Raw genomic sequence first — 57,671 nt, 5'->3', positions numbered from 1 at the left:
CTTCTACTACTCTGGGAGTTAGCGATACTACCCAATTTAAAGAAAATTTCAGATTTGCCGTTAATGCTGACCAAACTGCATTGGAATTTGTTACCAAAACTGAACTAAAAAAGATTGAGATCTATTCTGCCGGAGGGCAAAAAGTAGCTGAAGGAAAACTGAAAGGACAAAAATTTGATATCAGCGCACTTCAGACCGGAGTTTACTATATGTTGATAGAAACTGCAGAGGGTTCTGTAGTGAAATCCAAATTCATCAAGAAATAAGGTTTTATTATTATTAGACTAGTATTATGCCTTAAGGCCGGCCGGAAATTCTTTCCGGCCGGCTCTTTTTTGTAACGTACCCATTGTTTTTTGCTGAATAATAGTAGCAAAACAAGATAAAAATCATATTTTTATTTAGAATCATTAAAAATAATTATCTACTTTTGTAGAATAATTCTAAATAATAATTTAAAAAATAAATTATGAAAACAAAACTATTATTGGCATCGTTATTGGCGCTGTCTGTTCAGCAGACTATATTGGCACAAACTGATGCATTGGGGTATACGCAGGTAAATATGACGATGGGACCTTCTTACCAGAACCGTGTTTTTTTCAATCTTGCCAATGGTAATATGGTTTCGCAACCGGCCAATACGTGGGATGTTGCCTTCTACAGAAACTCCAATTTTGCATTCGGAACAAGAATTAATGATGCTTTGAATATTGAAGTGTATGCAGCTTCCACCAATCTCGCAGACTGGGATAATATCAACATCAATAATATCGCAAGCTGGAGCGAACCACTTTACAATCCGGACCAGACCACTGACATCAGCCAGGGAGCTTTTGAGCAGGGGCCAATTACCTCATCCAATCCCAATATTCCGTCAACAGGCTGGGGTACCTATAATTCCCTGACGCATCACATTGAAGGAAAAGCAATTTTTGTCCTTAAGTATACAGGCTCTAATTCCTACATTAAATTTGCTATTGAAGATGCATTCGGAGGGTATACGTTTAAATATTCCAAATGGAACGGAAGCACATGGGGGCTACAGAAACCAGAACTTTAGCCAATGGATCGGATGATGCCTATTTCAACTATTTCTCTTTCACCACGGGAGCCAAAGTACCCAATATGGAACCTTCCAGAAGCGCATGGGACTTTATGTTTACCAAATATTATACTTTCTATAATAATATGATGATGTATCCACTTACCGGAGCCATCCAGGGACCAAGTGTAAAAGTAGCAAAAGTACAGCCTGAAAGCCAGGAAACAGCTGCTTTCACTACACCTGCAGACAGTAATTTTTCTTCCAACATAACCACTGTAGGACATTCATGGAAAGGGATCGGAACGGTTAATACTAATGTAGTGTATTATGTCAAAAAAGGGAGCGATTACTACAGAATGTATTTCACAACCAATGGCGGAGCTTCTACAGGAGATATGTATTTCAAATACAAAAAAATTACTGCTACTTTAGGAATTACTGAGGTAAGCAAAAAAGCTTCATTCGGGATCTATCCCAACCCTACAACAGCAGATAAAAAAGTAACTGTACTTTTTGATGTGAAGGAAAAAACAAATAATAAAGGAAACATCGAAGTTTATGATCTTACCGGGAAAAAAGTATACACTGCTGAACTCACAAACCAGGCCGGATTCTATAAGCAGGACCTGAACTTGGCTCACCTTACTGCCGGAAATTATCTGGTAAAAATCAGCTTCGGAGGCAGTACCGAAACGAAAAAACTTATCGTAAAGTAACTTGAATTTTAATACTTTCTATTTTTTCTAATCAAAAGGCAGTTTCAGATTATTGAAACTGCCTTTTACTTTTTTATTTAATAGGATTAAAAAATTAAAAGATTAGATATTAAATAATCAGAGAGTGAACATTTTAATAAAAATCAGTTATTTACTATTACTTTAATCTTTTAATCTTTTAATCTTTTAATCTTTTAATCTTTTAATCTTTTAATCTTTTAATTAATCAATAAATTTTAAACCCTTTATATACTTCCGCAGAGCTTTCCATGATCTTAGAGGCATCTTTTCTGAAGTCAAGAAGATGATCCTGCCCGTTGTGCCTGTTGTGGTGGTCAACGGTTTCCCAAAGTTCAATCAGGAAAAAAGTTCCTTTGTTATCCTTATCTTCAATAAGGTCGTACTGAAGGCAGCCTTCTTCTTTTCTGGTCTCTTTTACAAGTTTCTGAAATAGTTCTACAGCGTCCATTAAATAGTTTTCATTAAACTTAAAAAGCGCTACGATATGCAAATTCATGTTCTATTATTTAGTGGTGTAAAAGTAGAATATTTTCAAAGCCAAAAATGTTTTTCGGGCATTTATTTTTCTCCTGAATGCATAAATTTTACTTGAAAACTGATTTATAAATAGTTATACAGCTCATTACAATAACAAGAGTTCCAATAACAAAAAACATCTTTTTAACAGGAAGTTTAGCGGTAAGCATGGCAGAAAACGGGGCGGTAATAATTCCTCCGATCAAAAGTCCGAGAATAATATTCCAGTGCTGGATCCCGAGAGTAAGGAAAAATGTAATGGCAGCTGTAATCGTTAATATAAATTTAGCAACGGTAGAGCTCCCCACTGCAAACCTGGGAGTAAAGGCATTTTTAATAAGAGTTCCGGTTACCAACGGTCCCCAGCCTCCTCCTGCAAAGGAATCTATAAAACCTCCTATTACCCCAAGCCTTGTCAGATTGGTTTTTCTTTTCATTGCCTTATTCTGCTTGTCTTTAAAAGCATTGGACAGGATCTGGAATCCCAGATAGAGGGTATAGAAAGCGATAAGCGTTTTCGTAATCTTGGCATAGTATTCACCCAGATAGGTCAGGCTCACAGCACCTATAATAGCACCTATAACCGCCGGAATTGCAAGCTTTTTCACCAGATTTCCGCTTACATTTTTAAGTTTGATATGGCTTAAACTTCCTGCTGCTGTGGTAAAACTTTCTGCAGAATGTATACTGGCACTTACAATATGGGGCGGGATATTCAGGAACATAAGGGTTGTCGTACAAATCACGCCATAGCCCATCCCCATGGATCCGGCTACAATCTCGGCAAATACGCCTACCAGAAGCATCCAGTAAAAAATATAGTTATCTTTTGCTAAAACAGCCAGAAGTTCATCTGTATATCCCATTTCATACATGGACAAAACAGTGATCAGCAGTACTGCAGCTGTAATCAGGAATACATTGAGTCTTATCTGTATTTTTCTTGAAATTATCATAAACAATATCATTACAGCTCCCGGTCTGAGGTTTTCAATTGATTTAAAACCCAAAAAGGCTGTTTTAAGTAAGGTTAAAACATTTGAGCTACTGCAAATATCAATTAAAAATGTTATCCTACCAAATAAGTAGACTAATTATTCAAAAAAAAGGATCGGGTTAGTCCACCAGATCCATTAAAGTTTTACTCTCCAGAATATTCAGGGAAGCATCCCGGACTTCTATGAGTACATCGTGCAGTCCGCAATGGTCTTCATTACAGTCTTCACATTTTTCATAGAAATTTAAGCTTACACAGGGAAGCATGGCAATAGGACCATTCACCAGGCGGATGATTTTTGCCAGTTTCACAGTTTCAGGACTTCCTTTTAAAAAGTATCCTCCCCCTTTTCCTTTCTTGCTGTCGAGGATGTCCGCTTTTTTCAATTCCAGCAGAATATTTTCTAAAAACTTCAAAGGGATCTTTTTATGTTCCGCAATTTCGGAAATAAGAACCGGGCCATCATTCCTTTTCTCTACCAGGTATGAAAGCGCTTTAAAAGCATATTGGGATTTTTTTGAAAGCATTACAGCAAAAATAAGAAAATAGTTTGAATTATATAAATGGATATGTTTGAGTGAAATGGCGAAAAGGTAAAAAGGCTAAATGGCAAATTTGTTAATTGTTTTTTATACATTTTTCATTTTCCGTTACTCATTCTTCACTTTCATTGTTCCCCTTCACCTTTGTCTTTTCGCTATTTAGCCTTTTTGCCTCTCGCCATTTTGCCTTTTCGTTATTAAATCCTTATGTTTGTATATGTTCAGTAAACAAGAAGCACAGCAGCTAAAAAAAGAATTTTGGACGGCTTTTGGGAAGTCTTTTCCCAGAAAATGGCTCCTTTATGATACAAAGATCAAGGATATGTCATTCAAATTTAATGCTGATAATAAAAAGGCGGAAGTCTCCTTAGATATCGAAATGAAAGATGAAATCTTCCGGAACGCTTATTATGAGAAGATCTGGTCTCTGGAAGATATTTTGAAAGACTTTATCGGAGACTTTCAGAAAGAGGAATATTTTACCCTGGACAACGGCAAAGTGATCAGTAAAATCTGGGTTGAAAAACACGGAGTCTCCATATTCAACAAAAATACATGGCAGGAAATTTTCGAATTTTTCCGGGATAAAATGGACGGCTTTGAAAGGTTCTACTATGAATACGAGGATTTCATCAAGGATGTTTAATTCTTTAAACTCCTTTACAATTGCTGAAAATAACGACATTTTTCAACTGCTTTTCAATTGATACTTTACTGATGTTTCATTAACGATGGCAGAATTATTATTTACATTTCTGAAGTGAAACAATATTTTGAGGCTTCTTAGCAAAAAATCATTATTATAAAAATGCGGATATAATTCCTTAATTCTTTGATTTTAAATATATTTGGGGTCAGAAAACTAAACCATGAAAATTGAATACAGGGATGAGGATTTTAAATTCATAAGTGACCCGGGAAGCCATAAGAAAAAATCCAGATGGTACAAGCATTTTTTAGCTCACGGAAAACTAAAAATAAGAGAACAATATCATTCTGATACTCTCTTTGCCTTACATTATTACTTAGAGCCCGAAGACAACGAAACGGAACTTCTGGAAAAATACAGAGATATACCAGCCTTGGAAATACTGAGCTTCAGAACAAGGAATGCGTATGGTGATCTTTGGGTAGAAACAGTGAAATATTATGATTTCGACAGCAATACTTTCTCAAATCTTATCATCCGTGAAATATATGATGACCGGCATTTTCCTATCGCCTGGGAATGTACTGACCCTGGCCTTCCTGAAACCGATACATTCCATTACCAGCTGTCAAAAAGTTATTACAATACCGACAGTTACCTGAATGGAGAATATTTTGCCTCTCGTTTTCATTCAGGAAGATTTACAGATATTGAACATTTTCCCCAAGGCATGGATACCGATTCCCAGGATCTGGAAAGAGGAATTATTGGCATACAGGCAGAACAGCTTATGCAGCAGATGAAAATTCTGCCAAAAATGCGGGCATGGTATGTAAATAATGAATTTTTGCCAGAATTATAAGCAAGATCGTATAATATAAAAATATGGTCCTAAATATGCTGTATACATAAAACTAACGGCCGGATACCCTAACAACAAACATATTAAACTACTAAACATGAAAAAAGTATATAAAAACATTTTTGGAGAAGTGATTTCAAAGGCAAAAGCTGAGAAACTGGATGACTATCATTTATATTACTATGAAAAAGATTCTGAAGTGCTGAAAGAGATAGAATTTCTCACCGAAGATGAAATATACAGCATCAATTATTTTATGAGCCATGATGAAGATGAGGAGCAGGTCGTCAATTATCTGAAAGAAAAATCTGATCTTTTCGATATTGAAAAAAGGGAAACTGCAGGAGATTTTATCATTGCTACCAACAAAATGTATTCCCTGGCCGTGGATGACAAACCTCTGATCTCAAAAACTGTCTTTCATCATGATGATCCCGATAATTTCATCTGTTCCCAGGTCCTGGACAACGAAACCCTGAAACCTATTCTGGAAAGAACCACAAAATGCTGGTATACCCTGGATGAAAAAGGTGAAAAATATGCTGCCATAGAATTCAGCTATCAGGAAGACGGAAAACTGGAACTCGCTATAGACAAGACACCTGACCCTGAAAACGAACTGGAGTGGCAGTATTATGAATACTCAACCTTTAAAGATCTTCAAAGCAGGATGACAGACGATATAAGCTATTACAAAACAGCAGTTCTTCTTCCTGAGACCGTAAGTCAGGAATGCTAAATCATTGAAATTTTATTGAAAAATTCAAACACTTGTTTATATTTTTCATATTTTTAATCAAAATAAAAAATCCCGGGTTTCAGATGTTGCAGAACATTTTGAAACCTGATACTATTATAATGATCAAATTTTAAAGTCCAGTCACAATGGAAGAAAATTCGTTTATATTTACTGACGGGAAAGATCCCAAAATGATCGCAGCATATGAAAAAGCAAGGGAAACCTTTAAATATTTCTGGAGGGAGCAGTCCTGGGAAAACAGAAGGATTATCCCGGCTCTCGATCTTGCCTGTGTAAAAGCCGTATTCCGGGAGGAAGATCCGGAAACAGGAGAAGATACAGTGGAACATATGTGGATCAATGAAATTGAATTCGATGGAGACACAGTAAGCGGTTTTCTGATTAACGAGCCTAATAACCTTACCAATATCCAGGCAGGAGATTATTTTGAAATTCCTCTGAATGAAATCAGCGATTGGCTTTTTGCCATTACACCGGCTACAAAAACCCCTACAGATCTTGCTAAACTTCTCATTACGGAGGAGGAAAATTTACCTAAAACTTATGGCGGGTTTACCATTCACAAAATGAGAGCTGATATGTCTGATGATGAAAGGAAGGAGCATGATGAAGCCTGGCAGCTTGATTTCGGGAATTTTAATGAAATACTTGTGGTGAACGAACAGAAAGAAAAACCTGAGAATCTTATAGAGCATCCTATGAGCAAAAATATGGAAGAAGAACTGATAAAATTTCTTCAGGAATATCCAGATGAGATCAGTTACACTGATGAAAATGGCCTTACACTCCTTCACAAAGAAACAATAGCAGGAAACCTCACCTCTGTAAAAGTTATTTTAAAAGCCGGAGCAGACAAAAATATAAAATCAAATAACGGAAAAACAGCCTTGGATTATGCCGAACAGCTGAACTGGGAACATATTATTCCGGTATTAAAAGATTAAAATTACTTAAATATAAGACTAGAGAAGCTTTCGGGCTTCTTTTTTTGTGGTGATTCACGATCTGATTACATGATTCGTTGATTGGGCTACGTTTCCTTTTTCTGCTTCTATGATCTTTGTACCATCATTTAAACAGAATAAAAATGGAAACAAAAAAAGTATGGTTCGTTACAGGAGCCTCAAAAGGTCTGGGACTGGCCTTAGTGAAAAAATTACTGGCAAAAAACTACCGTGTAGCCGCAGCTACAAGAAACACACAGTCTTTAATCTCAGAAATCGGAGAAAAATCCGAAGCATTTCTGCCTCTCGAACTGAATTTAACGGATAACGACGATGTGCAGACAGCAGTTTTAAAAACAGTTGAGCATTTCGGGCAGATTGATGTGGTAGTGAACAATGCCGGATACGGACAGATCGGTACTCTGGAGGAACTGACAGATGAAGAAGCGAGAGCCAATTTTGACGTCAATGTATTTGGTACCCTGAATGTGATCAGGAATACGGTTCCTTATCTCCGGGAGCAAAAATCAGGACATATATTTAATATTTCTTCTATTGGAGGGTATTCCGGGAATTTTCCGGGCTGGGGAATTTATTGTTCAACAAAGTTTGCAGTGGCAGGACTTACCGAATCTCTGGCTGAAGAAATTAAAGAATTCGGGGTTCATGCAACGGTGGTGTATCCAGGTTATTTCCGGACGGATTTCTTAAGTAAAGGTTCTGTAAAAACACCGGCAAATCCAATTCAGGCTTATGAAACGGCCAGAAACTCCGAACAGGCCCATCTTAACGAGATCAACGGAAATCAGCCTAATGATCCTGAAAAAGGTGCAGAGGCCCTGATTGCTCTAAGTGAAGTAAAGAACCCACCGGTTCATTTTCTTTTGGGAAGCGGTACTTCTGAATTTCTGAATGCAAAGATCAAGATCATTACCGATGATGCCCAACAATGGGAAGCCCTGACAGTATCTACAGTGATATAAATGCTTATTTGCCCTGAGAATCACAATTCTTCGACTGCGTTCCGGACATAGATATTATAACGATGTCATGCTGAGCGTAGTCGAAGCATTTTACATAAAAGCTTAGATTAAGATTATTACCACCTCCTTCGACTACGCTCAGGATGACATACATCAATCACATTAATAATTTGACATTATACAATTTACTAAATTAGCATTATGAAACCTCCATTCCGCTTTAACACAATTTCTGAATTTCATGCCTTCTGTAACCTTCCCGGTCCTGAACATCCCATGATCAGTCTGATCGATTACAGCCAGGTGAACTATCCTACGGATGACAGTGAGCTGAAATGGATTCAGAATTTTTACTCCATCGGTCTGAAGCGTAATGTGAATGCTAAGTTTAACTACGGTCAGCAGGAATATGACTTTGATTCCGGAGTTTTATGTTTTGTTTCTCCCCTTCAGTTTCTGAAACTGGAAATGAAACCTGATGTGGTGGTAGAGCCCACTGGCTGGTTGCTGGTCATTCACCCGGATTTCCTCTGGAATACCCCGCTCGCAAAGAAGATAAAATCTTACGACTTTTTTAAGTATAATGTTAATGAAGCCCTTTTCCTTTCACACAGGGAAGAAAAAGTAGTTGTAGACATTCTGAAAAATATAGAACGGGAATATCAGTCCAATATTGATAAATTTTCCCAGGAAGTGATTGCTGCCCAGATTGAACTCCTGCTTATTTATTCGGAACGTTTTTATGAACGGCAGTTTTTCACCCGGAAAAAATCCAGCCACGAGCTTCTGGAGAGATTTGAGGAGGTGCTTTCCCGGTATATTGACGGCGGAAATCTTATAGAACACGGAATTCCCTCTGTAAAGACCATAGCCGCAGAAATGAATATTTCACCCAATTATCTGGGATCTTTACTGCGGATTCACACCCAGCAAAATACCCAGCAGCATATCCAGAATAAACTCATCGACCTGGCTAAAGAACGCCTCAGCACCACTCACCTGTCGGTAAGTGAAATTGCTTATGAATTGGGGTTTGAGCATCCGCAGTCTTTCAGTAAGCTGTTTAAGCAAAAGACTAATCTGTCTCCGCTGGAATTCAGGAGGTTATTTAATTAAAAAAAATACTAAATCAATTTTATTTCCAGATTCTTTTTGTCAAATGGCAAACGCAGCAAAAATAACTTTAACTACCTTGCATTCATGAAAGAACTGTTCGATTTTATTTTAAGATTCGGAAATCTGAACCAACAGCAGATTGACTTTATAACCAGTAAGGCAAAAGAAACAGACCTTCCGAAAGACGAATATTTTTCAGAAGCCGGAAAAATTGCCCGCCAGGTGGGATTTGTCGTGAGCGGAATTCTGAGAGTCTGCTATTACGATAACAAGGGAGAGGAAATTACCAAATATTTTATTGAAGAAAACAATCTCGTTGTAGACCTGGAAAGTTTTGATAATGAGATCTGTTCCAGCACTTATGTTCAGGCTGTTACCGATTGTAAACTTATTATTTTTCAAAGAAAAGACTGGCTGGAGCTTTTGCAGACTATCGTAGGATGGGAAGCCATTGTTCATAAAATTATTTCAAGGGCACTGATGCAGAAAGTAGAAAGAAGAAGCCCGCTGGTTACCGAAGATGCAACCACCCGCTATCTGAAATTTCTGGAGATCTATCCTACTGTGGCTAATAAGATTCCACTTTCATATATTGCTTCCTATCTTGGGATTACCCAATCTTCACTCAGCAGAATCAGGAAAAATATTGCTAAACATTAGATGTCGAGCTTCTGACTTCTTAAAGTTTTAAATTGATTTTTTTACTTTTTGTCATTTGGCAAACAGGATTAAATTTAATTGATGGAATTTTACATCATCAATTAAAACAAAGAAAAAATGAAATCAGTATTAATAACAGGAGCCAACAGAAGTATTGGCCTGGAAACCGCGAAACAGCTTTCGGAAAAAGGATTATTGGTCTATTTAGGAAGCCGTGATCTTCAAAAAGGAGAAGCCATTGTAAAAGAGCTGAATGAAAAAGGTTTTCAAAATATAAAAGCCATTGAGATCGATGTAACCCAACCAGATTCAATCTCAGCCGCTAAAGACCTGATCGGGAAAGAACAGGGAAAACTGGATATCCTGATCAATAATGCAGGAATTCTGGGAGTAAATCCTCAGACTGCGACTGAAACATCTATCTCAGAAATTCAGACTGTATTTGACACCAACTTTTTTGGAGTGATCCGTGTAACCCAGGCATTTTTAGAACTGCTTAAAAAATCGGAAAGCCCGAGAATCAGTAATATTACTTCAGGACTCGGATCATTGACTTTACATAACGATCCAAGCTGGAAGTATTACCATGTAAAAGGAGCGGCATATGGCCCGTCCAAATCAGCCTTAAATGCTTATACTACTGTTTTAGCCTATGAACTGAAAGACTCTCCTTTTAAGGTCAATGTTATTGATCCGGGATATACTGCCACAGATTTTAATGGTCACAGCGGTCCGGGCTCTGTAGAAAGTGCAGCTTCTTTTATCATAAAACATACCCTGACTGATGAAAATGCACCCACAGGACAGTTCTACAGCAATGATATTGAGGATGAAACCGGGATCAGTCCGTGGTAAATTGTATTTTAGAATGTAAAAATACACTGTATTTATAAAGAGAGGCTTTTGGGTCTCTCTTTTTTTAATTTTAAAAAAACTTTTTTATACCAAAAAAATAAGCCACTGCTATACACTGCAGTGGCTTTATGATTATTTATCCAAACTTTTTCTTTCTCATCCAGAAGAACAATCCTCCCAGCAGGCCGATAACTACCAAAGGCAATAATAAATTCAGCCACTGCCAGTTTGTTTTTTCTTCCGTGATGCGGTTCCTGTCCAGAAGTCTTTCTTCAATATTCCTGTTTCTGAGAGCCATCAGGTTGCTGTCGTCCAGAAGATAGTCAAGTGCATTTCTTAGGAATTGCTCGTTACCGAACTCCTGGTTCGTCAGGCGGTCAATTCCCATCGGAAGCGGCTCACCTTTGTGCATTTTGTTTCTTCCTACATCTCCGTCTGCAATCACGATCATTTTATTTTCAGGGCTCTGGCTTTTGAAGCCGGGATAACCTTTTCTTTCAATTCTTGAAGCATAGGCAGAATTGAATTTTCCTTCCAAAGCAACGGCGAAGATCTTCGGTGTGCTTGGTTTTTCCATTTGTCCAAGACTGTCAACACTTGCAATTTCCTTCAGGTCTACATAATTAGGAACCTGCTTCAGAAGCGTTCTTTCACTGGATTCGAAAAGAACTTTTGTCTTAATGTTTTTTCTTCCGCCTAAAGTATCGATGGAAGTCGGGAACTCAAATTTTACCGGGTTGATATTTTTCGTGATCGGATTATCATTTTCAGCAATTCCAAGTGGAAAATAAGGCCATGGAAGGCTTGTGTACTGAGGATTCCCTCCTACTTCACCGGTAACCAGTTTCAGCAGTGCAAATTTCTTAACATCTTTTACCAAAGCAGGATTGATCCTGATTCCGTAATTGAAAAAGAAATCTGTCATATTGATATCCACCGGAAAAGGCATTACCTTTTGGGATCTTGTCAGCGTATCCATTTCAGCATTAACGGCATCAATCATCCAAAGTGTTTTTCCGCCGTTCATAATGAACTGGTCAAGGATCACTTTTTCATTATCGGTGAATGCTTTTCTCGGTTTTGCAATGACCAAAGCACTCATCTGTTTCAGTAGAGGAAGATCTTCAAGAGTAAGTTCTGTCTGGTTTTTTGGGACTATAGGACCTGCATCATAATTTTCAAGGGCCAATTGCATAAAACTGTGAAACTCTTCCGGCCCAAGCTCATCCTGATTGACCAGGATCCCAACCTTTTTTCTCTTATTAGCTGCAATATTCTTGATATTGGAAACAAGGCTGTATTCCAGTCCTTCTATAGATCTTGTCAGCTGCTGATCCGCATCTATCCCGGCCTGTTGTACTACCAGCGGAATGGATACTCCCCTTTTGTCATATTTTATAACAGCATAAGGAAAAAGGGTAATCTGAGAAATTTTCCCGTCTTTAACATCCGGCAGAACAGAAGGCTGCATTCCCATTGCCATCAGGGTATCCTGAGACATTTTTGTTTTGATGGGATCGATAAATTTAAAATCAATTTTAGGATTGATCTTCCTGAACTCTTCCAGCATAAATTTCGTCTCACTCTGAAGCTGTTTAAAGCTTGCCGGAAAGTCTCCTTCAAGGTAAACATCTACCGTAAGCGGCTTTTTTACCGATTCAAGTACTCTTACCGTATTATCCGAAAGGGTATATCTTTTTTCTTTGGTTAAATCTAATCTGATTCCGGAATACGCAAGCAGGATAACCAAAGGGACTACTGCAATTAAGAAAATTCCCAGAGGAGATTTAATATTGAACTTCTTCATAATGCTACTTCTTTTTAGAGATAAAATGGTTGGACAATAATAAGGTAGCACCGATGATCAGGATAAAATAGGCAACATCTTTAAGATCGATAAGACCTCTGGTAAACCCTAAAAAGTGCTGATAAAACCCTACATTCTGAAGAATAAAATCTGCTCCGCCCAACAGTTTGTAGCTGGCAAGCTGCTCTATCCCGAAATACATAATAAAACACATAAAAACGCCTAAAAGGTACGCCATGATCTGGTTCTGGGAAAGGGATGAAGCCAATATGCCAACTCCTGCAAAAGCAGCGATTAAAATAATCAGCCCGATGTAACTGCCAAAGGTCATTCCAAGGTCAATATTTCCTTCAGGAACCCCAAGAACATAAACCGTATAAAGATAAATCAATGACGGAATAAGGCAGAGAATCCCCACGATCCATACTGAAAGAAACTTCCCTGTTACCAGATCCGAAACTTTCAAAGGCTGGGAAAACAGCCAGTTCAGTGTTCCTGTCTGCTGTTCTTCTGCAAAGGTTTTCATGGAAAGTGCAGGGATAATAAACATCAGAAGCCATGGTACGAGTACGAAATAGCTTTGTAAAGACGCCATCCCGATATCGAAAATATTGGAATCATTCTCGAAAAAAACAGGAAAAGAGCTGTTATGAGACTGAATGCAGCAATGATTACCCATGCGCTCCAGTTCCCAAAGTAACTCCAGAGTTCCTTTTTTAAAATTGCAATCATAGTTTTTTGTACAATGTAAAAGAAAATGTATTGATGTATTCGTGTATTAACGTATTCATGTATACATTCGGCTTAAACAATTATTTGTTTTTTTATTCTTATTAACGAGTTTAACGGTCATCATGATCAGAAATACAAGAACGAAAAATCCGGCGATTAATTGCCACCAGTATTCAATCACTGCAGATTTCAGGATCACTGTAAAAACTACCAGGAAGAGAATAAACGTAGCAATTTCATTGGCCTGCCGCAGTTTGATATTGGGCGTTTCTATGGTTTCCCCGTTTAATTCTTTCAGTTTCAGCACTTTTTTCCAGCACCAGTAATGATAAACGGCAAGGCCGATCAGGAAAGTAAGCTTTAAATGAAACCACGGCATTTTCATGAGCCCGGTATTCAGGAAAATCATAATAATTCCGCAGACTGCCATAATGATGCCCGCAGGAACCGTAATGATGTTCCACAGTCTTCTGGCCATGAAAGTATACTGTTCTCTGAGGATTTTCTTTTTTCGTCAGCAAACTCATCCGTATCCTTATAGTAAACAAAAATTCTTACGAGATAAAAAATTCCCGCAAAATAGCTTACCATAAAGATAATATGCAGTGCTTTGATTATAGTATAAAGCATTTTTTAAAATAATGGCAAATATAATGTTAATAACAAAAATATTTGGTAGAAATAATATAAAAAACACTTCGACTCTGTTCATCATGACATTATTTACACCAACTGCTTTAATTTTATCAAAAAAAACGCAATTATAAATAGGGTCATGCCGAGCAAAGCCGAAGCATTGATATGGTTAAATTTTAATTAAGAAATAACTCCCAGTTCTTTTCCTACTTTCTCAAAACCGGCAATGGCTTTATCCAAATGCTCTTTTGTATGGGCAGCAGAAAGCTGTACTCTGATTCTCGCTTTTCCCTTTGGAACCACAGGATAGAAGAATCCGATTACGTAAATTCCTTCATCCATAAGCTTTTCAGCCATTTTCTGGGCAAGAGGGGCATCATACAGCATTACCGGAACAATGGCAGCATCACCATCAGGAATATCAAATCCTTTAGCTACCATCTGCGTTCTGAAATAAGCTGCATTTTCCATTACTTTATCACGAAGTGAAGTATCTTCAGAGATCATATCCAGAACTTTCAGAGCAGCTCCAACAATTCCCGGCGCCAGTGAGTTTGAGAATAAATAAGGACGTGAACGCTGTCTCAGCATGTCGATAATTTCTTTTTTACCGGAAGTAAACCCTCCAAGAGCACCTCCCAAAGCTTTTCCTAAGGTAGAAGTAATAATATCTACTCTTCCCATTACCTCATTAGCTTCGTGGGTTCCACGGCCCGTTTTCCCGATGAAACCTGTTGCATGGGAGTCATCAACCATTACAAGGGCGTTGTATTTATCTGCAAGATCACATACTCCTTTAAGGTCGGCTACAATACCGTCCATTGAGAAAACACCGTCTGTAACAATAATTTTGAAACGGTGATCCTTTTCTGAAGCAGCAATTAACTGGGCTTCAAGATCTTCCATATTGTTGTTTTTATAACGGTATCTTGCCGCTTTACATAAACGTACACCGTCAATGATAGAAGCATGGTTCAATTCATCTGAAATAATAGCATCCTCTTCCGTGAACAATGGTTCAAAAACCCCTCCGTTCGCATCAAAGCAGGCAGCGTAAAGAATAGTATCTTCAAGACCTAAGAAATCTGCAATCTTTTTCTCCAGTTGTTTGTGAATATCCTGTGTTCCGCAGATAAAACGTACAGAAGACATTCCGTAACCGTGAGATTCTATCATGTCCTGGGAAGCTTTCATTACTTCCGGATTATTGGACAGACCCAGATAATTATTGGCACAGAAGTTTAAAAGCTTCTTTCCATTGGCCTCAATTTCTGCACTCTGTTGGGAAGTGATGATTCTTTCTCTTTTGTAAAGACCATCATTTTCAATGTTTTGCAGTTCATTCTGTAAATGTTGAAGATATTTTTCAGAGATCATTTTTTAGTAATTTTTTAGATGTGCTAATTTAATAAAAAGCCTTTAAAGAATCAGCTTTTATAAGTTTAATTCTAAAAACGGGGGTCAATTTCATTTTTAACAATATTAGTCTACTAATTTAGTAGGATAATAGCTATATTTGTTTTTTTAAAATTCAGGAATATGAGATTGACTCCGATACAAAAAGTAAAGAAATTAGATTCTGAAAGCTTTAAAAATAATCATATGAAGCCTCGTTTGCCGGTTATTATGGAGGATTTTATCGATCCTGAAAGTCCTGCCTTCAAAAAATGGAATTATGAATATTTCAAGGAAATAGCCGGAGACCACAAAGTGAATATTTACGGAAGCGAGCTTGAATCTCTGGATAAAGTGGCGAGCAGCCCGATTGGCCAGACCACCTTTGCGGAATATCTTGATCTGATAAGTACAGCTCCTACGGAACACAGGCTTTTCTTGTTCAACCTGCTTACGATCAGACCGGAACTTAAAGATGATCTCCATTACAATGATGTAACGGACGGGAAAATATTAAAATGGCTTCCTTTTATGTTTTTCGGGGGTGAAGGTTCCATTACCAGAAATCATATTGATATTGATATGTCCCATGTTTTTATTACCCAGTTTCACGGGATCAAGAGAATCTGGCTTTTTCCCTGGGAGCAGTCGGACCTTATGTATAAGCTGCCCTATAATTTTCACAGCCTACCGAATATTAAAGATCCGAATTACAGGGAATACCCTGCCCTGCTCTACTTAGACGGTTACGAAGCAGTACTGGGGCCTGGCGAAACACTTTATATTCCTTCCGGATGGTGGCATTATATCCAGTATGAAACTGAAGGATATTCCGTTTCCGTAAGAGCACTTCCTTCCAGTCTTCTGGAAAAGTGGCGCGGTTTTAAAAATATGGTTGTAACCAGAAATTTTGACAATATAATGCGTAAGCTTTTCAAAGAAAAATGGTTCCGATATAAAGTAAAAACTGCCAGAAAAAGAGCTGCAAAAGCTGCCAGAAAACAAAGAAGCTTTCTTATCTGAAAACTCCGTTTATAGTTTAACCATTAAATAATTTAACAATGGAATTTATATATGCCTTATTATCCGCAGAGCGTCCGCTCTATACTTTTTATCCTCTTTTTTAAATACAAAAAAACCTTCATTTCTGAAGGTTTTTGCATATCTAAGAATTATTTTTACTGTTTTAAAAACTTAATATTTTTATCATCAATCGAGAAAATATAAGATCCAGGAACCAATTCTGAAATTCCAATTGCCTTTCCCGGCTGGTAAACAGACTTTCTTATTAATTTTCCGTCCATACCATAAATTGAATAATCGGCAGGCTTATTAACCCCTTTTATAAATAATTCATTCTTTGCCGGATTTGGATATAAAGCAAATTCTTCCTTCTCTACAGACGATACGCTTAATGTATTATCCTGAATCACGGTAGAGTTTTTCTCCAAAATCTGGTATTCGTAATTGAATTCCACGCTGGCCACAGGGAAAGAGACCGTTTCCAGGAATCCCTGATTGTTAGAAGTATTATTCAATGCAAAATAAGCAGTCTGACCACCGGTTCCGTTCACTTTGATTGGTAACGGAATTTCAAAGAAGCTTACGGTAGGACTGCTCTGTACCTGAGACGCTTTAAAAAGAATCTGATTTCCCGTTTGTCTCCATTTTATAGTGTAGCTGGGATAGCCTTCGCCATATAACCAGTCATTGAAAAACTCTGTAAAATCTTTTCCCGTAGACTGAAGCAGCGAAGCATTAAAATCCGGAGTCTTTGCATAACTATAAGCTAAATTCGGTCTTGCATGATAATCTTTAAGTGCCTGATAAAAGACAGCATCTCCCAGGATCCACTTGATCATTCTTAAAATATAAGCTCCTTTTGCATAGGTCAGCCTGTTATTGAATATCCTGCTTACGTTGGAAAGATCAGCATCCGGAACATAGGTAGAACCATTGGGAGAAGAGGTAATATTATTGATTTCTCCCAGTAGAAAATTCCTGAACTCGGTATTCGTCATCAACAATTTTTCGTTGGCCAGAACAGCTCCGAAAGTGGCGAAACCTTCATTCAGCCAGATATCATTCCAGGCCCCGCAGGTTACTTTATCTCCAAACCACTGATGGGCCAGCTCATGAGCAATAAGTCCTTTGCTCCAGCTTCCCATAGACGACATGGTCTGATGCTCCATTCCTCCCCCGAATTTAAACTGCATATGCCCATATTTTTCATTGCGGAACGGATAAGGCCCGAAATAAGTTTCGAAAGTACTCATTATCTGCTTGGTCCATTCAATATTCGCCATACTCGTAGGATCGGCATTGGTGGATGGGTACACATAATTAACAAATGGAAACGGCGGGTTTCCCATCGTATCATTAATTTTAACGAAATTGGTAATGGAAAGTGCGATCAGATAAGCTGCTGTAGGATAAGCTGTTCTCCAGAAAGTAAGTTTCTGATTGCCGGGAAGTATGGTTTCGGACATTAATTTTCCGTTGGCTGCCACATTATATTGTGAAGGGGTTGTGATTTTAAAATCAAACCTTTCAATCTTGTCATTCATGCTTTGCTTTGTCGGAAACCAGTCCTGTGCGCCATAAGGTTCGCTTAGAGTACATAAAATAGGTGTCCCGCTCTGCATGGTAGTTGAAAAAGCATTTCCGGGAGTCGGAGCTCCTGAATAATGGATGGTCAGTGAGTCCAATGTGTTGGCAGGAATAGAAGCCGGGAAATCTATTTTTACTTCTTTTGTCGGCAGCTGTTGAAAGGTAAGATTGCTTCCGTGATACTGCACCTGGGAAACAGTCATATTATCAGTAAGATCGAAATAAATGCTGCTCATATTCAGATTAGGTTTGAAATGAGACGTAACAGATCCTGCAATATTATACACCGCAGGGTCTAAAGTGACATCCATCCTCTGATACTGGAGATCGTAGTTTAAAGTATTGGGATTAATGTTATAGGCGGTCATTTTTTGGGTAAAAGAATTCATTTCTTTTGCAATGAGCCCTTTCATTTCAATATTTTGGTCATGGATCTGTCCATAGGATGGCTGTGATAACAAAAGTCCCAGGATCAGAAGGTAAAATTTTCTCATACTCAGAATATTAGATTGTAACCAAAGATAAAAAAAACCTTCTAATCATTGATTAAAAGGTTTTTAGAATATTAAAATAATATCTTTTAGAGATCCAGAGCCGGTTCAAGAATTTTTTCCATTCTTTTCTTTACCATATCTACAGATCCTGAGTAGTTGTTTACCATTAAAGAAAACACAAGGGTTTTTCCTGAATTGGTCTTCAGGTAGCCTGCCAGTGTTTTTACTTTATTCAGAGTTCCTGTTTTAGCAAAAACCTGTCCGTTTCCGGTACCGATGAACATTCTTTTCAGAGTTCCGGACTGTCCGCCTACCGGCAGTGACGTGAAATAGGCTTTGTAATACTTCTCATCCATTAAAGAGGTTAAAAACTTTGCCTGGGCAATAGGCGTTACATTATTACTTCTGGAAAGTCCGCTCCCGTCTATATAATTTAATCCCATCATGTCAAAGTTTTCATCCTTCAGGTGGCCTGTTACCACTATTCTGCCGGATTCTGAAGTCTGATCACCCAGCCTCTGGAAACCTACTGTTTTCAGTAAAGCTTCTGCCAGGGAATTATCACTGTGCTGGTTGGTATAGAATATAATATCAGCTAAAGTAGGAGATTTATAGGCTGAAACCAGCTTTCTGCTTTCCGGAGAAGCATCCGTCATTCTCGGAGTTACTTTTCCTGTTACACCAATTCCGCTTTTTACCAGTGTTGTTCTTAAAGTATTGGCAAGATAAGCCGGAGCATCGGGAAGTTTCGTCGTTAAAAGACCGTCTCCTTCATATTTGTCTGCATATACCATCTGGTTGGCATAAGGAGACATATAGAAGTATTTTTTCTCAGAAACCAGTCCTGATTTTTTCATGATCAGTTTCTCGTTGGCCGGATTGATTTCGCGTGTAGTTCCTACAGGAAGGTAATAGTTATTGTTTTCAAGCCATACAACATTTTCCGGAAGCCTTGTAATATTGCCTTTGAAAAGCGCTGTCTGGATGATAATATCACCGTTTACCTTTCGGATACCTTCGCGGGAAAGTCCGCCCATGAAGTCTGAAATAATGTCTCTGTATGACCATGCACCGGCTTTATTGGTTCCCAAAGAAGGATCGCCGCTGCCTATCAGATAGAGATTTCCGTTTAAAGTTCCGTTTTCATCAATCGTCCCTGAATATTCCAGCTGGGTCATCCAGCGGTAGTTTTCGCCTAAAAGGTTCAAAGCTGTTTCCGTGGTAAGCAATTTGGTAGTAGAAGCCGGAACTAAAGGGGTATTTTCGTTGTACGAAGAGATTACTTTCTTCGTTTTCGGGTCGTACACTACGAATCCCCAGTCTGCATTTTTCAGCACAGGATCCGCCATCATTGTGTTTACATTAATATCTACGAGCTCTTTGGCAGACAAAACCGTTCTTTCCGCTACTGAAGTAACGGGAGAAGGGAGGTTTAAAGTATTTTTTTGATTTTCGTAAGCCTGTGAGTAAAGAACTGTAGAAACGGTAGATTGAGCAAGGAAAAACCCAGAAGCCAATACCGCTACACCTGAAATATATTTTCTGTAATTTACCATCTATCTTTTTTTGTTTCTATAGTTTGACAGTGTAAAAAATGATAAGTTAAATCAAAAGTTAAAGAGTCAAACACTTAATCAACGTCCAAAAGTAGAAATTATTGTTATAAAAAGGATTACAGAGGTCTTATAAAAGAGTCTAAAGTTTGTTAAAAATTGTTAAAAATCCACAAATATATCTTTTTTAATACTTTGATAAGCAGTGATTTCATCGAATTCATTCAAACTTAATAAAACCATTTTTTTAAATTCATCATACTTTTTCCCGCGGGGAAGTTTAAGCATAATCTGGAACTGGTATAAATTATTAAGCCTTGCAATCTGAGCTCTTTCCGGCCCCAGAACACATTCTTCCGGAAGGTATTTTCTTAAAATGGAACCCAGAAACTGGGAAGCCCGGTTCACTTTATCTTCTTTTCTGTGCTTCAGCTCAATCATAATCAGCTTTGTGAACGGCGGATAGTGGAACTTCTGACGCTCGGTAAGGATATATTTATAGATTTTTGCCGGATTATTCATTTTGATCAGCTGAAAAACAGAATGTTCCGGATTATAAGTCTGGATTAAAATTTTTCCTTTACCCGAAACTCTCCCGGCTCTTCCTGAAACCTGGGTGATCAGCTGGTAGGCCCTTTCTTCTGCCCTGAAATCCTGTACATACAGCAGTGAGTCTGCTTTGGGAATAGCCACAAGCTCAATATGGTCAAAATCAAGGCCTTTTGAGATCATCTGTGTCCCTACAACAATATCTGTTTCGCCTTCCTCTATTTTTTCATACAGCTTTTCGTAGGCGAACTTCTTACGCATGGAATCTACATCCATCCTGTCTACTTCACTATCAGGAAATATTTTGGATACTTCCTCATGAATCTGTTCTACCCCTACTCCTCTTTCATTCAGGTTTTCGGAATGGCATTTTGGGCAGGTTCTCGGCTTTGAGGCTCTCTGGCCGCAGTAATGGCATTTCATTTCGTTGGCGGCCTTATGGTAGGTCATCACCACATCACAATTCGAACAGTAATTGACATAGCCGCAGGTTTCACATTCTATAACATTGGCATAACCACGGCGGTTGTGAAGTACGATGGCCTGATTTTTTTCATCCAGCGTCTTTTTGATCTCATCTATTAAGTGTAAAGAAAAGTTCCCGGACACTTTTTTGGATTCCTGGGCTTCTTTAAAGTTGATGAGCTCATATTCAGGTAAATTCACATTCCCGAATCTTTCATTCAAGAAAATATATTTTATTTTATCTTTTCTGGCGTTATAATAGCTTTCCACAGAAGGGGTCGCCGATCCCAGAATAACTCCGGCACCATAAAAATTTCCTAAAACCATCGCTGCATCCTTTGCATTAAAATAGGGAGAAGCTTCTCTGGGTCTGTACGCAGAATCATGTTCTTCATCCACAATCACAAGTCCAAGATCCTGAAAAGGCAGGAACAGGGCGTTCCGGGTTCCTATAAGAATTTTAATGTCGTTCTGCCTTATTCTCCGCCAAACTTCTACCCGCTCAAAATCGGTTAGTTTCTGATGATAAAAACCCAGCTGTCTGCCATATTTTTTTCCAGCCGCTGAGTGATTTGCTTGGTCAGGGAAATTTCAGGAAGCAGGAACAGAACATTTTTTCCTTGCTGAATACATTCTTCAATTTTTTCCAGGTAAATATGGGTTTTACCTGAGGAAGTTACGCCGTGCAGCAGTACATTTTTTCCTTCTTCAAAAGCTTCGTCAATTTCTGTTTTAGCTTCTTTCTGCAGTTCGGAAAGCTCTTCCAGCTCTTCAATTTCGCCTTCATAACTTTCAATCCTGTCTTTCTGCATATGATACTCTTCAACAAGATTTTTATCTGCAAGCGCCTTAAAATGTGAGGCTCCGAAATATCCGTCCTCAAACAATTCAGATTTTTTAATCGGCGTATCCGGATGTTCGGTCTGTTTTTCTAAAATTGCAAGGAAAAGATCTTTCTGCTTCGGAGCTTTGTTGAGTTTTAAAAGGATATCCGTCAGGTTTTGGTTACCTAAAACCTCATCGCTGACTTTGACATAGGCTACTTCCTTAGCTTTGTATTTTTCAGCTATTTTCTCATCAATTTCAATATACTGCAGATCAATTAAAGAATTGATCGTTTTGATGATCTCTTTTTTAGGAATAAAAGCCTCAATATCGGTAAGATTGATAAGCTGACGTACTTCCAGTGCCTGAATAAGGTACATTTCATTAACGTCCAGGTTTTCAAAATCAACCGTTATATTGGGTTTTAATTTTAAATAGGTTTCACTTTCAAGTTTTAAAGAAGAGGGAAACGCAAAACGGTAGATCTCTCCCAGCCCGCATAGATAATATTCTGAAAGCCAGTTCCAGAAGCTGATCTGCTCCCTGGGAAGAATAGGTTTATCATCCAAAATACTGATGACCTCTTTCGCCACAAAACTTTCCGGTGCGTTATCATGAAGCTCAAAAACAATTCCGGTATAAATTTTCTTCCCCCAAAAGGTACGAGAACCCGCATTCCCGGTTGAATTATGGGCATTAGTTCTTCAGGGACTTTGTAGGTGAAAGATCCTTTTAAATTAAGCGGTAAAACTATCTGGGCGTACTGCAAGGGAAATTTTTAAAGTGTAAAATTAAATTTTTCTTCAGAGAACTGCAATTTTTTATTGAGATCAGAGGGTAAAGCAGCCTTATGTTGTTTTTCAGGTTAAACTGATCGTTTCTTTTTTTATGTCTGATTGTTTTTTTGTTCTCGCAGATTTTGCAGATTGAGCAGATGTTTGCGTTATATAATTATGCTTTTATTTATTAAGATATAAGGGTATTATTAAGCATGTTTATCCATGATTATAATATCCATAAACATCTGCTCAATCTGCGAGAGAATATTTAAAAACATTCAGCCGCTTCATTTTGTATACAAGATCGGTATGACAATTTAGAAAAGGAATTGCGTTATATGATACCAGACTGTAGAGGTAAGAAACCCGACAATAATACTGAAACCGATGATGAGATTGGTAAGTTTGGTATTCAGCCTGAACTGTTCTGCAATAATACTTGAAGTGACAACAGTTGGCATTGCTGCTTCAAATACAGTGATTTTTGCCACATCTCCTTTTACATTGAGAAATAAAGCCAGTGCCAGAACGATAGCCGGAGCCAGGATTAGTTTGTAAAGCATGGAAACCGACATTTGCGGGACCAGCTTTTTCCAGCCATTGAATTTCAATTGTAATCCCACGGAAAATAAAGCCAGCGGGCTTACTGTTGCTGCGAGTTTATCAAAAAAAGGTTCTGCAGCCGTAAGATCAATAAACTGCGATAATACCAACGCTGCGATGCATCCTATCAATGGAGGGAAAGTAATCAGTCTCTTTAAAATAAATTTTGCACTTACCTTTCCTGATCTGCTGCCACCCTTTACTGCTGCTATAATTCCCAATGTGGAAAGGGCAAAAAACATGGTCTGATCGCAAATAATGGCTATGCTTAAAAGGCTTTCTCCATAAAATGCACTGATCAGAGGAAAACCGATGAAGGAAGTATTGCTGTAACCGCTTGTGAGTTCCAATGTGCTCCTGGACCGCCTGGAATACCCTTTACTTTTGCTGTAAAACATCATAAAGAAAAAGCAGAAAACGGAAATCAGGAAGGTGGCTGCAATCGGGAACAGCATTTCTGTGGTCCATTTCACTTTGGGCAGATATTTGAAAGAAACTGCGGGCAGGGCAAGGTAAAGAATCCAGGTATTGATGCCTTTGTGAGCATCGGGATGGATAGATTTTGTTGCTTTGAATACCATTCCTGCAATAATGCACACCGCAATCAGAACAAAATTTACCATATTATTTAAAAAATTGAATGTAAAGTTACGGTTGATTTTTTAGTTATAGCTTTAAAAATACAATAATATACATTCAAAATTTCATGTTATGCATAAGGTTATTTTTCTCTCGCGGATTGGGCTGATTGAGCAGATTTTCTTTTCTTATTTTTAAATTATAATGTATCCCAAAGGCTTATTACTTCTATATCTTTTAAAGGTTTTGAAAGTCTGATCCTTTTTGAAGTATCAGGCAGAAGATCAAAGAAATTATCACTGAAATGGGTGTCTCCCATAAGATAAACGTCTTTTGCCAGAACATCAGTGGAAATTTCAATCTCATCTGCTGATACTTTTTTTATCTTAATAGCAGGTTGTGTCAATTTCATGTCTTTAGGTTTAGCAAAGAAATGAAGATTATCGGCAATTATTTTTCCATCTTTATCTTTTAAGGTAAGTTGCAGGAAGGTTTTATTTTTATCAGAATCAGGAATTAATTTTTCAATTTTAACAGGTTCAAATTTTAGAATACTTTCCAGCATTTTCTCTTTTGAAACCGCTTTGAGTTCTTTTAAAATTTTACCATCGAAACTTATTGCTTTTACTTCCAAACTAAGGTTACTGAAAGTCTTTAATCCGTCATTAACAGCATAAAAGTTTAAAATATTGTCTTTTTCTTCGGTTAAGATTACCTGCTGCTCAAAACTTCTTTTCATCTGGTAATGTAAGGCTTTCCAGTTTCCCAGATAGTCAATGGACGACCATGAAACTACCGGCCAGCAGTCATTGAGCTGCCAGTATAATGTGCCCATATTGTAAGGCTTTGAACGGCGATGTGCCTCAACAGCCATTTTCATTCCACGGGCCTGAAGAAGCTGAGAAACGTAATTGTATTTTATAAAGTCCGAAGGCACCTTATAATCCCTTTCCATATATTTGCTGATGATCTCCCAACCTCTTGTATTCTTTTCATGGGCTTTAACCACAGGATTCTGAAGACTGAGATCAGGCGTTCCGGAAAACATGGATTTTACAGCATCAACGCTTGGCATTCCCTGAAAACCGTATTCTGACATGAAACGGCCCACTTTTTCATTATATATCTCAAATGGCTGCTCTCCCCACCAGACTCCCCAGTAATGGGAATCCCCTTCTGTAAGACTTTCTTTATGTCCCCATCCAATAGACGGTGAACTTGGCCAGTAAATGTTCTTGTCTGTAGTAAGACTTTCTTTTAAAGTATTTGGAATCACTTCATGGAACAGTTTTTTATAATCCTTCCAAACCTGTAAAGAGTCTTCTTTTGAATATTTGAACTGTTTCTGATATCCCCAGTTGACAATAGCCTCATCAATTTCATTATTTCCGCACCATAAAGCAATGGAGGGATGATTTTGAAGCCTGTTGACCTGGTCCTTTATTTCTTCTTTTACATTATTTAAAAAAGATTCATCAGCCGGATAAAAGCTGCCGGCAAACATAAAATCCTGCCAGACTAAAATACCATTTTCGTCGCAGGCTTTATAGAATTCATCATCTTCATAAATCCCGCCGCCCCAGACACGAATCATATTCATGTTGGCATCTTTGGCATCTTTGATGAGCTTTTGGTACTTCTCTTTGGTCATTCTGGGTGAAAAGCTGTCACCCGGAATCCAGTTTGTTCCTTTTGCATACAACGGCTTTCCATTCACTTTAAAATAGAAAGATTTTCCTGCTGCATCCTTTTCCTGTACGAGTTCTACAGTTCTGAGTCCAATTTTTATATTCTTCTGATCTAAGGATAGATTATTTTTAGAAAGCGCAATTTTAAAATCATAAAGACTGGCATCTCCCCAACCATTAGGCTGCCACAGTTTCATCCCGTCCGTTTTATATGGAACACTTATTTTATTGATTCCTTTTTTCAGGGAAACTGTTTGGATCTGCTTATTAATATTCAATACATAATCTCCGGAATTCTGAGCATTGATTTCTACTTCAAATTTTAAATTGAAAATATTTCCTGAAAAGTTCTGATTGTATTTAACGTTTCGGATTTCAGCAAGATTCCAGCATTTCAACTGTATATCTTTCCATATTCCGGCGGTCACCAGTCTCGGCCCCCAGTCCCATCCAAACTGATACTGAGCTTTTCTTACAAAGCTCCTCGGCGATTCCGGCATCGTAAACGGAACTTTTTTTGCCAGTTTTTTCCTTCTTTTACTGCTGATATAAATTTAATCTTCAGGTCGTTATTTCCTTCTTTCAGAAAATCTTTCACAGGAATTTCCCATTTTCTGAACATATTATCTGTTTTCTTCAGAAGCTTTCCATTCAGATAGATTTCAGAAAAAGTGTCAAGACCGTTAAAAATAAGGTCTACATGATCATTTTGCAGTTCTTTTGATGATATTTTGAAACTAGCCTGATATTCCCAGTCTTCGTTTTCTATCCACTGTACTTTTTTTCATTTTCATCTTTGAAAGGATCAGGAATGATCTTGTTATCCATCAGATCAAGATGTACAGTGCCCGGAATCTTTGCAGGGAGCCATTTCTGTTCCTGCGTATTTCTGAACTGCCATTTTTCTGAAGAGAGGCTTCGTTCCGTAAGCTGTGCATTCATCATACTTTGAATAAAAAAGAAAGCAAAAAGGATAGATTTATTCATTAAAAGACCGATTAAACGTATTATAATTTGGATTTTAAACTGCGTTTGTCATTCAGAGGAACGAAGAATCTTCTATATTATAATTGAGATTCTTTCACTTCACTCCGTTCCGTTCAGAATGACAGACAGGTATTTATATCAGATCTGAAATTAACTATTCTTCAAAGCAGCAACCTCATCTGGATTGGCAAAAGATCCGCCGTCTGTAATGGCTGAAGAGTGAAAGTAACCGGCATTTGTGAATTCTCTGATCTCTTTAATATTGGTTGAGCGAAGTCCGCCTCCGACAAGGATTTCGATTCTTCCACCGGAAAGTTCAACCAGTTTTTTAAGGTTTTCCTTACCATCTGAAACATTGGGTTTCTGACCTGAAGTGAGGATTGTTTTAAAACCACAGTCAATGACTTTTTCCAGGGAATCTTCAAGCCCTTCTGCCCTGTCAAAAGCACGGTGAAAAGTACATGGAAGAGGATAAGCCATCTCAACCAAAATCTTATTGTGTTCTACATTTACCTGATTATTTTCGTCAAGAATTCCAAACACAAAACCGTCTACTTTCAGAGATTTCAGTTGCAGCAGATCTTTTTGCATTTGTTCAAATTCAGCCTCCGAATAGGTAAAATCTCCGCCTCTTGGCCGGATCATTACAAAAACCGGGATGTTTATTTTTGCTCTGAGATCTCTTGTTGTTTCAAAATTGGGGGTTGTTCCGCCTTCACTTAATCCATCACACAATTCGATTCTGTCGGCTCCGTTTTCAAATGCAATCATTGCTGATTCCGGGTTGAAGCACGCTATTTCTATTTTTGACATTTTACTTATTTATATTTTGAGATTATTCCTGAGACACATTCGCAATCAGAAAAGAATTGTTTTGTTTTATAACTTCTATTTCAACCGGATATTGTGATTTCAGCTTTTCATCGGAAAGGATCACATCAAATATGAATACAGCCGGCTCCGACTCTGAAAGAGGAACGGATTTTAAAACCTGCTCACACTTTGAAATTTTAATTTCTTCCCAATCCTGACCGCTTATTAAAAAACCACTGTTGACTCCTGCTTTCCTGACGTCAAATTTATTTTTCCATTTGTCTTGAAATTCCTTTAAAGTAAGGCTTCCGTCAACATCCATATCGACATTCATTGCATCGGTTTTATAATCGTAATAGTCCTTGGTTGTGATTTTCTGCATTTCCCGGTCCATATTAAGATCTGATTTGAAGTAATTTTCGATACTTTCTTTCAGCCATTTCTCTGCTTCTTCGGCTTCGTTCGGCTTATTTTCGGAGGTTTTAATTTCTTTGGGGAAAGATTCCTGCTGCACTACCTGTGTTTGAGTTTCTTTCTTTTCTTCTTTGCATGCTGTTACCAGAAATAAAGATGCAATGATTATTCTTTTCATATTCTAAATTTTGGCTAAAGCCAGCTGATGTTTTTATTTTTGCAAGCGGGCTAAAGCCCTCTCCTATTAAATTTAGATAAGCAATTATTTCAGGGCAAATTCTGGCTTTTCCAGACGGTTGCCTTTTTGATCATATACCGCGAAATTAAATCCGTCCTGGATACAATAGGAGCCATATTCTCCTTTTTTATTTAAGGCAATGAATCCAACCTGGATATCTTTCAGGTTTTTATTCCTTCTTTGAGCAATTTTTACAATTCTTTCCACAGCTTCTTTGCAGGCCTGCTGCGGATTTCTGCCCTGTCTCATCAGTTCGACCACCAGATGGGTCCCGACAGTACGGATTACCTCTTCACCATGACCAGTAGCTGTAGCTGCCCCAACTTCATTGTCTACAAACAACCCTGCACCGATAATAGGTGAATCTCCTACCCTACCATGCATTTTAAAGGCCATTCCGCTGGTAGTACAGGCACCAGAAAGGTTTCCCTGTGCATCCAGAGCAATCATTCCGATGGTATCGTGGTTTTCAATATTGGCAACCGGCTTGTATTCACTGGTTTTAAGCCATTCTTTCCATTCTTTTTCTGAATCGGGAGTAAGAAGGTTTTCTTTTTTAAACCCCTGTGACAATGCAAACTGCAGTGCCCCATCTCCCACCAGCATAACGTGAGGTGTTTTTTCCATCACTGCTCTTGCTACAGAAATAGGATTTTTGATGTTTTCCAGGCAGGCAACGGAACCGATATTATAGTTTTCGTCCATAATACAGGCATCAAGGGTAACCCTTCCGTCTCTGTCCGGCCGTCCTCCGTAGCCTACACTTCTTTCAGTGGGATCCAATTCCACGAGACGAACTCCTTTTTCCACTGCATCAAGCGCTTTTCCGCCTTTTCCCAGAATAGTCCAGGCTTCTTCGTTGGCTTTCAATCCGAAATTCCAGGTGGAAAGAACAATGGGTTTTCCTACTTTTACAGATTTCTCAGACAGTTCTCCGGCCATCAGATCCAGTGGGTTTACAGCAAGTGCCAGAGAGACGGCAGCCGTTTTTTTAATGAAGTTTCGTCTACTTTGCATATTCAGATTTATTTGGCTCCAAATTATGAATTTTCCCGCTAGGAGAAAAGGAAAAAGACCACAGTTTATACTCTGTGGTCTTTACTTTATCATGATAAGCCGGTTTATTCTGAAACGGATTTCTAATCAGCACCAATTTCATCAACGAACAGCCACGCTTTTGAATCTGCACCGGGATTTCCGGCAGGAATAATACCTGCATTTTCTATTTTAAGTTTAATGTACTTAGCATTCTGATTTCCCACATTCAGCTTTATTTTTCCTTTTGAGTTCTGAATTTCGTCTTTTCCGATCTCTTTAATCATTTTGAAATTTTTTCCGTCATCAGAAACGAAGATCTGTGCAGATTTAGCCAGATGGATCCAGCTCCCTTTATTTTCCAGGGTATTAAAATAGACTTCGGAAAAGTTGGTTTTTTGTCCCAGATCAATGGTCGCCACCACATCTTTTCCCTGGAAACCTAGCCATGTTTTACCCAATTGTCTTATGTTTCCGATAATTCCATCCACTAATGTGAAAGCACCGCCAAAAGAGTAATTTTCACTTGGCTGCTGTTCCAAGGTGATCTTTTTCCTGTTGTTTTTGAAATCCTGAATTCCTGGGAAGAAACAGCACTTTTCAATTTTCCTTCCTCAAAATAGGCGGATTTAACGGTTGAAGATTTTGAAACAGCAATCGGTCCCTGATAAACCTGTGAGTTTATTGAAGGTTCACTTCCGTCTGTTGTATATCTTATTCCTTTAGGATCTTGTGATACGCTAAGCTCGTAAAAGATACCATTACCGGCAGGAAGTACTTTTCCGGAAATGTTATAAATACTTCTGGCATAATTCACCTTCATTTTATCCAGAACTTTGAACTGACTGATCACTCTTCCTTCAAATTCTTTATAGTTTTTAGGATCTGCTGTTCCCCATCCTACTTCGGAAAGGGCCATCAGTCTTGGAAATATCATGTACTGCACCTGCTTAAAATCGGTGATGTATTCCGTCCATAGATTGGCCTGAACGCCTAAGATGTATTTTGCCTGTTCAGCGTTCAATTCTTCGGGAACAGGATTATAGGAATAGACTTTATCCAAAGGGGTAAAACCTCCGAAAGCATTCGGCTCCGATTGAGGATCGCCCTGATAATGGTCAAAATAACAGTAAGCTCCCGGAGTCATTACCGCAAAGTGTGAAGATTTCGCAGCTTCGATTCCTCCGTTTACGCCTGTCCAGCTCATAACGGCAGCATTTGGAGCCAGACCGCCTTCAAGGATTTCGTCCCAGCCAATGATCTTTCTTCCTTTGCTGTTGACATATTTTTCAATTCTCTGGATGAAGTAGCTTTGCAGTCCATGCTCATCCTTAAGATTATTCTTTCTGATCAGTTCCTGGCAATGGGCACATTCTTTCCATCTTGTTTTCGGGCATTCGTCACCGCCGATGTGGATGTATTGTGATGGAAACAGAGAAATGACCTCGTCAAGAACGTTTTCAAGGAAGGTGAATGTTTCTTCTTTCGGACAAAAAACATCGTCGAAAACACCCCATTTTGTAGCGGATTCAAACGGTCCTTTTGTACAGGCGAGTTCGGGATAGGCTGACAAAGCAGCTAAAGCATGACCGGGCATTTCAATTTCCGGAACGATGGTAATATGTCTTTGCCGGGCATATTTGATGACGTCTTTAATCTGCTCCTGAGTATAGAAATAGGGACCATAAGGTTTTCCATCAAAAGTATTGTCTACATAAGCACCAACCATCGATTCTTTACGTTTTGAACCGATCTGAGTGAGTTTTGGGTATTTTTTAATTTCAATTCTCCAGCCCTGATCGTCTGTAAGATGCCAGTGAAAGGTATTCAGCTTGTACATAGCCAAATAATCAATATACTGTTTAACCTCATCCACATTGAAAAAATGACGGCATACATCCAGGTGCATTCCGCGCCATGCAAATTTAGGCTGGTCTTCAATCCTTAAAGCTGGAATCTCCCTGTCTTCCTTATGTTCTTCAAAAAGCTGGGCCAGGGTTTGAAGAGCCAGAAAATAACCCTGCCTGGTATTGGAAGTGATGAAAATCTTTTTAGGAGAAATGTCAATCGTATACTTTTCTTTATCTTCTTCGGGATGAATTGGAATTTTGGGCTGCGGAAAAGGCATGTACATCAAATGAATTCCTTCCGTTTTACTGCTGCTCTGAAATTTCACACCGGGACCAATCCTTTTTTGAAATACTCTGTTTCTTCTTTTGGAAGTTTATCATTCAGGATCAGCGTTTCAGGAATAATAAACTTTCCTTCCTGCATGGTTAGACTTTGAGGATAAGGAATTAAATCCGGCCTCTTCTGAGCATGAAAAACGGTGGAAAAAATAACGGAACACATAAAAAGGAAACGTCGCATTTAAGTATGATTAAGGTTTTAGCTAAGATAATTATTTTCCAAAACTCTTTAGCCATTTAACTTATTAAATAATAAATCATCTAAATTTGCAAAAAAATACAATGAGAAAAAACATTCTATTCGCCGCAGTATTATTATTTTCAGTTTCTGCGCAGGCTCAACTTTTAGATATTATTAAATCTACCGTTAAAAACAAAACCGGCGTTGATCTTGATAATCCCTCAAAAACTAAAACTTCCACAACCACTTCTACCTCAACTACTACAATTCCAACCCAAAGTTCTCCTGTGAATCTGGGGAGCTTAACTTCTTCACAAATTTCTTCAGGGTTAAAAGAAGCACTAAGCCTCGGAGTAACTGACGGTGTGAAGAAACTGGCCTTAACGGATGGATTTTTAAAGAATGAAGCCGTAAAAATTTTAATGCCTGAAAAGCTAAGAAAGATTGACACCACATTACGCTCTCTGGGAATGGGAAGTCTTGCCGATGAAGGTGTAAAATTATTAAACAGGGCTGCTGAGGATGCGGTAACAGAGGCTGCCCCTATTTTCACAAAAGCCATTACCTCTATGACGATCACAGATGCCAAAAATATTTTGTTGGGGAGTGATAATGCAGCCACCAATTATTTACAAACAAAGACACAAAGCCAGTTATTTACAGCTTTCCAGCCAAAAGTAAAAGCATCATTGGGTAAAGTGGGTGCAGATACGGTATGGAAAAATCTGATTTCAAAGTACAATACTTTCACGGGACAAGCCGTAACAACTGATCTTAATGAGTATGTTACCACTGAAACTATTAATGGTGTTTTCAAAATGGTGGCTGACAAAGAAAGTGGTATTAGAAATACTCCTGCCATGAGGACGACTTCTATTTTACAGAAGGTTTTTGGGGCGCAGGATGGGAAATAATTCAGCTTTTTGAAAAGCTTTAAAATATATAAACTGTTTCATTTTTGAAGCAGTTTTTTTGTATTGCATTTTTAATCTGGGATGGAAAATTTAGTAGCTTTTCTTTTATCTTGAAACAAAAGAAACAAAAATTCAAGACTGGGAAAATTCCGCTAAAAATAAATGCTGTTCTCTAAAAATTCTAAAACTCGTGCGGATTTGATATTGTCGCATCAGTTCGATGTTTGTGCCGCACTCAGACAGTAGAATTTTCTTAACGTTCACAGCATTTATTTTTTTGACGCTCCATTTTCCTATGTCGGATTAATAGTGTTTCAGCACTTTTTGAAAATATTTGAGATTATCTAAATTTTCATCAATAAAAAAATCTGCGTTATCTGCTGAATCTGCGAGAGAAAAACCTTTTGATGTATATTAAAAATGTCATTCAAATGCATAAAAAACCTTGTCAGTGACAAGGTTTTTATTTTATTAGAATTGCATTTCAGGAATTTCACCTTCAATGATCAGGTCTGCTTCTGTTGACTGTATAATATGTTCTACTGAAACACCCGGCGCTCTTTCCACCAGTTTGAAACCGGCTGGTGTAACGTCGAGTACAGCTAATTCGGTTACTACTCTTTTCACACAGTTCACGCCTGTAAGCGGAAGAGTACATTTTTTAAGGATTTTGCTTTCTCCGGCTTTATTTACGTGCATCATCGCAACAATAATATTTTCCGCGGAAGCCACAAGGTCCATGGCACCACCCATTCCTTTCACCATTTTTCCGGGAATTTTCCAGTTTGCGATATCTCCGTTCTCTGAAACTTCCATTGCTCCAAGGATAGTAAGATCTACTTTCTGGCCACGGATCATCCCGAAACTGAATGCAGAATCGAAAAATGAACCTCCCGGAAGTATGGTAATGGTTTGTTTTCCGGCATTGATGATATCTGCATCTTCTTCTCCTTCGAAAGGAAAGGCCCCATCCCGAGAACTCCATTCTCGCTCTGGAATTCTACTGAAATACCTTCAGGAACATAGTTGGCAACCAAAGTAGGGATTCCTATTCCCAGGTTTACATAATAACGATCTTTCAGTTCTTTTGAAATTCTTTTGGCAATTTGTTCTTTTGTAAGCATAGTAAAAACTTAGACTGCAATTTAATTCTTTTCACTTGAATACAAAAGGTCTTTATTATTAATATCATAAGTCAAAATAATATCTCTAATTTTGCAGCATTATTTATTAAAATGAAAATACTTTTAAGATACCTTAAGCCCTACAAATGGTTAATTGTCATTTCTTTGCTACTGGCGGCCATTAATCAGGTTTTTTCTTTGTTTGCACCGGCCATTACCGGTAACATACTAGATCAGCTGGTAACGCATCCTAATTTTTTTGACAAGGAAAAGCTTTTACCAAGAAGCCTGAACGAATATTTATATGGAAGTGAAGCCTATCACGGTGCCTTTTATTTTTTAGGATTACTGATCGGAACAGCGATGGTGAGCAGAATTGCCAAAGCTTTTCAGGATTATGCGGTAAGTGTAATCACACAAAAATTCGGGGCGAAGATTTTTACAGACGGTTTAAAGCATTCAATGGCGTTGCCTTATCAGGAATTTGAGGACCAGAGGAGTGGAGAAACTTTGTCTATTTTAACGAAAGTAAGAGAGGATTCTGTAAAATTCATCAATAATTTCATCAACATCTTCTTTGGAATCCTGGTGAGTATTATTTTCGTTTCGGTATATGCCATCCGTTTACATTGGTCGATCATGCCGGTGTATATCTGCGGAATTTTCCTGATTGCATTTGTGACCAATTTGCTCAGCAAAAGGATAAAGAGTATCCAGAAAAACATTGTTTCTGAAACTACCGCTTTAGCAGGAAGTACCACGGAAAGTCTTAGAAATATTGAAATTGTGAAAAGTTTAGGATTGACCAACCAGGAAGTGATCCGTCTGAACAATAATACCTACAAAATTCTTGGCCTTGAGCTCAGAAAGGTTAAAAGCATCCGTTCTTTAAGCTTTATCCAGGGGACAATGGTGAATTTCCTTCAACAGCTTATTACGCTGACTCTTCTCTATTTGATTTTTAAGAATATTGTGACTCCGGGACAATATCTGTCGCTGATGTTTTACGGATTCTTTATTTTCGGCCCGATGCAGGAGATCGGGAACATCATTATTTCTTACCGTGAAGCCGAAGCTTCGCTGCAGAATTTTGACCGTTTAATGAAAAAAGATGTGGAAGAAAAGCCTTCTCACCCAAAACAGATCGGGGCTATTGAGGAGCTGGAATTCAAACATGTTTCTTTCAAGCATCAATCTGCTCAGTATAAGGCTTTAAATAATATTTCTTTTGATGTTAAAAATGGGGAGACCATCGCTTTTGTCGGGCCGAGCGGTTCCGGGAAAAGTACTTTAGTAAAATTGCTGGTTGGACTTTACAGACCTCAGGAAGGGAATATTTTTTACAATACGATCAATGGAAAAGAGTTTGATTTTGACGAACTGAGAAATCAGATTGGCTTTGTAACGCAGGATACGCAACTTTTTGCTGGAACCATCAAAGAAAACCTTCTTTTTGTGAATCCAAAGGCTACGGAATCTGAACTGGCCGTTGCTTTAGAGAAATCGAGCTGTACCGCCTTGCTGGAAAGGGCAGAAAAAGGCATCGAAACGGTTATTGGTGAAGGCGGTCTGAAGCTGAGTGGTGGGGAAAAACAAAGAATTGCCATTGCAAGAGCACTTTTAAGAAAACCTCACTTACTGATTTTTGATGAAGCTACTTCTGCATTGGACAGTATTACCGAAGAGGAAATCACTTCTACTATAAAAAGTATTTCGAAAGAAAGAGAACAGATTACGGTTCTTATTGCCCACCGTCTTAGTACAATCATGCATGCTGACAGGATTTATGTACTTGAACGCGGACAGGTTGTGGAAATGGGATCTCATGATAATTTAATTGCTGAAAAAGGCTTATATTATGCCATGTGGCGACAGCAGATCGGGGAAAGGAAAATGCTCAACCCGCAAGCATAAAAATAAAGCGCTGAATGAATTCAGCGCTTTATTATTGTAAATATTATTTTTTAAACCATTAAGAAGTAATTTAAGGAATGAAGTATAGTTAAGTTGAATCATTCTGATTTTTTAAGCTTTATGCTTAATACTCTTAATTACTTATTCTATTTTAATGGTTCAAAAATAAAAATTTAAACAAGTTATTGTCAGATTATTCTTTGCTTCTGACTGTTCTCTGCTCTATTCTTTTTTCAAATTTTTCCCCCTGGAAGATTCTCTGGATCATAATTCCCGGAATGTGAACCTGGTTGGGATCCAATTCTCCCGGCTCTACCAGTTCTTCTACCTCAGCAATGGTAATTTTTGCCGCTCCCGCCATAGGATGATTGAAATTCCTTGCAGAACCTTTAAAAATAAGGTTTCCGGCATGGTCCCCTTTCCAGGCTTTTACGATTGAAAAATCTGCCTTGTAGGCATGTTCCAGAATGTGAGGCTTTCCGTTAAAATCTTTCACTTCTTTTCCTTCTGCAATCTCAGTTCCATATCCGGCAGGAGTATAGAAAGCAGGAATTCCAGCCTGAGCTGCCCTGCATTTTTCTGCAAGAGTTCCCTGTGGGGTAAGCTCAACATCTAGTTCCCCGGAAAGCATCTGTCTTTCGAATTCTGCATTTTCTCCCACATAGGAGGAGATCATTTTTTTGATCTGTCTTTTATGAAGCAGCAATCCAAGCCCGAAATCATCGACGCCTGCATTGTTGGAAATACACGTTAAATCTTTTACATCGCTTTCTACCAAAGCATTAATGGAGTTTTCAGGGATACCGCAAAGACCGAATCCGCCCAGCATTAAAGTCATTCCGTCCTGAATACCTTCTATGGCTTCCTTTGCATTTTTTACTCTTTTATCTATCATGAAATATTAGATTTTTCTGTCGGTTAAATTTAATAAATTTTCTCATATCTACAGTATCCGGGAATTTTTTGAATTTATGATGGATTTTCTACATTAAATTATTGCTTTCCCCGTGGTCTGAATTTTGGTTATTTAAAACCATCAACATCATAAATATTATCATATGGAAACGAAAGACATCTCAAGAATTGCTCTCGGTACATTTTTGATCGCCGCGGGAATAAGTCACCTTACTTTTGCAAGAAAAGAATTTCAGGCACAGGTTCCTGAATGGGTTCCTCTGAAGAAAGACGACACTGTTGTATATTCAGGAATTGCAGAAATACTTTTAGGCACCGCTACAATCATAGCTCCTGAAAAATACAGGAAAACAATGGGAAAAATTGTGGCAGGTTTTTTTACAGCTGTATTACCCGGAAATATTGCTCAGTACAAAAACAGAAGAGATTCTTTTGGCTTAAACACAGACAACCAAAGATTTGCAAGACTTTTCATGCAGATTCCGTTAGTAACCTGGGCACTGAAATCTACAGACTAAAAATAAAAGCAGGAATATTTTCCTACTTTTACTTCAGTTATAAATTTGAAAATATTATTGTATAATCAGTTTCAAAGTAAATAATTTTCTTGAGTGAACTTTTACAAAATATACTCCTTTCGGAAGATTTTCGTTCACCAGAGAAAACCGCTGGTTGTTGATGTTTTTTGATTCATACAAAAGTTGTCCTGATGCTGAAACGAGCTCGATTTTATCAATCGGGTAATCACTTTTGATGAAGGTAGGTTCGCCCGGCCTGGTAGGATTCGGGTACAGAACTACATTTTTCTCTGTACTTTTCACCTCTTCTGTTCCGAGTGTTCCGGCTATCACCTGAAATTCCTTTCTGTTGGATACTTCGGTATAGGAATCATTGGTAAACATTACCATGTAATAGTTCCCTGGTGTCGCAGGAAGCGCTGTTCCCTGGATTGTTTTCGTCCCTTGGGTAACTCCATCAAAATAGGTATAGGAAACAAAATTATCGTCCGGAGTCTGGATGCTCTGAGGATAAATTCCCAGCCAGTCTTTGATAATTCCGGGAGAATCCGTCCAGGAAGCCGTGATGTTTTCACCTAATGTATAAACAGGCTTGTTGATCCACAGTTCTGTGACAATATCCCCTACTTTAAAGAATACTTTGTCCCCGATTCCGGTATATCCATCTTCCAGCAGATACTGGGCATAATAGTATCCTTTCGGAAGGCCTGTAAAATTCAGTGTTCCCGAAGGGGTGGATACATAGCTCCATTTGATAGAAGCATTGGTCCCCGGCGTCTGACCCATTTTGTAAATCCCGATCCAGTCTTTCACCAGATTTGGTCCGTTGTTGTAATTGATGACTACCGTTCCTCCTACAGGATAAGTATCAGCTGTAGTCTGCAATACTACTTTCGGGCCTACGTAGAAACTTTTTCTTGGGGTAATTTCTGTGTAGCCGTTGTTGGCAAAAAATCCTGCAAAATACTGACCTTTATTAGCAAGACCATTCGGAAAAACAGCTGTTCCTGCCGTCTGGCCGTTGGTATAAAGGTAACCTTGAGAAGTTGTGGTTGCCGGTGTCTGTCCTTTCTTATAAATTCCTACCCAGTCCTGCTGATTCCCGGGTCCTCCCGTATAAGTGGCTGTTATCGCTTCATTTTGAGTATATTCAGTTTTATCTAATGTAAATGTAGGATTGGAAACTACACTTCCTGACACCTCAAACTGCTTTACATCACTCCAGTCGCTCCACTCCAGGTTTCTGTCTCTGTAACGAACCTTTACATAATAGACTCCGTTTGAAATAGAATTCGCGGCAATGGTTGCTTTTGTGATGTCAACTCCGGCATTTAGGTTTTTAGTTCTGTCCGGTGTTCCGTTTCCGTCTTTTCCGAACCAGTTTTCATAGTCACGGTAAAATTCCTTTTCAATTACTGAAAAATTGGATGCTTTACTGATTAAAAACTGTGTGGTATTCAGCAATTCTCCATTTGAAGAGGTAAATGCATTTCCATTCAATGTCAAGGGTAAAGTTACCGGTGCAGAAAAAGTATTGGTAACCGATGGTTTTGAAGGTTTTGGCTGATTTTTATACCTGTGGAAAGTATCCACCAGTTCATTGTATTTTCTGTTATAAACTCCTCCTATGGAATAGCATTCTATATCTACTTTTCCGGTCTGCACATCTACTTCCACGATTTGGTAGGTCCAGTCTGTCAGTGTTTTCTGCACATCATCAAAATCCTGCTCATTCGACATTCCCCAGTACTGGTCCCATGCCGTTCCTCCGGAAATAATCTGGTAATTCGGGGTATCTTTTAACTGACCTCTGTGGTATAAATGATGGTGGGCTCCAACATGCATTAAGTACTTATTTGAAGTTGTCAGTAATGGTACGGCATTGTTTCTCACCCATGTGGAAATATCTCCTACGTACTGCTCTGCCTGGTAAGGCCTGTGGCTAAGGGAAATAATCCAATCTACCGTAGGGTCTGCATTGGCTTCATTTAAAATTTGTGACAGCCATGTCTGCTGTGCCGTTCCTGTATGCTCTGAACTTAAACTTATAAACAGAACATTTCCTGCCTGCTGTGCATAATAATTCTCGTTCCCTGAACTGATATTTTTATATTTGATTTCATCAATATAGAAATGGGCATAGTAGGAATTCATCCCAAGTGTTCCATAAGTTTCGTGATTTCCTACCGTTGTCTGGATAGGAAGATAAGGTGACAGTTTAATATTCTTTTTAAAATGGACATTTTCATAATGATCGAGTGTTCCTACATCCACCTGGTCCCCTACCATAAAGGTAAGGGCTACATTATCCGAAGGATCGGAACCGGCACCGAATTTCTCTTTCAGTTTTTTGAATGCATTTAAAGTCAGGGAATCATACCTCGGTTCTGCTTTGATCTGGTTGTCTCCCATGATCAGGAAACGTATTTTACCATCCGCAGTAGCAGCCTGTCCCGGCAAAGGCAGGGTTCTGAAATTATAAATTGCCGACTCGCTGGTTCCTGTTTTTATTTTATAATAGTATTTGGTATTCGGCTGCAGGCTCGTGATTTTTGCTGTGTGGTAATAATAATTGTTGTTATAACCGGTATCGGAGAAAATATTGGTAGTACCAGTGACAGTTACATTCAGATTGGTTGGAGATGTTCCGTAAATTACGGTGGTTTCATTGTTAGAAGCCGTTTTCCAGTTGACAATCATCGAGCTCGGCGTAGGGTTCTGCAGGTAAGGAAACAATGCCTGCCCGAATGCCATCTGGACGGCAAAACAGAAAAAGAAGAAATAGTGTTTCATAGTTATTTACTTTTATAGATTTATCAATCAGATTCTTAGCAATTGATCTGATATTTTAATTTCGGGCAAAAGTAGATTTCCTATATAAACTGCGTCAGATGGGAATTTAAAATAACTGTTAATTTTGGGGCCAATCCTGGGTGAAAAAATTATAGTTTTTAGCACATTAAATATTTGGTAGAATCAAAAACTATTTTGTATCTTTGCGACCTGTTATTCAACCTCTGACGAAGACCGTGTAAGTTGCTTAGCTTTAACATTTTATTTTATTAAAAATGGATTTATTAAAGTACGTACAAGATCAGTACATTACTAAAAAAGATTTCCCTGAATTCAAAGCAGGAGACACAATTACTGTGTATTACGAGATTAAAGAAGGACAGAAGACAAGAACTCAGTTCTTCAAAGGTACCGTTATCCAATTAAGAGGTACAGGAGCTACAAAAACATTTACCATCAGAAAAATGAGTGGTGATGTAGGTGTAGAAAGAGTATTTCCGATAAACATGCCTGCACTTCAGAAAATTGAAGTTGACAGAAGAGGTAGAGTTAGAAGATCTAGAATTTATTACTTCAGAAACCTTAGAGGTAAAAAAGCTAGAATCAAAGATGCTGCTTACAAGAAAAAGTAATTCAGACAACAATACATACAAAAAGAGACTATCTGCTTCAGATAGTCTCTTTTTATTTTCCTCTATTTTATAAAATCGTACAGCGCATTAAAGAATTTCGGATAAACTTCTATGTGCGGAAGATGCCCTACATTTTCAAGTTCAACAAGTTTAGAGCCGGCAATTTCCTGCTGGGTCTTTTTTCCTAATTCCTGATACTGCCCCATTTTAGGCTGCAGATCTTTAGGTGTCCTATCCTTTCCTATTGCTGTTCTATCCCTTGTTCCGATAATCAGAAGTGTAGGCGTTCTGATGTTTTTAAATTCGTAGCAGACAGGCTGGTTATAGATCATATCCGAGGTTAAAGCTGCATCCCAGGCCACCTGCGGATAATCTTTATGCAAGGTCCATCCTGCAATAAGATCGAGCCACGGCTGGTATTCTTCTTTCCATTTATTATCATAATAAAATTTTAACTGGTAGGCTTTATAGGTTTCGGCAGTATTTTTCAGCTCGGACTGATATGCCTGGTCTATGGTCTGATAGGCTGCAAACGTTTTATAATCTTCAAGACCAATAGGATTCTCGAGAATCAGTTTCTGTACCTTGTCAGGATAAAGAAGGGTAAATCTTGCAGCGACCATCCCTCCCATTGAATGTCCCAAAACTATTGTTTTATCAATCCCCAGTTTATCCAGTATTGCTTTTGTATTTTCAGCAAGCTGGGAAAAAGAAAACTGATAACTTTTAGGTTTTGAAGACTTCCCAAAGCCGATCTGATCCGGAATTATCACTCTGAATCCTTTATCTGAAAGGTCTTTTGCCGTCTTTTCCCAATAGGCTCCGTTAAAATTCTTTCCGTGGAGAAGCATGATTGTTTTTCCATTGGGCTTCTGCGGCTGAACATCCATATAAGCCATTTTAAGCACATTGTCCTGCGATTTAAGATCGAGAAAATGAACTTCGTAAGGATATTTATACCCGGATAGCATGGCATCCAGAGGTTTGATCTGTGAAAATAAAAAAGCAGGCACCGCGACCAGCATAATACCTGATGTTATCTTTCTGAAATATTTCATAGGGCGCTTTATTTAAAGTAATAAAATTAAAAAAACCGCTTCAAAAGAAACGGTTTCCGGGTATTTTTTTAGTTTAATTTTATTTTGTTAAGAAAATTCCACAGATTTCACTTCACTTCTGGAAGGCAGATTCATAAGTACAATAGCAAAAAGAATAAGAATAATTCCTACCCATTGTATCAATAAAACTTTTTCGCCCAACAGAACAAAAGCCATCGTTACAGACACCGGAAGTTCCAAAGATGAAACAATGCTTCCTAATCCAAGTCCCGCATTCGGAAACCCGATATTAAATAAAATAGGCGGAATAATGGTTCCAAATAAGGCCAGAACAAATCCGTATGTCCAGAATATTGAATAATTAAATGAATGAATATGTTCCGTATTCTCTGTAAAATTAAGGTATACTGATTTTAATCCTTCCGAATATAAAGGTCCGATCTGGGCAAAAAACAGGAATACCATGACCACGACCGCTCCCCCGCAAAGCATAATAATACTTTTCCTGAATACAGGAAGATGTGTAGCCAGCGTATTGGATGTAAACATAGTCATCGTATAAGATGCGGCAGCCATTAATCCCCAAAAATGCCATGCCAGTCGAGCTTAATATCCATATTAACAAGGTTCGTAGCAAGTATGGTACCTGCAAGCACAATAATTACAGAAATTACTTTTCTCGCATTTGGCAGTTTTTTTCTTTGATACTTTCCACCACAACACTGAACCAAACGGATTGCATCAGCAGCACAATAGCTATAGAAACATTAATATACTGAACGGCAATATAATAGAAAAGACTGGTGCAACCTAAAGATGTTCCGGCAAGAAGCAGCATTCTTACTTCTTTGGCGCTTGGTGATGACAATTTCTGCTTTGATGTAATAGTCTGGATGAAATTCAGGATTAACAGACCCACAAGTCCCAGTAAAAACTGTGAAGTAGTGACTTCTGATGTTGTAAAACCATCATGATAAGCCATTTTCACAAATGTAGCCAGCATTCCGTATATACTGGCCCCGATCCCTACGAATAAAACTCCCTTGAGTATATTTTTCTTCTTCATATTTTTTTAACAGCCTGCAAAGTTACAACATAATAATTGAAATTACCGGAGACGTCAATATGATAGATAAATAAAATCGCCGCAAGCTTTGCTTGCGGCGACTCTCTGATTGAGATTATGTAAATTATTATTTCTTAACGATTACTTTGGAAGTAGCATCGATACCAAAACCCTTAACTTTTACCATATAGGTTCCGTTGACAAGGTTACTTGTAGAAACTGCTTTTTTAGCATCCGGTGAAATTTTATCTTCCGAAGAAACCAGTTTTCCGGACATATCATAAATTTCTAAGCTTACCTTTCCGACAGTATTGCTTGGGAAGTTGATGAAGAATTCATCTTTAGCAGGATTCGGATAGATCGAAATTTTGTTTTTAACAGCATTTACTTCTTCTGTTGAAAGGGCAGAACAACCTTCAGGAAGCGTAAAGCTTTCAGTCTGGTCGTTGATGTCGTTTGCAAGACCTGCTGAAGCTCCTGCTCCAAGACCTCTTTTTGCAAACACTCTCCAGATCATACATTTATCAACTCCTCCAGTTGTTGCAAGCTCAGCCTGAAGAATAGCATCTCTTCCGTTAATGAAAGTAGGATTACATGTCTGTAGTTTCAATGCATTGGTTACCAGCTGAAGTACTCTGGCACTTCCACTGTTGGCATTAGCTGTAACATCAGATGCGTATCCGTATTTTTCAACGTATTTCCAGTGCAGGTCCCAAAGCATGGTTGCCCAAATAAATCCTATAGAGTGTACATCCGGAACAAGAACATTGTTCTGGTTAGTATATTCCATTCCGTTGGTATCACCATAAGTATAATCATTTATAGTAAAATCAGGAGAATATTTAGCTGGTCGGATTCCCAAACCTGTAGTAGGCTGTCCTATTGGATAGGTTCCCATACCTCTTGGAACTGAAGCATTGTCTCCCGGTTTGTTTGTCAGCATTACTGCAAAGAAATCAGACCATCCCTCGCCCATCTGCTCTTTATCTGCATTTGAATTCAAACAGTTATATCCTGTCCCAGTTAATCTGTTGGAAATTCCATGACCATATTCGTGGGTAACGATACCATTATCAAAGCTACCATCGTATTTTGTATCTGCTCTCAGATCTACATTCACTGTTATGGCTGAAGCCAATTTACTTTTAATATATTCCCCTTCTGCATTGGTAATTAATATTGAAGGTATAGTAATTGTAGCATCGGTACCCCCATATTGATTAAGGTAGAACCATTGGCTGTATTGTTATAAATAATTGTTCCTATAGCTCCTGCATTCTGTGCATTTTTTACTTTTAAAGCGAAACTGCAGTTTGTACCACCTCCTCTTTCTATCAGTCCGATTTTCCCTGTCAGTTCACCAGCAGGTAATGCAGTACACGCATCAATAACACTTGCAAGCTTCACATCGCCATTTATTCCTATATCATTTAAAGCCGGTCCAAACTGAGCTGTACCTGCATTCACTACACGCGCAACTGCATCAGACGGAGCTTTATAGAATAGTTTACGGTTTGAGCCCAGCCACAAATACATCTGCATAATTGGGTTATAATTATCCGGATAAGGAGCAAAATTGGCGTTATTGAAACCGCCGCCGTCCTGAGACTGTGCAAAAACCTCATCATCATCAAGACCTCCATTTCCAAAATTATTACTTTGGAAGTTTCTTGCAGGCTCTGTAAATCCGAATTTATAGAAAATATCGTGTACCATATTACTTATATAGAATAAGTTAGTAGTGGCAGCAGGTAAATTTACATACGTTAATGCGTTAGGATCATAAGCAAAATTAAAATTTCTTGTTGCTCCACCGTCTGGAGAAACGCCAAAAGTTTGCTCATTAGCATCTTTATCATCGTACGCATATACATTGTTTCCTCTTGTGGTAGTGTAATGTGTAGTCACATTAGAATGCCATCCTTCCGGTGAAGAGGCTAAAATCCATGGGTTCGTAACTACGGCTCTAGAACCAAATGTAGGTGATTCTACCGGTAAAGGAAAAACGTTATATGAAGCGTTATCCGGAGCTAAGGTAACCAAGTTATTGTTGTTTACAGGATATGAGCTCTGATTCTGTGGTAATGATGCCATATGGTTTTCATCATGAGCATAGGCCTCATCATGAAAGTTACATGAAAGGTTAAGATCAAGTTTGCTCAGGATTTTACCGGTATTTGCATCAACAAGGATATTCCAGTGGTTGGTTGTCTTAGGTACGTGAACCAGATATTCATAAACCAGTCTTAGGTTTTGAGATTCATCCGTAGCGTACATCAGTCGCTGCTTAGCTGCAGTTAATTTGTTAGGCCCTTTTTCGAAAAAGTTCATTATCTGAAGCCTGGAAACTTCTTCACTGCCTAAATCTTCAGCAATTTTCTGTAATGCGGCTTCTTTCGTTATCCCTGCAGTAGCAGAAGTAACACCATTGTAATCTTTTACAAAGTTATCAGTATAATAAACTACTTTATTTTCCTTTACAAGTGCTGTTCCTGCAGTACCATACACCGGTAATCCGTTATACATCTGCTGGAATTTCACAACTTGCCCGTTCATTGACGTAGAATGATCAACATTGTCAATAGCAAAACCGGCAAGGTCATTTTTCTTATATTCTCTTGTTTTGTTTTGAGAAATATAATCTTTAACTAGCTTCTCGTTATCTTGTGAAAATAAAGAGGAAGGAAATACTGCAAATGCAGCAAATAAAAGAGGTAGAGTTATTTTCTTCATTTTTACTTATAAAGCCGCTAATTTACAAATAATCCACAATTAATATTTATTTTTTTAAAATATTTTCATTAATAAAACTCATATAATAAAATAAAAATAATAAGAACATTTTATCAATCTTCCAATCCCCCCACTATCAGGCTATTTATAAAAAAAGCTGCCTTTTTCAGGCAGCTCTGTTATTGATATTAATTGATTACTTCTTTATGATTTTCTCTGAATAGGTTTCATTTTTATCCGTCGTCATATTCACAATATAAACTCCTTCTTTTCGTGAGCTCAGATCTACATTTATTTCCTTTGCATCACGTAATACTTTATTGTAAACGGTATTTCCGTTCAGGTCTCTGATCTCCAGTTTTCCTGATTTAATTTCTTTATTAAGGATTACTTTAAATAATCCATTGTTAGGGTTAGGTGTAAGTTGGAATAGCTTTTCTTCTGCTGATGGTTTTGCTGTTTTTAATACAGGGCATTCCATATTAATGTCATAATCAAAAAACGGATAATTATTCCAGGCATACGCTACTTCAGTCTGACCGTTATAAGAGTATTCCATTGTCAGTTTGAACTTCTGTGGTCCTGTTGCCCCGCCATTGATAGCAGCCGAAAAGTCTGAAGCCAGTGGATAATAAACAAAAAAGTTACCCGGCCCGAATGAAGGATTAAACGGAATTGGGAAAACCGTTCCGTTCTGCAAGCCTACCAGTTCCAGCTTAAAATTCAATAAGGTAGCCCCGGCTGGAAGATGATGGTATCCGCCAACACCTTGTGTATATCCTATACATTCTCCCGGCTCGTATCTGAAATCTACTGTTGCCATACCATTTGTATCGCATATATTCTGTGCCAGGTCTCTCCAATAACTCATTTCACCAGAAACAACTTCAAACCCATTAGGTCTGTTAAAATATGTTCTTGGAGTTGAGTTAATATTAGGATCTCCCTGAACAGGCTCTACCGCCCCGGAATATGATCCTGAACCATGTGAGGCAATAGCTGCTGCTGCCCTCATTGCTGACATCACTGTATTGGTATGGACCACGGTAAACCTTGCTCCTCTGCTATATTTGAACTTCAGCTCATTCACAAATGCTGCCTGAGTTCCATAAGCCGGGCTGCTGGAATTTACAAGGTACGAGCCTGTAAGAGCATTGCCCAGATTTCTCATTGCATCTGTAAATACAACCACTCTAAGATCCTGCATCTGGCCTAAGGTAGTCTGAGGACTTATAATACTCCCATTTGGATTTCCATCCAGTGCATCGCCAATCATTCCTAAGGATTCATGAAAAAGGTCTCCAAAATCCAGACGTCTCTCGAAGTTCTGGGCGATAAACTGATCGCTGGTAAAATCGGATTCGATATAAATCATGGGTGTATATGTCCCGCTGGTATCGCCATACTTTCCTGTTCCATACTGTACAACAGCTACTCTGTTTTTGTTATTACAGGCTAGGAGCTCTTCCATCAGTTTAATGGCTCCCCGTTTCATATTAGCGTATTCAGGTTTGGTGATGGAACTTCCGTTATCCAGCATGAAAATGTAATCAAGACCTTGTGCTTTAAGGCCGCTCCATGACATCGTGAATGCCATGAATAAAAATAAAAATGTTTTTTTCATAGTTAAAAGTTTGTTTTAGCTGGCTAAAAATAACATATTTTCCTTAATTGGTGAAATAATTTAACATAATCGAAAAAAATTAAAAATATTCAAAGTTAAAGGGATAAAAGTGGAGGATTTGGGCTTGGCACAAACCTGTTAGGTTTATCCCGTTATTACAGATAGCCCCGATAGTAACGGTTACCCCGCAGCATGAATGGAAAAGTGAGGGATTTAGTTCAGGAAAAGCCATGGCGCGAGGAGTATGAGTGGATAGCGGGAAAAGCTCCTGAAAATATAAAAACAAAAAAAGCCGCTCAAATGAGCGGCTTCATATGATCAAACGGTTCGAAGATTATTTACCTTCTTCCATTTTTCTTTTCAATTCTGCTAATGCATCGATATCTCCAAGAGTTGATCTTTCCTCGTTGTTTGAAGAAGATGATGTATTATTAGATCTGTTAGAAGATTCTCTTACGTTTTTCTTCTCTTCGTCTCTAAAAATACCAGTATGAGATACTACTACTCTTTTGAATTCTTTGTTGAATTCGATTACTTTGAAGTCAGCCTCTTCACCTTTCTTGATTTTAGATCCATCTTCTTTCTCTAATAATCTTGATGGGCAGAAAGCTTCAACTTCTACGTCTTCAAACTGTACAGAAGCTCCTTTATCGTGAACTTCTACAGCTTTACCAGCGTGGATCGTACCTTCAGCATATTTAGTTTCGAATTTATCCCAAGGGTTTTCCTGAAGTTGTTTGTGACCTAGAGATAATCTTCTAGCCTGGATGTCAAGTTCCAGAACTACAACATCTAATTTATCACCAACTGCACAGAACTCAGATGGGTGCTTGATTTTCTTAGTCCAAGAAAGATCAGAGATGTAGATTAATCCGTCGATACCTTCTTCTAACTCTACGAATACACCAAAGTTAGTGAAGTTTCTTACAGTTCCTACATGCTGAGATCCTACCGGATACTTAGCTTCGATGTTTTCCCATGGATCTTTAGATAGCTGCTTGATACCAAGAGAAATTTTTCTTTCTTCTCTGTCTAATGTTAATACTTCAGCTTCTACTTCATCACCTACCTTCACGAAGTCTCCTGCAGATCTTAAGTGAGTAGACCAAGACATTTCAGAAACGTGGATCAACCCTTCTACACCTGGAGCGATTTCTACGAATGCACCATAGTCAGCAAGAACTACTACTTTTCCTTTTACTTTGTCTCCAACTTTCAGGTCAGCAGAAAGAGCATCCCAAGGATGAGCCTCTAATTGCTTCATACCTAACTGGATTCTTGTTTTCTCATCATCGAAATCAAGGATAACAACTTTTACAGTCTGTCCGTCTTCAAGGATTTCAGATGGGTGGTTCACTCTAGACCAAGAAAGGTCTGTAATGTGGATCAATCCGTCTACCCCTCCTAAGTCGATGAATACACCGTAAGAAGTAATATTCTTAACAGTACCTTCAAGAACCTGACCTTTTTCAAGCTGAGCGATGATTTCTTTTTTCTGACCTTCGATATCTGCTTCGATCAATGCTTTGTGAGATACTACTACGTTTTTGAACTCAGGGTTGATTTTCACAACTTTGAACTCCATAGTTTTACCTACGAACTGATCGTAATCTTTGATTGGCTTAACATCAATCTGAGAACCTGGTAAGAATGCTTCGATTCCGTGTACGTCAACGATCATACCTCCTTTAGTTCTAGACTTAACAAAACCGTTAACGATTTCTCCAGTTTCGTGAAGCTCGTTTACTCTATCCCAAGCTTTAAGCGTTCTTGCTTTTCTGTGAGATAATTGTAATTGACCAGTTTTGTCTTCTCTTCTGTCAACCATTACTTCTACATCATCACCAACTTTCAATCCTGGGTTGTAACGGAATTCGTTAAGAGAAATAACACCTTCAGATTTGAAGTCGATGTCAACGATAGCTTCTTTATCAGTTAATCTTACAACTTTACCGATGATAACGTCGTTATCATTAAGGCTGCTTAGAGATCCGTTGTAGATTTCTTCTAAATCGCTTTTTCTTTTCTCGCATCTGCATCAAGACCTGATTCGAATGAATCCCAATCAAATTGTTCCGGTGCTACGTTTTGGTTTAATAAAACCTCTGCTGAATTTGTCTCTTTTGACATTTTCTAATAAAATTTGTATTCCTTCTTTTTTAACGGTCTGAATAAATGCGGATTAAAAAATACGGAAGTAATTAATTATAAGTAATTTACTCTTCAAACCTTTTGCCACAAAAGTGGGTGCAAAGATAAGGATTTTATTTGAAATTAGCAAGGCTTTTCTGTTTACTCAGTTATTCATTAAATTACTGAATGTCAAGCTTTAATATTATTAAAAAGATTCGAAGATTAAAAAATAAAAGATTGAAGCGTGTTGATATTCTACATTTATGTAACCAAGGTTGCACCCTAATCCCTCTCACCCAACACCTGCCATCTACTACCTGCCACCTAAATTCACTACCTTTGCACCATGGAACTACAATCAATTTATCAGAAGCTGCAGATTCAGGACATGAATCAGATGCAGAAATCCACCTATAAAACGACAGAAAACAATACAGATGTTGTGTTGCTATCCCCTACAGGTTCAGGTAAAACGCTCGCTTTTTTATTTCCTGTTCTTCGAAACCTAAAAAAGATGTTTCGGGAATCCAGGCTCTGATTTTAGTTCCTGCAAGAGAGCTGGCATTGCAGATTGAGCAGGTTTTCAAGTCGATGGGAACGGATTTCAAGGTTTCCGTATGTTACGGCGGCCATGATAAGAAGATTGAGGTCAACAATTTAATTGAAGCTCCGGCAGTTCTGATCGGAACTCCGGGACGCGTGGTTTATCATTTAAGAAACAATAATTTTGATCCTGGAACCATTCAGACTTTGGTTCTGGATGAATTCGACAAAGCTTTAGAACTGGGTTTTCATGAGGACATGGAATTCATTACTGGCTCACTAAAAGGTCTTTCCCAGAGAATTTTAACCTCTGCAACAGCTATGGATGAAATTCCGGCATTTACAGGATTAAAAAATGAAAAGATTATTAATTTCCTGAAATTAAATGAAGTAAAACCGGATATTCAGCTGCGAAAGGTAATGACCATTCCTGAGGAAAAACTGGATACTCTTTTTAATTTAATATGTAAAATAGGAAACAAAAGAACACTCATCTTCTGCAATCACCGTGAAGCCGTAGACCGTATTTCCGAACTTTTAAGAGAAAAAGGAATCGCAAGGGAAACTTTCCACGGAGGAATGGAACAGGATGAGAGGGAACGTGCTCTTCTGAAATTCAGGAATGATTCTGCAAGGATTTTAATAACCACGGATCTCGCCTCCCGCGGCCTTGACGTTCCTGAAGTGGAATCTATTGTCCATTATCAGCTTCCTCCCAAAGAAGATGCCTTTATCCACAGAAACGGCCGTACCGCAAGGATGAATGCCAAAGGTTTTGCTTACCTTATCATGACTGAAGATGAAAATTTCCCGTTTATTAAAGGCAACACTCCTGAAGAAAGTGTAGCAGGTTTCAATAAAGTTCCGGAGAGAACTCCTTTCCAGACCATCTACATCAGTGCAGGGAAAAAAGATAAAGTAAATAAGGTGGATATTGTAGGTTATCTTATCAAGAAAGGAGAATTGCAAAAAGAAGACATCGGCATTATTGAAGTGAAAGATACAACTTCTTATGTGGCGGTTGCCAGAAATAAAACCGTTGCTGTTTTAAAGAAATTAAGTAATGAAAAGCTGAAGGGCAAGAAAGTGAAAATGGAAATTGCTTATTAATTAAAGAACATCAGATTAAACAAAATTCAGATATGAAAATTAAAACATTCATTGCAGATGCCTTTACCAACCAGTTATTTAAAGGAAATCCCGCTGCTGTATGTATTTTAAAGGAAGCTATTCCTGAAGAAAATATGATTCAGATTGCTAAAGAATTCGGCTTTTCAGAATCGGCATTCGTCATTCAAAAAGGGCCTGCTGATTTTTCTATCCGTTACTTTTCTCCGGTTACTGAAATTCCGTTATGCGGGCATGCTACGATGGCCTCTGCGAAAGTTTTGTTTTCGGAATATCCGGATCTTGATACCTTAACATTTAAAACACAGTTTGGGCATATTCTTCAATTGAGAAAAAACAATAACCAGATTGAGATGGTGTTTCCGGTACATGAAACCGAGAAATCCCCGTTTCCTGATGATTTAAAAAATGCAATAGGAATCCAGAACATCATCAATTGCGAATACAATAAGGATCACAATATCCTGATGGTAGAAATAGAAAGCAGTAAACAGCTGGAAGAGCTAAGCCCTGATTTTGCGGCATTAAAACAGATCAAAACCACAATCAGCGGGGTTCTGGTAACTGCACCCTCTGCAAGAACCGGATACGATTTCGAATACCGCTACTTCTGGCCATGGTCAGGTTCCAATGAAGATCCTGTGACAGGAGGCGTACAAAGCTTTTTATGCAAATACTGGTCTTTGAAACTCGATAAAAAAATCCTCAATGCTTTCCAATGCTCTGAGCGTACAGGAAGCATGGAAGTGGAATTGAAAGAAGATCAAACAATAATAAGAAGCAATGCGGTGATATTCCTGGCCGGTGAAATGGATCTGATAACTGATTAATCGGTAAATACTGAAAATTCAGAAAAAATTAGACGTTACTTTACCCATTCTCCTTCATCAGCAACGTAGTTGCATTCTTTGTTGTCTTAAAAACTCAACACCACAATATATAAAACTTTGCGTTAAAATATAAGTGCACTTTTTTAACGCAAAGATTCATTTCAATACGGTCTATTTTTAAGTTTGCAAAGACAGAATCAATTGGCATTGATTCTACCAAGCTAGCCGATTTAAAAACTATTAATTTTTCCAAGCAACAAATTATCGCTAACAATCCTGTTTTGCAGGCTATAATAAAAAAATAGCTCATGAAAAGGATTCTTTCATGAGCTATTTTTGTAATATCCAGTAATCTTACTTTACTCCTTTCACCTTGGTCGGAAGAGTATAGACAGATTTTGAGGCTGTGATGAAGAGCACATCATTATTTTCTCCTCCAAAGGTTACATTAGAAGTCCAGTCTTCCTGGATAGGAATATGATAGATTTTCCTTCCGTGACGGTCGAAAACATGCACTCCTTTTCCGGTTAAATAAAGGTTCCCATGCTTATCTAGTGTCATACCGTCTGAGCCCATTTCACAAAAGAGCCTTTTCTCTGACAGTTTCCCTTCTCCCAGGATATCATATACATAAGTTTTTCCTGCATCAATATCTGAAATATAAAGCTTTTTAAACTTTTCACTTCCTACGATTCCGTTAGGCTGCACAAAAGTTTCGAGTTTAACGGTTTTGCCTTCTTTTGTCCTGTAGTAAAGACTTTTATGAGGAATTTCCTGCTTAAAATCCACCCAGTAGTCCCTTTCATACAAAGGATCTGTAAAATACATTCCTCCGAAGGCATCATTCCAGATATCATTGGGCCCGTTCAGCCTTTTTCCCTCAAAGCCTTTCAGGATTACTTCTATCTTTTTATCTTTTGAAATTTTCCAGATCTCACCCTGATCATCGGAACAGGTAATGAGATTTCCGTCCTTATCAAAATGAGTTCCGTTTGCCCGGCCTGTTTTTCCTAAAAACTCAACAATTTTATTGGTTTTCCAGTCCCAGTAATAGATTTTATCATTAGGCTGGTCAGTGAAATAAACATTTCCCTGCTTATCTGAAGACGGTCCTTCTGTAAAACTGAATTGTTCTGAAACCTTCGCCGGCTGTACATCTTCATAAAACATATTGCTATAATTTACTGATTGACAGTTTATCAATGCGAAAACCAAACCAATTATACCCAGGCTGCGTATCTTTTTCATTCCTCTTTTTAAAAAACTGCAAGTTACAACATCAGCCATAAGATTCAAATACATTTACTCATTTTGATATAATAAAAATTAAAATACGAAATGTCCTAATCGTCCTATTTTTGAAGCAGATGGTATTAGTTCAAAAATACTTTTATCAAGACCTTTGCTACGGTAAGATCAATACTTTTTTTCCTTTTAAAACTGACTGAAAAACCGTTTGATCCGGCCTTAAATATCCCCTTAATACTTTTTCAACTTAACCCAAGTAACACAATGAGCGCAGAATCAAGCAGCGATAAATTGATAGAAACCGAAAATGAAACATTCAGAAATTCAGTAGGAACTATGGATGAAACGGGAAAGCGAAAATGGGTCTTTCCCCGAAAACCAAAAGGAAAATATACCAACTACAGAAATTATGCAAGTTATTTCATGCTGGCTGTATTTTTCGGGCTGCCGTTTGTAAAGATCAATGGTAATCCGTTTCTCCTGATCAATGTAATTGACAGAAGGTTTTTTATCCTTGGACAGCCCTTTTACCTTCAGGATTTCTTTATTCTTGCACTGGGGGCAGTAACTTCAGTAATCTTTGTCATGTTGTTTACAGTAGTTTTCGGGAGAATATTCTGCGGATGGCTGTGTCCTCAAACGCTTTTTATGGAAATGGTATTCCGTAAAATAGAATACTGGATAGAAGGAGACAGAAATAAGCAGATGAAATTGGACAGACAGGAATGGGACGCTGAAAAAATCAGAAAAAGAATACTGAAATGGTCTGCCTTTGCCTTCATATCCTTACTTATCGCCCACTTCATGTTCATGTACATTGTAGGATATGAAGAAGTATTCCGGATTATGAAGGAAGGTCCGGAAGCCAATTCGGTAAAATTCCTTGTTATGATATTCTTCACGATGACATTCTATTTTGTGTTTGCATGGCTCCGCGAGCAGGTTTGTACCTTGGTTTGTCCATACGGAAGGCTTCAGGGTGTATTGATCGACAAGCAGACCATCAATGTGTATTATGATTTCAAAAGAGGGGAAAACCGTTCGAAATGGCGAAATAATGAAGACAGAAAAGCTGCAGGAAAGGGAGACTGCATCGACTGTCATCAGTGTGTGGTTGTATGTCCTACGGGTATTGATATCCGAAACGGACAGCAGTTGGAATGTGTCAACTGTACAGCCTGCATCGATGCCTGTGATGAAGTAATGGATAAGGTGGGACTTCCTAAAGGATTAATCCGCTACGCCACAGAAGCGGAAATTGAAAATCAGGAACCTTTCAGATTTACCTCAAGAATGAAGGCTACAGCGGTATTCCTGGCACTGTTAATCGGATTTCTGGGATTTCTGATGTACGACCGTGGCTCCATGGAAGCTAAATTCATCAAACCGGCAGGATCTACATTTTTCATTAAAGACGGTAAGATCACGAATACTTTTATTTATACTCTTTTAAATAAGTCTAATGAGAAAAAGGTTCTTACCATCAAAGTCATGACTCCGGCCAATGCGGAAATTACTTATTTCGGCTCAGAAAAAATCATTCTGAAAGGCGATCAGATTCTGAAAGGAAATATCAATATTACTTTCCCTGAAGAAGACATTAAGTTTTCCAAGCAGAATATGGTCATTGGCGTGTTTGATGAAAAAGGAGAAATGCTGGATTCGTTTGAGACTACTTTTGAGGGACCGTTTAAGCTTTTGTTGTGATACGGGGTGTGGGTTACGGAATATAAGTTACGGGTTACGGGTTGCGGGTTGCGGGATTCGCGGTGGTGGGATTAGAGTTACAGGCACGGGATTAAATATTGAACCTTGAACTGTGAACTTTCAAACCTTGTATTTTCTCATAAACTGCGTAGGAGTCATTCCGGAGCTTTTCCGGAATACTCTTACAAAGTAGGAATATTCTTCATAGCCAAGCCGGAAAGCAATTTCCACAAGGCTTTCATCGAGGTACATCAGCATTCTTTTGGCTTCCAGCACTACCCTTTCGGTAATGATGTCGGTGGCTGTTTTCTGAACAACAGACTGGGCAATCCTGTTGAGATGTTTGGGGGTAATTCCCATTAAAGACGCATAATAGGAAATTGATTTCTGATCTGTAAAATGTTGTTCTATCAGATTTTCAAAGTCCTGATAATGTTTAAAATAAGAAAGACTGGCAGAAGAAGCATGTATATCATGATCTTTTGAAAAGAGCCTTGCCGCATTGATGAAAATTTGGGACATCAGAGAAAGAATAAATCCTTCCTTCATAAAATCCTGGGCGTGGAACTCTTTCCCCAATTCCAGAAAAAGACGGTTTATTTTTTCCAATTCAGCAATCTCCAACTGTAATTTCCTGGGGAATGACACAGAACCAAAAAACGGGAAATTTCTCAGTTTCTGGTTGACATAATGCATTTCATAAAACTCCTGTGAGCAAAAGAAAATATATCCGTCAATATCTTCCGAAAGCTCCCAGCTGTGGACCTGTCCCGGAGAAAGGAAAAACAGGCTTCCTTTTGAAACATCATACCTCTGAAAATCGATCTCGTGAGTGCCTTTCCCTTTGGTAAAAAGAACAGCAGCATAGAAATCGTGCCGGTGCGGCTTTTCAATATGCCGGTGCCCCACCACAAGATGCTCCTTCATGGTATTGAAATAAAAATCCGAGGTATTCCTGCCGGACTGGAAAAGTTCAATATGAAGAACAGAGATAGGATTCATTGTCGTTTATAAACCAGTGTAAATATATTGTAAAAAGAGGTAAAACACAACCGAAAAAGGATAGCCAATAAAAAGAATTCCCTTCTACAGAACATTTGCAGAGATAATACCGGTGCATATTTGCATCCGAGTTCAAAAAATTTTTATCTTTGACTTTTAGGATTTGTAAAATGAAAATAAATTTACCTGACAAACTGTATTATTCCATAGGAGAAGTGGCCAAAGCTTTTGATGTAAACACTTCTCTGATACGGTATTGGGAGCAGGAATTCCCTATCATCAAACCTAAAAAAACAAAAAAGGAAACCGCTACTTTACTCCTGAAGACATCAAGAACCTGCAGATGATCTATCATCTGGTAAAGGAAAAGGGGTATACACTGGATGGGGCAAGAATCGCCTTAACCACCAACAGTAAAATTTCTGAAACGGTAACACTCATTGACCGTCTTGAATTTATAAAAGCTGAGCTTCAGAAGCTGAAAGCTTCGCTGGCAGATAAAGATTCAGAATAATTTTATAAGATTTGCCACTAATTTCACAGATTTGCACGAATGATTACGTGTAAATATGACTGCACATAAATGTTAACAATTTGCATAAAGTCTAACATAAATATTCGTGCAAATCTGTGAAATTAGTGGCTAAAATTCTATACATTCTTTCATATTAAAATCATTCCACATTTATCATATGAATTATTCTTTATTAAGTTTTCATCTTAATGAGCATCAATTTGTATACATCAATGGCTCATTTTAAATTATTTTAAAGATATTCACAGAATATTCCTGCCCCTATTTCTTCAAATAATTCTATACAAGTATGTACACAGATGTAATTTAAAAATCATTTAAATGAATTTATTGTACAAAACTACCCTTTTTGCATCTCCTCATTGCTTCAACTTATTTTTATCGATAAGTTTACTTCATGATGAGAAAAAACTATTACCAGAAACTGGCATTCATGGGAATGCTGCTGATCGTGCTGCTGGCTTTCCAAAAATACACCAGCAGGGAAAAAGAACATTTTCCGGAAGTTAAATTCATTACTGAACATTCCGTTTCTCTGAATCTGACTGATTTCGATCCTAATGGCCTGGATGAAATGCAATGGAAACATTTAGGGTTTTCAGAGAAGCAGGTTTCTACTATCCTCAATTACAAACAAATTGTAGGAGGTAAATTCAAATCGAAAGAACAATTAAAAAATGCTATGCAATTTCTGCTGAAAAATTCGCAGAACTGGAATCTTTCATCCTCCTTCCGGAAACTGCAAAAGAGAAACATTTTGAAAAATTCACTAATGAAAAGAAAGAGATTACTGTTTCAAAAAATTCAATCCAGACAGGCTTTCTGCTTCGGAGTGGATAGAGATGGGCTTTAGTGAAAAACAGGCTGAAGCTATTTTAAAATAAAATAGCAACAAATTTGCTAAATCCTTACTGAAAGGGCGCTTGAGAGGATTTTGAAAAAAGGAGGTAATGAATTAGTAATGGTACTTACTGCGTTGTTTTACAATACACTTCCTTGTAACTCGTTATCAAAGATATAAAAATTTCAATACACTTACAACCGGCTCTATTCAAAAAAGGAACGCAGACCACTGTTTCTTTGTATTTCTATGGTATAATTCGGGTTAGAAAATGTCTTGTTTGTTGATTGGGCTTTAAATCGCGAGCTATTTATTGTTGGAAGCAATCGTAGTTATTATAATTACTGCTAATCTAACCGTACATATTTAAGGGCGTCTAATAGCACCAAGCATCCTAATATTGCCATTTCAATGTCGCAAAGCAGAACATTGAAAATTTTCCACCATGGCTTTTACCGCTTGGATTACCCCGATAAGCAGACTCTCTAATGCTGACGGACCGGGCTATCCGCTATATCGTTTGCGCCCAAAAGAACGCTCAAAAGGATGCCGCTTCTATTTGAGAAGGTAAATTCTGTTATGGGAGACTTAGTAAGCTTCATTGGTATAAGCAGATGATATTACGCCAATCTTTCCTCCCGGATAGCCTCTGTCTTATGTTGATGATTACGAATAGCTACCGAAAATTAACCTCCAAAAATAGGTAAGAAAATAAAAATTGCCACTGAATGGGGACATTGCTAAAATAAATTTCTACATCTTTAGAAAAAATAGCAAAAACTTACTATTTCTGATTTTACTAAACATTCCATTCAATATTTAACTTTGAAAGCATCCACGCTTCAGGCGTGGCTTAGCCCACTAACGCTATGCACACACATCTGATTACGCTGCTTAATAAAAGAATACAGGATGCTATGATCCGGTTTTCAAGACTGCCAGGAGAAAATTTCTACCTGCACGACAGCTTATGTAATCAATTATTATACAACTGCAAATTGTTTATTGAATACTACATCAGCTTGTTCAAAACTTTTAACTTCCTTCCCTCAGAGCCTAACCAATATATAAAAAGGCAGTTACTTATAAAAGATTATCTCAATGATCTGCCACAACTGACTAACAGTACCATTGATAAAAAAATACAGGAAATAATTCAAAGTTCCATACAG

General features: G+C 38.1%; 43 protein-coding genes and 9 pseudogenes (1 of these 52 running past the window's edge). 22 read left to right on the top strand and 30 right to left on the bottom strand.

Annotated features, from left to right (window positions below):
• The 3 genes from N4G44_RS06175 to N4G44_RS06165 form a co-directional block, all read left to right on the top strand.
• A protein-coding gene (locus N4G44_RS06175; protein WP_474925262.1) for a T9SS type A sorting domain-containing protein crosses the window boundary here: on the top strand, positions 1-266 show its 3' end. Its footprint begins 553 nt before the window's first position; the window shows 266 of its 819 coding nt (coding positions 554-819); the start codon falls outside the window, past its left edge; it ends in the stop codon at positions 264-266.
• 203 nt (positions 267-469) lie between these two features.
• A complete protein-coding gene (locus N4G44_RS06170; RefSeq protein WP_474925260.1) occupies positions 470-1,063 on the top strand; it encodes an HmuY family protein in 594 nt (197 codons plus the stop codon).
• Positions 1,021-1,764 (top strand): T9SS type A sorting domain-containing protein, encoded by a 744-nt coding sequence (locus tag N4G44_RS06165; protein WP_474925256.1) that lies wholly within the window; start codon positions 1,021-1,023, stop codon positions 1,762-1,764. Before N4G44_RS06170 ends, N4G44_RS06165 begins: the two co-directional genes overlap by 43 nt.
• A gap of 226 nt (positions 1,765-1,990) precedes the next feature.
• Here N4G44_RS06165 and N4G44_RS06160 read toward each other — a convergent pair whose 3' ends face one another.
• The 3 genes from N4G44_RS06160 to N4G44_RS06150 form a co-directional block, all read right to left on the bottom strand.
• Entirely contained in the window at positions 1,991-2,281 is a 291-nt protein-coding gene (locus N4G44_RS06160) for a putative quinol monooxygenase (protein ID WP_260545652.1), read from the bottom strand.
• An 88-nt stretch (positions 2,282-2,369) separates the two neighbouring features.
• The gene (locus N4G44_RS06155; RefSeq protein ID WP_474925254.1) at positions 2,370-3,311 is read right to left on the bottom strand and encodes a sulfite exporter TauE/SafE family protein; all 942 of its coding nucleotides are present in this window, start codon (positions 3,309-3,311) and stop codon (positions 2,370-2,372) included.
• A gap of 106 nt (positions 3,312-3,417) precedes the next feature.
• A complete protein-coding gene (locus tag N4G44_RS06150; RefSeq protein WP_474925252.1) occupies positions 3,418-3,825 on the bottom strand; it encodes an RrF2 family transcriptional regulator in 408 nt (135 codons plus the stop codon).
• 232 nt (positions 3,826-4,057) lie between these two features.
• On the opposite strand from N4G44_RS06150, the gene N4G44_RS06145 reads away from it, so the two are divergent.
• The 8 genes from N4G44_RS06145 (at position 4,058) to N4G44_RS06110 (ending at position 10,669) form a co-directional block, all read left to right on the top strand.
• Positions 4,058-4,486: a DUF4268 domain-containing protein gene (locus N4G44_RS06145; RefSeq protein ID WP_474925250.1), complete on the top strand. Its 429-nt coding sequence runs from the start codon at positions 4,058-4,060 to the stop codon at positions 4,484-4,486.
• A 223-nt stretch (positions 4,487-4,709) separates the two neighbouring features.
• A complete protein-coding gene (locus tag N4G44_RS06140) occupies positions 4,710-5,351 on the top strand; it encodes a hypothetical protein (RefSeq protein ID WP_474925248.1) in 642 nt (213 codons plus the stop codon).
• A 97-nt stretch (positions 5,352-5,448) separates the two neighbouring features.
• Positions 5,449-6,090 (top strand): hypothetical protein, encoded by a 642-nt coding sequence (locus N4G44_RS06135; RefSeq protein WP_474925247.1) that lies wholly within the window; start codon positions 5,449-5,451, stop codon positions 6,088-6,090.
• 146 nt (positions 6,091-6,236) lie between these two features.
• Positions 6,237-7,055: a DUF2314 domain-containing protein gene (locus N4G44_RS06130; protein ID WP_474925245.1), complete on the top strand. Its 819-nt coding sequence runs from the start codon at positions 6,237-6,239 to the stop codon at positions 7,053-7,055.
• Between the two features lie 143 nt (positions 7,056-7,198).
• On the top strand, positions 7,199-8,038 hold the full coding sequence (locus N4G44_RS06125) for an SDR family NAD(P)-dependent oxidoreductase (RefSeq protein WP_474925244.1): 840 nt from the start codon (positions 7,199-7,201) through the stop codon (positions 8,036-8,038).
• A 201-nt stretch (positions 8,039-8,239) separates the two neighbouring features.
• Positions 8,240-9,154, top strand: coding sequence for a helix-turn-helix domain-containing protein (locus N4G44_RS06120; RefSeq protein ID WP_474925242.1), 915 nt, complete (start codon positions 8,240-8,242; stop codon positions 9,152-9,154).
• An 84-nt stretch (positions 9,155-9,238) separates the two neighbouring features.
• Entirely contained in the window at positions 9,239-9,814 is a 576-nt protein-coding gene (locus N4G44_RS06115; protein WP_474925241.1) for a Crp/Fnr family transcriptional regulator, read from the top strand.
• A 117-nt stretch (positions 9,815-9,931) separates the two neighbouring features.
• Positions 9,932-10,669, top strand: a complete 738-nt coding sequence (locus tag N4G44_RS06110) for an SDR family NAD(P)-dependent oxidoreductase (protein ID WP_474925240.1) — start codon at positions 9,932-9,934, stop codon at positions 10,667-10,669.
• Positions 10,670-10,805: 136 nt separating this feature from the next.
• Here the strand turns inward: N4G44_RS06110 and gldG are convergent, their stop codons facing one another.
• The 4 genes and pseudogenes from gldG to kbl form a co-directional block, all read right to left on the bottom strand.
• On the bottom strand, positions 10,806-12,476 hold the full coding sequence (gene gldG, locus N4G44_RS06105) for a gliding motility-associated ABC transporter substrate-binding protein GldG (protein WP_474925237.1): 1,671 nt from the start codon (positions 12,474-12,476) through the stop codon (positions 10,806-10,808).
• Positions 12,477-12,480: 4 nt separating this feature from the next.
• Positions 12,481-13,208: pseudogene (locus N4G44_RS06100) on the bottom strand (ABC transporter permease subunit).
• A 55-nt stretch (positions 13,209-13,263) separates the two neighbouring features.
• Positions 13,264-13,838, bottom strand: a pseudogene (locus tag N4G44_RS06095) (CopD family protein).
• 186 nt (positions 13,839-14,024) lie between these two features.
• Complete coding sequence (kbl, locus tag N4G44_RS06090) at positions 14,025-15,221, bottom strand: glycine C-acetyltransferase (RefSeq protein ID WP_343608106.1); 1,197 nt, start codon at positions 15,219-15,221, stop codon at positions 14,025-14,027.
• A gap of 162 nt (positions 15,222-15,383) precedes the next feature.
• Between kbl and N4G44_RS06085 the strand changes: the two genes are divergently transcribed.
• On the top strand, positions 15,384-16,262 hold the full coding sequence (locus tag N4G44_RS06085; protein ID WP_474925234.1) for a cupin-like domain-containing protein: 879 nt from the start codon (positions 15,384-15,386) through the stop codon (positions 16,260-16,262).
• Positions 16,263-16,417: 155 nt separating this feature from the next.
• Here N4G44_RS06085 and N4G44_RS06080 read toward each other — a convergent pair whose 3' ends face one another.
• The 12 genes and pseudogenes from N4G44_RS06080 to N4G44_RS06025 all read right to left on the bottom strand — a co-directional run bounded on the left by N4G44_RS06080 (position 16,418) and on the right by N4G44_RS06025 (position 31,241).
• A complete protein-coding gene (locus tag N4G44_RS06080) occupies positions 16,418-18,343 on the bottom strand; it encodes a M1 family metallopeptidase (RefSeq protein WP_474925232.1) in 1,926 nt (641 codons plus the stop codon).
• Positions 18,344-18,429: 86 nt separating this feature from the next.
• Positions 18,430-19,899: a D-alanyl-D-alanine carboxypeptidase/D-alanyl-D-alanine endopeptidase gene (gene dacB, locus N4G44_RS06075; protein WP_474925230.1), complete on the bottom strand. Its 1,470-nt coding sequence runs from the start codon at positions 19,897-19,899 to the stop codon at positions 18,430-18,432.
• 159 nt (positions 19,900-20,058) lie between these two features.
• Positions 20,059-22,504 (bottom strand): annotated as a pseudogene (priA, locus tag N4G44_RS06070) (replication restart helicase PriA).
• A 327-nt stretch (positions 22,505-22,831) separates the two neighbouring features.
• Entirely contained in the window at positions 22,832-23,740 is a 909-nt protein-coding gene (locus tag N4G44_RS06065; RefSeq protein WP_474925228.1) for an AEC family transporter, read from the bottom strand.
• 155 nt (positions 23,741-23,895) lie between these two features.
• Positions 23,896-24,108: a glycoside hydrolase family 2 protein gene (locus N4G44_RS06060; protein ID WP_474928286.1), complete on the bottom strand. Its 213-nt coding sequence runs from the start codon at positions 24,106-24,108 to the stop codon at positions 23,896-23,898.
• Between the two features lie 60 nt (positions 24,109-24,168).
• Positions 24,169-26,326 (bottom strand): annotated as a pseudogene (locus N4G44_RS06055) (glycoside hydrolase family 2 protein); the annotation flags it as partial.
• Positions 26,327-26,521: 195 nt separating this feature from the next.
• A complete protein-coding gene (locus tag N4G44_RS06050; protein ID WP_474925226.1) occupies positions 26,522-27,184 on the bottom strand; it encodes a copper homeostasis protein CutC in 663 nt (220 codons plus the stop codon).
• Between the two features lie 22 nt (positions 27,185-27,206).
• Complete coding sequence (locus N4G44_RS06045) at positions 27,207-27,776, bottom strand: hypothetical protein (protein ID WP_474925224.1); 570 nt, start codon at positions 27,774-27,776, stop codon at positions 27,207-27,209.
• An 84-nt stretch (positions 27,777-27,860) separates the two neighbouring features.
• Entirely contained in the window at positions 27,861-28,853 is a 993-nt protein-coding gene (locus tag N4G44_RS06040; RefSeq protein ID WP_474925222.1) for an isoaspartyl peptidase/L-asparaginase family protein, read from the bottom strand.
• Between the two features lie 122 nt (positions 28,854-28,975).
• On the bottom strand, positions 28,976-29,413 hold the full coding sequence (locus N4G44_RS06035; protein ID WP_474925220.1) for a discoidin domain-containing protein: 438 nt from the start codon (positions 29,411-29,413) through the stop codon (positions 28,976-28,978).
• Entirely contained in the window at positions 29,362-31,047 is a 1,686-nt protein-coding gene (locus N4G44_RS06030) for a beta-N-acetylhexosaminidase (protein ID WP_474925218.1), read from the bottom strand. Before N4G44_RS06030 ends, N4G44_RS06035 begins: the two co-directional genes overlap by 52 nt.
• Complete coding sequence (locus N4G44_RS06025; protein ID WP_474925215.1) at positions 31,044-31,241, bottom strand: hypothetical protein; 198 nt, start codon at positions 31,239-31,241, stop codon at positions 31,044-31,046. Before N4G44_RS06025 ends, N4G44_RS06030 begins: the two co-directional genes overlap by 4 nt.
• 101 nt (positions 31,242-31,342) lie before the next feature.
• Here N4G44_RS06025 and N4G44_RS06020 point away from each other — a divergent pair, with 101 nt between their 5' ends.
• A complete protein-coding gene (locus N4G44_RS06020; RefSeq protein WP_474925213.1) occupies positions 31,343-32,155 on the top strand; it encodes a DUF4197 domain-containing protein in 813 nt (270 codons plus the stop codon).
• 471 nt (positions 32,156-32,626) lie between these two features.
• Here N4G44_RS06020 and N4G44_RS06015 read toward each other — a convergent pair.
• Positions 32,627-33,279: pseudogene (locus N4G44_RS06015) on the bottom strand (CoA transferase subunit B).
• Positions 33,280-33,390: 111 nt separating this feature from the next.
• Here N4G44_RS06015 and N4G44_RS06010 point away from each other — a divergent pair.
• A complete protein-coding gene (locus tag N4G44_RS06010) occupies positions 33,391-35,193 on the top strand; it encodes an ABC transporter ATP-binding protein (RefSeq protein ID WP_474925210.1) in 1,803 nt (600 codons plus the stop codon).
• Positions 35,194-35,386: 193 nt separating this feature from the next.
• Here the strand turns inward: N4G44_RS06010 and N4G44_RS06005 are convergent, their stop codons facing one another.
• Positions 35,387-36,088, bottom strand: a complete 702-nt coding sequence (locus N4G44_RS06005) for a CoA transferase subunit A (RefSeq protein WP_474925208.1) — start codon at positions 36,086-36,088, stop codon at positions 35,387-35,389.
• A 163-nt stretch (positions 36,089-36,251) separates the two neighbouring features.
• On the opposite strand from N4G44_RS06005, the gene N4G44_RS06000 reads away from it, so the two are divergent.
• Positions 36,252-36,626 carry a DoxX family protein gene (locus tag N4G44_RS06000; RefSeq protein ID WP_474925207.1) on the top strand — a complete coding sequence of 125 codons (375 nt, stop codon included), beginning with the start codon at positions 36,252-36,254 and terminating at the stop codon, positions 36,624-36,626.
• Positions 36,627-36,680: 54 nt separating this feature from the next.
• Here the strand turns inward: N4G44_RS06000 and N4G44_RS05995 are convergent, their stop codons facing one another.
• Positions 36,681-39,419, bottom strand: a complete 2,739-nt coding sequence (locus N4G44_RS05995; protein WP_474925206.1) for a fibronectin type III domain-containing protein — start codon at positions 39,417-39,419, stop codon at positions 36,681-36,683.
• A gap of 275 nt (positions 39,420-39,694) precedes the next feature.
• Between N4G44_RS05995 and rplS the strand changes: the two genes are divergently transcribed.
• Positions 39,695-40,051: a 50S ribosomal protein L19 gene (gene rplS, locus N4G44_RS05990; RefSeq protein WP_474925205.1), complete on the top strand. Its 357-nt coding sequence runs from the start codon at positions 39,695-39,697 to the stop codon at positions 40,049-40,051.
• A 62-nt stretch (positions 40,052-40,113) separates the two neighbouring features.
• On the opposite strand, the gene N4G44_RS05985 is transcribed toward rplS, so the two are convergent.
• From N4G44_RS05985 to rpsA, 6 genes and pseudogenes are all read right to left on the bottom strand, one after another.
• A complete protein-coding gene (locus tag N4G44_RS05985) occupies positions 40,114-41,109 on the bottom strand; it encodes an alpha/beta fold hydrolase (protein WP_474925203.1) in 996 nt (331 codons plus the stop codon).
• Positions 41,110-41,196: 87 nt separating this feature from the next.
• Positions 41,197-42,175: pseudogene (locus N4G44_RS05980) on the bottom strand (EamA family transporter).
• A 127-nt stretch (positions 42,176-42,302) separates the two neighbouring features.
• The gene (locus N4G44_RS05975) at positions 42,303-43,313 is read right to left on the bottom strand and encodes a M36 family metallopeptidase (RefSeq protein WP_474925200.1); all 1,011 of its coding nucleotides are present in this window, start codon (positions 43,311-43,313) and stop codon (positions 42,303-42,305) included.
• A 35-nt stretch (positions 43,314-43,348) separates the two neighbouring features.
• Complete coding sequence (locus N4G44_RS05970; RefSeq protein WP_474925197.1) at positions 43,349-44,908, bottom strand: M36 family metallopeptidase; 1,560 nt, start codon at positions 44,906-44,908, stop codon at positions 43,349-43,351.
• 196 nt (positions 44,909-45,104) lie between these two features.
• On the bottom strand, positions 45,105-46,532 hold the full coding sequence (locus tag N4G44_RS05965) for a T9SS type A sorting domain-containing protein (protein ID WP_474925196.1): 1,428 nt from the start codon (positions 46,530-46,532) through the stop codon (positions 45,105-45,107).
• 334 nt (positions 46,533-46,866) lie between these two features.
• Positions 46,867-48,662 (bottom strand): annotated as a pseudogene (gene rpsA, locus N4G44_RS05960) (30S ribosomal protein S1).
• Between the two features lie 349 nt (positions 48,663-49,011).
• Between rpsA and N4G44_RS05955 the strand changes: the two are divergent.
• A pseudogene (locus N4G44_RS05955) lies at positions 49,012-50,318 on the top strand (DEAD/DEAH box helicase).
• Between the two features lie 32 nt (positions 50,319-50,350).
• Entirely contained in the window at positions 50,351-51,166 is an 816-nt protein-coding gene (locus N4G44_RS05950) for a PhzF family phenazine biosynthesis protein (protein WP_474925193.1), read from the top strand.
• Between the two features lie 354 nt (positions 51,167-51,520).
• On the opposite strand, the gene N4G44_RS05945 is transcribed toward N4G44_RS05950, so the two are convergent.
• The gene (locus N4G44_RS05945) at positions 51,521-52,414 is read right to left on the bottom strand and encodes an SMP-30/gluconolactonase/LRE family protein (protein WP_474925192.1); all 894 of its coding nucleotides are present in this window, start codon (positions 52,412-52,414) and stop codon (positions 51,521-51,523) included.
• Between the two features lie 264 nt (positions 52,415-52,678).
• On the opposite strand from N4G44_RS05945, the gene ccoG reads away from it, so the two are divergent.
• Entirely contained in the window at positions 52,679-54,121 is a 1,443-nt protein-coding gene (ccoG, locus tag N4G44_RS05940; protein WP_474925191.1) for a cytochrome c oxidase accessory protein CcoG, read from the top strand.
• A gap of 120 nt (positions 54,122-54,241) precedes the next feature.
• Here the strand turns inward: ccoG and N4G44_RS05935 are convergent, their stop codons facing one another.
• On the bottom strand, positions 54,242-55,123 hold the full coding sequence (locus N4G44_RS05935) for an AraC family transcriptional regulator (RefSeq protein WP_474925190.1): 882 nt from the start codon (positions 55,121-55,123) through the stop codon (positions 54,242-54,244).
• Between the two features lie 170 nt (positions 55,124-55,293).
• On the opposite strand from N4G44_RS05935, the pseudogene N4G44_RS05930 reads away from it, so the two are divergent.
• The 3 genes and pseudogenes from N4G44_RS05930 to N4G44_RS05920 form a co-directional block, all read left to right on the top strand.
• Positions 55,294-55,637: pseudogene (locus tag N4G44_RS05930) on the top strand (MerR family transcriptional regulator).
• 418 nt (positions 55,638-56,055) lie between these two features.
• Positions 56,056-56,511 (top strand): hypothetical protein, encoded by a 456-nt coding sequence (locus N4G44_RS05925; protein ID WP_474925188.1) that lies wholly within the window; start codon positions 56,056-56,058, stop codon positions 56,509-56,511.
• Positions 56,512-57,368: 857 nt separating this feature from the next.
• The coding region (locus tag N4G44_RS05920) for a hypothetical protein (RefSeq protein ID WP_474925186.1) at positions 57,369-57,671 on the top strand (303 nt) is incomplete at its 3' end.

Source organism: Chryseobacterium sp. GTID13, from assembly GCF_056172655.1.
Note: the sequence above shows the minus strand (reverse complement) of the source record. Positions and strands in the feature narration are given on the sequence as shown.

Excerpts from the sequence above, each read along its gene's own strand:
- N4G44_RS06120 (WP_474925242.1), top strand. The coding sequence starts at position 8,240 with ATGAAACCTCCATTCCGCTTTAACACAATTTCTGAATTTCATGCCTTC.
- N4G44_RS06170 (WP_474925260.1), top strand. The coding sequence starts at position 470 with ATGAAAACAAAACTATTATTGGCATCGTTATTGGCGCTGTCTGTTCAG.
- N4G44_RS06000 (WP_474925207.1), top strand. The coding sequence starts at position 36,252 with ATGGAAACGAAAGACATCTCAAGAATTGCTCTCGGTACATTTTTGATC.
- N4G44_RS05935 (WP_474925190.1), bottom strand. The coding sequence starts at position 55,123 with ATGAATCCTATCTCTGTTCTTCATATTGAACTTTTCCAGTCCGGCAGG.
- N4G44_RS06130 (WP_474925245.1), top strand. The coding sequence starts at position 6,237 with ATGGAAGAAAATTCGTTTATATTTACTGACGGGAAAGATCCCAAAATG.
- N4G44_RS06080 (WP_474925232.1), bottom strand. The coding sequence starts at position 18,343 with ATGAGAAAATTTTACCTTCTGATCCTGGGACTTTTGTTATCACAGCCA.
- N4G44_RS06020 (WP_474925213.1), top strand. The coding sequence starts at position 31,343 with ATGAGAAAAAACATTCTATTCGCCGCAGTATTATTATTTTCAGTTTCT.
- N4G44_RS06145 (WP_474925250.1), top strand. The coding sequence starts at position 4,058 with ATGTTCAGTAAACAAGAAGCACAGCAGCTAAAAAAAGAATTTTGGACG.
- N4G44_RS06050 (WP_474925226.1), bottom strand. The coding sequence starts at position 27,184 with ATGTCAAAAATAGAAATAGCGTGCTTCAACCCGGAATCAGCAATGATT.
- N4G44_RS05925 (WP_474925188.1), top strand. The coding sequence starts at position 56,056 with ATGATGAGAAAAAACTATTACCAGAAACTGGCATTCATGGGAATGCTG.
- N4G44_RS06140 (WP_474925248.1), top strand. The coding sequence starts at position 4,710 with ATGAAAATTGAATACAGGGATGAGGATTTTAAATTCATAAGTGACCCG.
- N4G44_RS06085 (WP_474925234.1), top strand. The coding sequence starts at position 15,384 with ATGAGATTGACTCCGATACAAAAAGTAAAGAAATTAGATTCTGAAAGC.
- N4G44_RS06115 (WP_474925241.1), top strand. The coding sequence starts at position 9,239 with ATGAAAGAACTGTTCGATTTTATTTTAAGATTCGGAAATCTGAACCAA.
- N4G44_RS06160 (WP_260545652.1), bottom strand. The coding sequence starts at position 2,281 with ATGAATTTGCATATCGTAGCGCTTTTTAAGTTTAATGAAAACTATTTA.
- N4G44_RS06065 (WP_474925228.1), bottom strand. The coding sequence starts at position 23,740 with ATGGTAAATTTTGTTCTGATTGCGGTGTGCATTATTGCAGGAATGGTA.
- N4G44_RS05995 (WP_474925206.1), bottom strand. The coding sequence starts at position 39,419 with ATGAAACACTATTTCTTCTTTTTCTGTTTTGCCGTCCAGATGGCATTC.
- N4G44_RS06165 (WP_474925256.1), top strand. The coding sequence starts at position 1,021 with ATGGAACGGAAGCACATGGGGGCTACAGAAACCAGAACTTTAGCCAAT.
- N4G44_RS06045 (WP_474925224.1), bottom strand. The coding sequence starts at position 27,776 with ATGAAAAGAATAATCATTGCATCTTTATTTCTGGTAACAGCATGCAAA.
- N4G44_RS05985 (WP_474925203.1), bottom strand. The coding sequence starts at position 41,109 with ATGAAATATTTCAGAAAGATAACATCAGGTATTATGCTGGTCGCGGTG.
- N4G44_RS06135 (WP_474925247.1), top strand. The coding sequence starts at position 5,449 with ATGAAAAAAGTATATAAAAACATTTTTGGAGAAGTGATTTCAAAGGCA.
- N4G44_RS06110 (WP_474925240.1), top strand. The coding sequence starts at position 9,932 with ATGAAATCAGTATTAATAACAGGAGCCAACAGAAGTATTGGCCTGGAA.
- N4G44_RS05970 (WP_474925197.1), bottom strand. The coding sequence starts at position 44,908 with ATGAAGAAAATAACTCTACCTCTTTTATTTGCTGCATTTGCAGTATTT.
- rplS (WP_474925205.1), top strand. The coding sequence starts at position 39,695 with ATGGATTTATTAAAGTACGTACAAGATCAGTACATTACTAAAAAAGAT.
- dacB (WP_474925230.1), bottom strand. The coding sequence starts at position 19,899 with ATGGTAAATTACAGAAAATATATTTCAGGTGTAGCGGTATTGGCTTCT.
- N4G44_RS06150 (WP_474925252.1), bottom strand. The coding sequence starts at position 3,825 with ATGCTTTCAAAAAAATCCCAATATGCTTTTAAAGCGCTTTCATACCTG.
- N4G44_RS06040 (WP_474925222.1), bottom strand. The coding sequence starts at position 28,853 with ATGCAAAGTAGACGAAACTTCATTAAAAAAACGGCTGCCGTCTCTCTG.
- ccoG (WP_474925191.1), top strand. The coding sequence starts at position 52,679 with ATGAGCGCAGAATCAAGCAGCGATAAATTGATAGAAACCGAAAATGAA.
- kbl (WP_343608106.1), bottom strand. The coding sequence starts at position 15,221 with ATGATCTCTGAAAAATATCTTCAACATTTACAGAATGAACTGCAAAAC.
- N4G44_RS05945 (WP_474925192.1), bottom strand. The coding sequence starts at position 52,414 with ATGAAAAAGATACGCAGCCTGGGTATAATTGGTTTGGTTTTCGCATTG.
- N4G44_RS05965 (WP_474925196.1), bottom strand. The coding sequence starts at position 46,532 with ATGAAAAAAACATTTTTATTTTTATTCATGGCATTCACGATGTCATGG.
- N4G44_RS06010 (WP_474925210.1), top strand. The coding sequence starts at position 33,391 with ATGAAAATACTTTTAAGATACCTTAAGCCCTACAAATGGTTAATTGTC.
- N4G44_RS06060 (WP_474928286.1), bottom strand. The coding sequence starts at position 24,108 with ATGAAATTGACACAACCTGCTATTAAGATAAAAAAAGTATCAGCAGAT.
- N4G44_RS06125 (WP_474925244.1), top strand. The coding sequence starts at position 7,199 with ATGGAAACAAAAAAAGTATGGTTCGTTACAGGAGCCTCAAAAGGTCTG.
- N4G44_RS06025 (WP_474925215.1), bottom strand. The coding sequence starts at position 31,241 with ATGCGACGTTTCCTTTTTATGTGTTCCGTTATTTTTTCCACCGTTTTT.
- gldG (WP_474925237.1), bottom strand. The coding sequence starts at position 12,476 with ATGAAGAAGTTCAATATTAAATCTCCTCTGGGAATTTTCTTAATTGCA.
- N4G44_RS05950 (WP_474925193.1), top strand. The coding sequence starts at position 50,351 with ATGAAAATTAAAACATTCATTGCAGATGCCTTTACCAACCAGTTATTT.
- N4G44_RS06005 (WP_474925208.1), bottom strand. The coding sequence starts at position 36,088 with ATGATAGATAAAAGAGTAAAAAATGCAAAGGAAGCCATAGAAGGTATT.